Raw genomic sequence first — 57,671 nt, forward strand, 5'->3', positions numbered from 1 at the left:
TTCATGAGATGGGGGATTTTAAGGGAAAATTAAAACGCAGCGGGATGAAGTCGGCACAGGCGGCTTTAATCAGCTTATTTGCCTTTGGTATTTGCCTTTGATATTGGCCTTTATTTAACCTCGGTTAGTTTTGATCGGCTTCAGGCGGCACGTTTCGCGAACACGTCCTTCACAACCGGAAGCGCGGAAAACACGTTAGGCCAGCCCGCGTAAAACGCCAGTTGCGTCATGGCCTCTGCCGCTTGCGTCTCGCTGAGGCCGTTGTCCATTGCGCGGTTGAGATGGTAAGTGAGCTGCGCGACCTGCCCCGTGGCAACCAGTGCGCCGACCGTGACGAGGCTGCGGTCGCGCGGCGCCAGACCGGGTCGTAGCCACAGGTCGTTGAACAACGCATCCCGCGTGAAATCGACAACGCCCGCGCTCACCGCGCCGAAGTTCTGCTGCACCGTGCTTTCGCGCTGCGCTTCCGCCGCTTCGTCGAGCGGCAGAAAATCGACCGTTGCCGGCGGGAGTTGTGACGCGCTAATGCCGCGCTTGTCGAAAACCGCGTGCGTCGCCTCGACGGCCGCAATCGCATTGGCCCAACCTGAGTAAAACGCGAGGTGCGCGATGATTTCGGAAATCTCGCCTGGCGTCACGCCGCTGTCGAGCGCGAGTTCGAGATAGAACGGGAACGCAGACACCTGATTGCGCGCAACCAGCACCGGCAGCGTCACGATGCTGCGGTCGCGCGCCGATAACTGCGGACGTTTCCAGAGATCACCCAGCAGAACATCTTTCGTATAGCGTTGGAGCGCCGGTGAAACCGCGCTCATGCCAGAAAACATGTTAGCGGCGGAGAAATGTTCCAGACTTTGCATTTGACTCTTTCCTTTATTCACGGTGAAGCATCACCTGCAGAATCTAACGCACGCGCGTGGGGCCGACTAGGCGCTAGAATCGGCAAACACCCATGAAACGAGTTCATCAATGCGCCGCGACAGCTATAACGACCTGCTTGCCCTGATTGCTGTTGCACGCGAGCGCAGTTTTACGCGTGCCGCCGCGCAACTCGGCGTCTCGCAATCGGCCTTGAGCCACACCATCCGCTCGCTGGAAACACGGCTCGGCGCGCGACTCCTGACTCGCACCACGCGCAGCGTGGCGCCCACGGAAGCCGGCGAGCGCCTCATCAAAAGCATCGCCCCGCGTTTCGAAGAGATCGATTCTGAACTCGCGGCGGTGACGGAGTTCCGGGACAAACCCGCGGGCACGATCCGCATCACCGCAACCGACTACGCGACCGAAACGGTTTTGTGGCCGCGTCTCGCGCCGGTCCTGCACGACTATCCGGAACTCAAGGTGGAGATCGTCACCGATTATGGCCTGTCGGATATCGTCGCGGAGCGCTACGACATCGGCGTTCGCCATGGCGATCAGGTCGCGAAGGACATGATCGCCGTGCGTCTCGCGCCGGACATGCGCATGGCAATCGTCGCATCGCCCGCGTACCTGAAAACGCGAACGCCGCCGAAGAAACCGCAGGACCTGACCGCGCACAATTGCATCAATCTCCGTTTGCCGACACACGGTGGTTTTTACGCGTGGGAGTTGAAAAAAGGCAGTCGCGAAGTGCAGGTTCGCGTGGATGGACAACTCGCTTTCAACGGGACGTATCAGATGCTGGCGGCCGCGTTGTCGGGATACGGCCTCGCCTATATCCCGGCCGATCTCGCCGAGCCTCATGTGCAAGCGGGACGCCTCGCGAAAGTACTGGAAGACTGGTGCCCGGTCTTTCCCGGACTGCACGCCTGCTACGCGACGCGGCGCGAATTCTCGCGCGCCATGACCGTGGTGATCGACGCGATCCGTTATCGCAAAACACCGTCCGCTCGCGGATAAAAGCATTCATGATTGCAGTTCATGAGAGCTTGCCGATTGACGGGCTTAATCGTCGGGGTCGCCCGACATATCATCGTCTCTCTCGCCGTGGCGCATTCGTCGCCGCAACTATTTCGCAGGGAGAGGATGAGCATGGATTATCGGTATCTGGGTCGAAGCGCCCTTAAAGTTTCGTCGCTGTGTCTCGGCGCGATGATGTTCGGCGGCGAAACGGACGAACCCACCTCGCGCCGGATCATCGACGCGGCTTTCGAGCAAGGCGTCAATTTTCTCGATACGGCCGATGTCTATCACGCCGGCCGCTCCGAAGAAATCGTCGGCCGCGCCATCGCTCAGCGACGCGACGACTGGGTCGTGGCGACCAAGTTCGGCTATCCGGCCTCGGCCACCGCGCGTCCGAACCAACAGGGGCAGTCGCGCAAATGGATATTCCAGACAGTCGACGCCAGCCTCGAACGTCTCGGCACCGATTACATCGATATTCTCTATTTCCACCGCGCGCTCGTCGATGCGCCGCTCGAAGAAGCGGTCCGCGCCATCGGCGATCTCATTCGTCAGGGCAAGGTGCGTTACTTCGGGGTGTCCAATTTCCGCGCCTGGCGGATTGCGGAGATCGTGCGCCTCGCGGAGCAGATGGGCATCGATCGCCCCGTCGCGATCGAGCCGGTCTACAACATGGTGGATCGCACCGCCGAGATGGAACTGATGCCCGCCGCCGCGCACTATGGCATCGGCGTCGTGCCGTACAGCCCGTTGGCGCGTGGCGTGCTGACCGGCAAGTATGCGTCCGGCAATGCGCCGCCCGCCGATTCGCGCGTGGCGCGCGGCGACAAACGCATCCAGCAGACCGAGTGGCGTCCTGAGTCACTTGCGATTGCGCAGAAAGTGGCCGCTTACGCAGCCGAGCGCGGCACGACCGCGATCGCATTCGCGATCGCCTGGGTGCTGAAAAACCGGCTCGTGAGTTCCGCGATCGCCGGGCCGCGCACGCAGGCGCACTGGGACAGCTACATGGAAGCCCTGACCCTGCAACTGGGACCCGACGACGAAAAGTTCGTCGATAGTCTGGTGCCGCCGGGGCATGCATCGACCGCCGGTTATACGGACCCGAACTATCCCGTGGAAGGCCGCCGCACGAGCGTGTAAGCGAGTAACTCGCCCGGCCGTCATGGTGGTGACAGCGCGAGCGCGAGGGGCCGATACCGTGCCATACTGACGGACCCTCTCCTTCAGCTATCCACCACCGAGATGACCGCCGTTTCCGAGTCCATCGGCTTCAACCTCAATCCGCTCAACCGCCACTCCGACAAGCGCGACGATCACGCCTTCATCGACCGTCTGCATGGCAGCCCGGCCGCGCGCTTTCTCGTCTTCGACGGCGACGTGCCCTTGCTCAAACGCGGCAGCGAGTGTGACGCGTGGTTTCGCGCCGACGAAGCGGCAGCGATCGGCGAGCCGCTGCAACGCATCTTTCTCGGCGAAGCCGCCGACGGCAGCGGACGGTTCGCGCTCGGGCTCGCATTGAACGACGTATCGCCGGAAGCGGGCCATGAACGCATCGACCTGCGTTCGATCGCACAGCAAGGCCTCGTTGCCGCGTCGGAACTCGGCATTCTGGCCGAGGCGAAATCGATGCTCGACTGGCACCGGCGTCACTCGTTCTGCGCCAATTGCGGTTCACCGAGCCGTGTGACGAGTGCCGGCTGGCAGCGTATCTGCGATACCTGCAGCACGCGTCATTTTCCGCGCGTCGATCCGGTGGTCATCATGCTGGTCATCGACGGCGAGCGCTGCCTGCTCGGACGTCAGCGCCATTTCGCACCGGGCATGTACTCGGCGCTCGCCGGTTTCGTCGAACCGGGCGAAACCGCGGAAGACGCGGTGCGCCGCGAAGTGATGGAAGAAGCGCACGTGAACTGCGGCCAGGTCGCGTATTTCGCGTCCCAGCCGTGGCCGTTTCCTTCTTCGCTGATGATCGGTTGCTTCGCGCAGGCAGGCTCCACGGAGATCGTCGTCGACGTGAACGAACTCGAAGATGCACGCTGGTTCTCGCGCGACGAAGTGGTGGCGATGCTCGCCGGCACGCATGCCGACGGACTCTCGGCACCCAAGCCGTTTGCGATTGCCCATCATCTACTGCGCGCTTACGCGGAGAAAGGCTCCGCCGTGCTGAACACCTGAGCGCCTGAGCACCTGAGTTTGCCCGCATCGCGGGCAAACTAGCGGCGCATCTTCGCCCCCGCCCCTTTCGACTCGCGCGCGGTCTTCACGAACGCGCTGAGATAGTCGATCTCCTGATCCGCCTTGCGTGTGCCGAGGAAAATCTGTTTCGCGATGCCCTTCCGGCCGAGTTGCAACGGCGTGAGCGGCATCCAGCCCGCGTATTCTTCCGCAAGCCAGCGCGGCAATGCGGCCACGCCCCGCTCGCTGGCGACCATCTGCAACATGATGTCGGTCGTCTCGATGGTTTTGTGCCGCTTCGGCACGACGTTCGCCGGGGTGAGGAATTGCGTGTAGATGTCGAGCCGATCGGTTTCGACGGGATAGGTAATCAGCACCTCGTTCGCGAGCTGTTCGGGCGTCACATAGGCTTCGCCGGCGAGCGCATGGCCATCGGCCACCACCAGCACCTGCTCGTAGTCGAAAACGGGCTGAAAGTGCAATTCGGCCTTTTTTAGCGGATCGGGCGTGACCAGCACGTCGATCTCGTAGCCGATCAGCGCACCGATGCCGCCGAACTGAAAGCGCTGCTTCACGTCGACATCCACGTCCGGCCAACGCGCGAGATACGGCGACACCACCTTCAGCAGCCACTGGTAGCACGGATGACACTCCATGCCGATGCGCAAGGTGCCGCGCTCGCCTTGCGCATACTGCTTCACGCGTTCTTCGGCGAGTTCGAATTGCGGCAGCATGCGGTTGGCAAGCCGCAGCAGATACTGGCCCGCCTGCGTGAGGCGCATCGAGCGGCCTTCGCGTAACCATACGGGCGTGCCGAGTTGCTGCTCCAGTTTTTTCACCGCATGGCTGAGCGCCGACTGCGTGAGATTGAGCGTATCGGCGGCGGCCGTGAGCGAACCTTGCCGCTCGACTTCCCGCACGACCATCAGATGACTGCGCTCCAGCATAAACCGCTCCATGAACAGAATCGATGCATGTATGAAATAAATCCATTTTTATTCATACATCGAAAATTCTATCATCGCTGCCAGATACTTTCCTCTGAACGGCGAACGAAACATGGTCACGACACACAATCTGGGTTTTCCGCGCATCGGCGCACGACGCGAATTGAAGTTCGCACTGGAACGCTACTGGAAAAACGACTCGTCACGCGATGAACTGAAAGCCGTCGGCGCGCAACTTCGCGAGCGTCACTGGAACGACCAGGCCGGCCTCGATCTCGCACCGGTCGGCGATTTTTCGTTCTATGACCAGGTGCTCGACATGAGCTTCACGCTCGGCAATCTGCCCGAGCGCGTACGCGGCTTTCATGGCGACACGCTCGACAACTATTTCCGCGTCGCACGCGGTCGCTCGGCCCACGGCAACGACGATCACGACGCGTGCTGCGGCGGCGTGGCGGCGGGCGAAATGACCAAGTGGTTCGATACGAACTACCACTACATCGTCCCCGAGTTCGATGCCAACACGAAGTTTTCGCTGGACCCGTCGCGTCTGCTCGAACAGTTGAGGGAAGCGCGCACGCACGGCGTGAAAGCCAAGCCGGTCATCATCGGACCCATTACGTATCTGTGGCTCGGCAAGGCAAAGGACGAGTCCGACAAACTCGCGCTGCTGCCGCGCCTGTTGCCGGTCTATGCGGCACTGCTCGACTATTTCACGGCACAGGGCATCGACTGGGTGCAGATCGACGAACCCGTGCTCGTCACCGAACTCGACGCCACCTGGCGTCAGGCGGTTCGCACCGCCTATGAAGCCTTGTCGGAGCGACGCGTGAAGTTGCTGCTCGCCACCTACTTCGGCCAGTTGCAGGACAACCTCGAACTCGCGTGCAAGCTGCCCGTCGATGGCCTGCACATCGACGCGATCAACGCACGCGACGAAGTGACGACCGTGGTCGCGCAATTGCCCGTGACGTCGGTGCTCTCGGTGGGCGCAATCAATGGCCGCAATATCTGGAAGACCGATCTGACGGCGGCGCTCGACTGGCTCGAACCGCTGCATCGTGCACTCGGCGAACGTCTGTGGATCGCGCCGTCGTGCTCGCTGCTGCATACGCCCGTCGACCTTAATAGCGAACAGAAACTCGACGCCGAAATCCGATCGTGGCTTGCCTTCGCGCTGCAAAAGCTCGACGAACTGACGGTGCTGGCGGGCGCGTTGAATCACGGCCGCGAGTCGGTCGCCGATGCGCTCGCGGCGAATGCGAAGGCCGTCGAAAGCCGCCGCACGTCGCCGCGCGTGCATAACCCTGCCGTGAAAGCCGCCATTGCGCGCATCGACGCTTCACTCGGCCGGCGCACGAGCGCTTATGAACGCCGCGCGGCGCGACAGTCCGCGTTGCTCAATCTGCCCGCGTTTCCCACCACGACGATCGGCTCGTTTCCGCAAACGGCGGAAATCCGTCACGCCCGCAGCCAGTTCAAGGCAGGCGCACTCGATCAGGCCGGCTACAAGGCGGCGATGGAGCGGGAAATCACGCGCGCCGTGAAGGAACAGGAAGCACTCGGCCTCGACGTGCTGGTGCATGGCGAAGCCGAGCGCAACGACATGGTGGAGTACTTCGGCGAGCAGCTCGACGGCTACGCGTTCAGCCAGTTCGGCTGGGTGCAGTCGTACGGTTCGCGCTGCGTCAAGCCGCCTATTCTGTTCGGCGACATCAGCCGCCCGAAAGCGATGACGGTGGAGTGGACCCGATACGCGCAGTCGCAAACTGACAAGCCGATGAAAGGCATGCTGACGGGTCCCGTCACGATTCTGAACTGGTCGTTCGTGCGGGACGACCAGCCGCGCTCGGTGTCGTGCTATCAACTCGCGCTGGCGATCCGCGACGAAGTGCTCGACCTCGAAAAAGCCGGCGTGCGCGTGATCCAGATCGACGAGGCCGCGCTGCGCGAAGGTTTGCCGCTGCGTCGCGCGCAATGGAGCGAGTATCTGCAATGGGCGGTCGAGTCGTTCCGTATCACGGCCAATGGCGTGCGGGACGAAACGCAGATTCACACGCACATGTGCTATTCGGAATTCAACGACATCATCGCGTCGATTGCGAACATGGACGCCGACGTCATCACGATCGAAACGTCGCGCTCGGATATGGAACTGCTCGATGCCTTCGACCACTTCAAGTATCCGAACGAGATCGGGCCGGGCGTGTACGACATTCACTCGCCGAACATTCCGAGCCAGGATCACATCGTGAACCTGATGAAGAAAGCCGCCGAGCGCATTCCCGCGCAACGCCTGTGGGTGAATCCGGACTGTGGTCTGAAAACCCGCGCATGGGCCGAAGTGATTCCCGCACTCACGAACATGGTGGCCGCGGCGAAAACCCTGCGTGAATCGGTCTGACGGGTCGGTGACCTGGCGTAACGCGTTGCGGTAACGTGTGATACCCCGCGCTTCGTGACGACACGCCGAAGCCGAAGCGCGGGTACGCACGAAGTTCTGTCGTAATATCGAGCTTCCACTGCGGAGGCCACGATGGCCAGAACCCTACTCTGGGCTTTACTGCTGCTCATGACGGGCTGCGCGACATCCGTCGCACAGAACCCGTCGTCGACCTCTTCTTCGTCCGCCCAACCGGACCCGGGACACGTCGAAGTGCCCCATAGAAACCCGAAAATGGACGGGCCGCCGGGCAGCAACTGATGTTTTCGACGACGCGCCGACGCAGGCGCACGCAGGCGCACGCAGGGCGACGAAACCGGCGCCTTCATTTTCCCTTAAAGATTCCTTTCGAGCGGCCGTTATCTCGACACAACATACGAGTCGGAATACGGAGCACTGCTTGAACAATACAAGACTGGCCGCATCGCTCGCGGGCGCTATCGCCGCGTTTTATCTGGGCGGATGCACGACGACAGGAACCGCGCAGGTCAACGCACGCCCCGCCGTCTATCCTCAGCGGACTACCACGGTAGTGACGAGTGCGCCTCCGCCGCGGCCGGTGGTTGTCGCGAGGCCGGTTGTCGTGGAAGAAGTGATGCCTGAAACGAACGACATCTACATCTCCGGCGCCGCCAACGCCGATATCGTGTTCATCAACGGCAGCACGTATATCTGGGCCATGGGTCCGGACGGACACCGTCACCGACATTTCTATGCTCACGGCGACCGACGCCGCGAAGTGTTTCTGCGCCGCGAGAACTTGCGTTCGGTCGCGGCTCATCGGCCCGCGCACGCGCCGGTTCATCCGCCGGTCCACGCATCGACGCACTTTGCGCATCACGACGTGTCACGTCACGCGAGCGCCGCGTCCGGCCATGGCATGTCACACGATCATGCGCACGATCAGCGGATGGCGGGCAGCGAGCATCCGCATCATGACGATCCACGACACGCTGGCGGGTCTGGTGCAAATCGCTCGCCGAGGCAGGTGTCGGACGAACGGCACGGTCCCAGAGATAAAGAGCGGCATCAGCCTAGCGTGTAGCGGATGCGGTTTAGCCCGGAAAAAAACTGCGAAGGCCCGCTACCGCCACACGAAGACGTGCGATGTCATGCACGCTTCAAGACAGAAGCGCGTCGTGGAAACTGCCGTATGAATTCGCCGCTCAGGCCGTGGCGAAAATTTCGCCTAGCAGTGCTTCAAACGCCTTGCCGCGCTCGGCGCTGATGATCGAATAGGCGTCGGCCCACGCTTTTACGACGGCGGCCTGCTGATCGAGCGGCAGGCGCCGGAACATTTCGGCGCCGAACGTGCGTACGAAATCGTCGCCGTGTAATTCGGCCACTGAATCCGCGGACAAGAGATCGCCGGGCGCATGCGGGTTCACCCGCCTTCCGTCGACAAAATAACCGATCGCCATATATGCGCCCTCCCAAGCACTCACGCAGCCATGATAGGCCGGAGAAAAATAAAGACGATTGGGGAATGTGAGTAACATCCCTCTAAAGGCCGCCATGGCCCAAGGCAATCAATATAAGCAATGCCCGCAGCCTTTCTGTGCGCCAATACTCACGCCGGATCGGGAAAAATTTCTGTTGGCGTGAATACAACATGTGGCCTGATTAAAGCCATATTCTCGCGTCGCGCATGGCGTCTCGCAGCCTGAATGACGACGGCAGCGGTCCGTTTTTTGCTGACACGTATCCATTCAGCACACTCAATACCCTCATTCGCGTCTCGCGAAGCTGCTTTGCAAAGACGCCGGTATTTCCATGGAGACACCATCGTGGAACAGGTATTCGACATAGCGGACCCGCGCGACGACACACCCAGCGGACATCTGAGCTTCACGATCCACGACGGCACTGCGACGATCCCTGCCCGTATATCGGCACATGCGATGCAAATCCTTAGGGACGACACAGGTAATTCGCCATCCGACGTATTCAGGGCAAACAAATCGAAAATACGCCTCGCGGCCTACAAGTCGCGCCGCGCCAATCCACGACTCGCCATGATCGTGCTCGGCACCGGCGACTTCAGCTGACGCTTCAAACGAACGTTTGTGCGAAGTTTGTGTAAATGCAGGAAAGCGTTTGCACACCTTCACCGGCACGTCGTCAGGTTCTGGGTGCCTTGCGTGCCGGATTGCCGGTGTCTTCCGGCTCGATCACGAGCCTGCCATCCGGCGTCCTTGCGACCTCACCGCGCAGCAGCGAGGAAGAAAGAAAACAGCCCATTACGGCCGACAGAATGATGAAGATCGCCGCCGCATCGACCAGTAGTCCGAAGCGCATGAAAATCACGAAGCAGCACAACAGATTCAGCAGATGCAGAGAAAGGCCCAGCGCCGCCACGCCCTTCGGTACGACGCGAATAAACACGGCGAGACGCGAAGTCGGACGCGGTACGTACCAGATGATCAGCAGGCCGAAGGTCATGATGAAGGCCGTTTCGGCCCACTTGAGCCACGGAGGACGGTGCAGAAAGCGTCCTTCGAAAATCGTCTCGATGACCTGCGCCTGAATCTCGATGCCGGGTACCAGTTCGCCTAACGGCGTGGTGCGCATATCGGTGACACCGGCGCCCGTCAGTCCCACCAGCACCAGTTTGTCGCGAATGCGCTCGGGGTCCACCGTCCCATGCAGGATGTCGCGCGCCGACACGTAACGGCTCAGCGTCGAGCGGATCGACGCGTAGTGCAGCCAGACGTCGCCGGCGGGCTGGGTCGGCACGCGCACGTCGGCGACGCCCACCGCCTGCACGCCCGACGTCCCCGCGAAGACGTCGATCGCCGACGAGCCGGTGGCGAGCCGCAGCATTTCCATCGGCAGGCTGGGCACCAGCTTTTCTCGCAGACCCATGATGAGCGGCACATGCCGCACCACGCCCTGTTCGAGCGCCACGCTCAGCATCGCCTCCCCGTGGGCGGCGGTTTGCAATTGCGGCAGGCTCGCGAGCACGTAGTCGAAACGCTGCACGCGATCCAGCGGATCGGGCCCGTGCACCAGAATCGGCGCGCTTTGCAGATCGGTGCTGGCGGCGAACGTGTCGTGATCGAGCGGCGCGGCACCGAGGATGGTCGGCGCGGCGTGCAGCGAACGCGCGAGAATCGCCTCGTGACTCGGCAACGCGCGCAGTTCGGCAGCGAGCGCGGCGGCCGTCGGCGGCAGGTTGGCGGCGACTTTGTCCGGCGAGGTCTGATCCGGTTCGGGCATGTAGATGTCGAGGCCGATCGCCAGCGGCTTGAGCGCGCCGATGGCGTCCACGAGACCCGCGAGCCGGTTGCGTGGCCACGGCCACTGACCGACCGTGGCGAGCGTCTCGTCGTCGATCTCGACGATGGTGACGGGCTGCGTGGTCGGCACGCGCGGAAAGTGGCGCTGATACTGGTCGAACAGCAACTGCCGCGCAGTCTTGAACGAATCGGGCAGCGCCTCGTCGAGCCAGACCACCAAGGCCGGTTCATGCAGGTCGCTCGGCCATTCGCTCGACAGGTTGATGAGGTTCAGACCTAGCAGCACCGCCAACGCCATCGGACGTCCCTGAGCCGCCTGAAACAGCGCCCGGGTCCGATCGAGCCACGGCGTGTAATAGCGTTTCATCGGCGTTTCATGGGCGGTTTTCGTCGCGGCAATGCGCGGGTCGGCGTTCCGTTTGGCGTTGAAGAGCCGCGTGTCACTGGATGGTGATGACCGCGCGGCGGTTCATACGGTTCGGCATGCCGTCCGCGGTGGGCACCAGCGGCTCGCGCTTGCCTCGCCCGGCCACGTCGATTTCCTTCGCCGGAATGCCCTCCTTGACGAGAAACGCCGCCACCGTCTGCGCGCGGCGCATCGACAGCTTGTCGTTGAAATCCTGAGAACCGGCGAGATCCGTATGACCGACCACCACGAGTTGCGGCGCCGGCCACTTCGCCAGAACGGCCTTGAGCTTCTGCACCGTGGCGTCAGACTCCGGCGCGAGTTCGGTGGCCGAGTCGAACAGGAAGAAAATGGTGAAGGTCATGGGCCGGGGCGGCCGGGCGGCGAGCACGTCGGCGTAGCGGGTCTGCACGTCGGACTGGCTGTCGACGGTTTTCTCGATCGTGCCGCTCTGGCTCACTTCCGCCTGACCGTAGGCCTTGTCGATGGTCTGCTCGCCGGTGGCGCTGTGCACCACGACCGCACCGACCTTGCCCTCGGGGTCGGGCAGCAACACGATCCGGTCTTTGGGCGTGCTGCAAGCCGTCAGCACGAACAGCGCGGCGAGCAGGCTTGAACACGCCGCTCGCGAACGTTCACGGGTGATTGGCGCGCTCATCAGTGTCCGCCCTCCTGTTGCCCGTCGACCTCGATGATGAACTCCGTGCCGCGCACGCCCAACGTGGTGGTCGGCGTACTGAAGCGCACGGCATCCGGATTCGCCTTGGCCAGTTTTCCGGAGATGACGGCGAGCGATCCGCGCTTGACGGCGGCGTCGAGCACGCCTTCGTGCGTGGTGGTATCGAAAGCGAACTTGTTGAGTTCGAGGACCGTATTGGCGCCGGCCGAGAGTTGCGTGGTGTCGCGCAGCGTGATGCCGACGGAAGAATCCGGCCCGGTCACGACGCGGTCGCTGCCATAAACCTGACTGCCGATCACCGCGCCCGCATTGGCGCCGCCGTGCTCGATCTGAACCGTGCCCTTGACGGTTTTCACCACGCCGGCGGCGTCGGGGTCCACGGCGAAGGCCGGCAAGCTGACTGTCCAACCGCACGTGAGAAGCAACGCAAACTGAACGGCCTGGAGACGCATGGCTGACTCCTGCTGGCGCCTGCTGCATGAGCACTGCTGGCAAACGCAGCGTGTGTCCCCGGGGTCGACTGGATGGTTGTGGTGGTTTTGCGGGTGATGGCGGCTCACCCGCGCGGACTCAGCCCGATAGAAGCGCAAAGGCACGCCTGTGCCGCAGAACAGAATAGCGACTGGCAGCGCGCCGCTCTGTGCGCTTGGCCGCACTCACCCGTCAAACGCTCATCACGGGCCGCCCCCTTCACCTCACTGCGCCGCCTCCATCTGCACCTTCTCCAGCTCCGCATGCGCCTCGTCCACCTTGCGCTGCCGGTCGGCGATCTTTTTCGCGCCCTTACCGTCGGCCTTCGCCTTCTTCAGGTCTTCCTCGCGTTCGGCAAGCTTCTTTTGCGCGGACGCCACCTTGCGTTGCGCGTCGCTGCGCAAGGTGGCGTCCGTGCAGTTGGCGTTCAGCTGGGCAAGCGCGGTCTCCAGTCCATCGACGCGTTTGCCGTTGCCATGCGCCTGCGCATAGGCGATTTCCTGCTCGATCGCGTGACGTTTGGTGTCGCAGCTGTTCGTCTGCGCAAAACCGGTCATCGGATAAATCGCCATGCCGACCAGAACTACCTTGAGCGCCGCGTTCATCGAAACCTCATGAAAAAAATGGACCATTCGCACCGGACACGGCATACGCCCGAACTTCGCAAAGCGCGACGTCCGCCAATCCGTTTTTTGTTCGCCGACAATACTAATCTAACGCACGAACGCGACGCGCGGGCCGATGATGGCGACGCGCCGGAATCGACCGGTCGTGCCATTCGCGGCCCGCTGGACCGCGCCCGAGAAAAACCGCTCAAGCCCCGGGCGGCGCGTGCCGTTAGCCCGTGATAGACGGACCGACGTGCGGCCAGTTCGCGTGCGTCCCTCCGGCATGCATCCCACCAACAGACAGATCAAGCGGGCCGGAATTTTTCCCTCGCACGGCGAAGAGTGTTTCTCGATGATTGACGCGTTCATTAACCGGACTGCAGCCGACAGCGCTGTGCCGGACGTACCGACCATTGAAGCCCAGCTTCGCGCGGTGCGGGATTGCGGCCAGCCGTGGGCGGCGACGTGGGCGTGGTATCGCGCGGGCGAGCAGTTGCACCTCGCCGGTCAGGGCGACGAGTCACCGGCGTGGCCGCAAAACATCCACGAGGAAAAACTCGCGCAACTCTGCGCGACGCGCGGCTGGCAGCGTTGGCCGACGGGTCGCGGCGAAAGCGTGCTCGGCTGGCTGGTCGCGCCCGACGCGTTTTCCGGCGACGAAAGCCTGCGCGAATTCGCCCGCAATCTCGGCGAGCGCGCCCAGACCGATGCACTGGCCCGCGCGCAGAACACGCAGCGGGTGCTGTACGAGATCGCCTATCTGGCGAGTTCGGTGCCCGAGCGCGCCGAATTCCTGCGACGCGTTCACGAACGCCTCGGCACGCTGATCGACGCCGAAAACTTCTACCTCGCGCTGTACGACCGCAAGAGCGGCCGGATCACGTATCCGTATTACGTGGACGTGATCGACACCGCGGTGATGGAAGCGGAAAACTACGACGTCCTCAATCCGAAGCGTCTTTCGATGACCGCGCACGTGCTGACCACCGGTCAGCCGCTGCTCGCCGACGCCGCCACGATGAGCATCGCCGAAGCCGAGGGCCGCTTTTATCCGATCGGCGATCGTCCGGAATTCTGGATGGGTGCGCCGCTGAAAAATGCGTCCGACGAAGTGTTCGGCATGGTCGCGATGCAGGTGTACGACGTCTCGCGCGTCTACAGCGCCGAAGACCGCGCGCTGTTTCTCGTCGTGGCCCGCCACGTGGCGATGGCGCTCGACCGGATTCTGCACCGCACCGATCTCGAGGAGCAGGTGGCGCTGCGCACGTCGGAGCTGTCGCTCGTCAACGTGGCGCTGCGTGAAGGTATCGCGGAGCGCGAGCGCGCCGAACATCTGCAGGCCGCGCTGTTCCAGATCGCCGAACTGTCGAGCCGGCCGGGCGACATGGTGGAGTTTTTCCGCAGCCTGCATCGCATCGTCGGCGAGCTGCTGTATGCGCGCAATTTCTATATCGCGCTGTTCGACACCGAAACGCAGATCGTCTCCTTTCCGTATTACGTCGACGAAAGCATCGCCCCGCCGCCGCCGCGCCGCGGTCAGCGCGGTCTCACCGAATACGTGATCCGTCAGCGCCGGCCCTGTCTGATCGACGAGGACGAGGCGCTGCGCCTGAATGCCGAAGGCACGATCGATCTCGGCGGGCGCGACGTGCGCCTGCGCTCCTGGCTCGGCGTGCCGCTGTTCGACGGCGACGACGTGCGCGGCGTGCTCGCGGTTCAAAGCTACGCGCAACTGGTGCGCTATTCGCCGCGCGATCAGGAACTGCTCACCTTCGTTTCACGCCACATCGACACGGCGCTGTCGCGCCGGCGTGCCGCCGAAGCGCTGCACGCGGCCAACGCCGAACTCGAAGCACGCGTGCAGATCCGCACCCAGGAACTCGACAACGCCAACGCCCGGCTGGTGCACGAGAACTCGCACGACTCGCTCACCGGCCTGCCCAATCGCGCTCACCTGCTGAACCGGTTGCAGGCCGCATGGCACGCCTATCGCGAGGACGGCTGTCAGTTGACGGTGATGTTCATCGACCTCGACCGCTTCAAGATCGTCAACGACAACCTCGGTCACCATTGCGGCGACCTGCTGCTGGTGCAGGCTGCCGCGCGTCTTCATGCCTGTCTGCAGCCGGGCGATCTGCTTGCGCGGCTGGGCGGCGACGAATTCGCGGTGCTCTCGCCGGATGCGCCGCTCAACGATGCGGTGACCGTCGCCGAACGCATTCTCGCGAAGTTCGATCTGCCGTTTCATATCGACGAACACGTGGTGTTTTCTTCGTGCAGCATCGGCATCGTGACGGCCGACCAGCAATATCATCGCGAGCCCGCGGACCTGCTGCGCGACGCGGATTTCGCCATGTATCGCGTGAAAAATGCGGGGCGCGACAGCTTCGTCGTGTTCAATCACGAGTTGCGGCGCGAGGTGTCGGACCAGGTGGAGCGCGAAGGCGCATTGCGCAATGCACTCAAGCGCGACGACGAATTGCTGCCGTTTTTCCAGCCGATCGTCGATGTCGCAACGGGCGAAGTGGTGGCGCTCGAAGCGCTGATCCGCTGGCGTCAGGCGAACGGAAAAATAGTCGGCCCCGGCGAGTTTCTGCCGCGAGTCGAAGGGCTGAAGCTGATCGGCAAGGTCGATCTTTACATGCTCACCTGCGTGGCGGCCATTCTCGCGCAGCCGCAGCACGCAGACTGGCCGCGCGTGCACGTGAACTGTTCGAGCTACAGCATCACGCGCCCCGAGTTCGCCGACGAAGTGCTCGCGCTTCTGCAGCGCCACGGCGTCGCGCCTTCGCGCGTGTGCCTCGAACTGACCGAAGGCGCGCTGGTCGCCGAGCCGGATCTCGCGCGCAGCACGATGCAGCGTCTCGCGGACAACGGCATGTCCGTCGTGCTCGACGATTTCGGGGCGGGCTTTTCGTCGCTGAGCTACGTGCATCAGTACCGCTTCAGCGGCCTGAAAATCGACAAGTCGTTCATTCTCGAACTCACCGCAAGTTCACGCAGCCGCGCGATCGTTCGCGCCATCGTGCGCATGGCCGAGTCGCTCGGTCTGACGCTCGTCGCGGAAGGCGTGGAGGACGCCAGCACGCTGGCCGTGCTGCAGGAAATGGGCGCGGCCCAGGCGCAAGGCTATTTCTTCGACCGGCCGATGCCGCTCGACAGCCTCGTCAGTTCGCCGCTCTGGCAGTACGCGCGATAACGGCGCCGCAGCGGGACGAGCGCCGACGTGCGCTCGGTCACCGAGGTAAGGAAGCAGAAGATTTCAAAATAACAATGATTCTCATTTAGAGATAACATCGCTTCCCTGCTGTCCGGCTCGAGTTTCCCGCTCCCAACCACGCCGGACGCTGCTGCCCTGTACCGATAGCGGAATACGCCGCGCATGTCGTCCGACTGCGTTTTCAGGCGCTTTTCCGACGTCATTAACGTTGCCCATTCCTGATGATCTCTAGCCGCCGTCTGCGTTTCCCAGAGGAACGCCTCTCCACGCTCGCCCTTGCCGTGCGTCGCGCCATTCCGCTGATCTCCGTGCCGCTCGCGCTCGTCGCGATTAACGCGCGTGCCGACGACGCCGCGCCGGCCAATAGCACGGCGACCGCCACCAGCGCCACCAGCGCCACCAGTGCCACGAATGCCCTGCCCGCGATTTCCGTCGACGCCGCGCGTACCGCACTGCCGGGCGACCTCGCACCCGCCTATCCCGGCGGCCAGCTGGCGAGCGGCGCGCAGATCGGCGTGCTCGGTCAGCAGAAGCTGATCGACGTGCCCTTCTCGGTCACGAGCTACACCTCGAAAGTGATCGAAGACCAGCAGGCGCACACGCTCGCCGACGTGGTCGCCAACGACCCGGCCGTGCGCACGGCCTATGGTTACGGCAATTTTTCGGAAAACTATATTATTCGCGGCTTCGAGGTCTACAGCGACGACGTTGCCTTGAACGGCCTGTACGGCATCACGCCGCGCCAGCTGGTCGCGACGGAAACGCTCGAACGCGTCGACATTTTCAAAGGCGCGAATGCCTTCGTGAACGGCGCGGCGCCGGGCGGCTCGGGCATCGGCGGCAGCATCAATCTGGAAACCAAGCGCGCGGACGACAAGCCGCTCACCCGCGTCACCGTGGAAGGCAGCGCTTCGGGCCAGATCGGCACGCACGTGGACATCGGCCGCCGCTTCGGCGATAACGACCAGTTCGGCATCCGCGTGAACCAAACGGTGGAAGGCGGCGAAACCAGCATTCACGACGAACAGCGCCACACGCAGCAGACGTCGATCGCACTCGACTATCGCGGCGAAAAGCTGCGGCTGGAAGGCGATTTCATCTACCAGAAGCAGCATGTCTCGGACGGCCGGCCCGTCGTCTACATGAGCGGCACGACGGTGCCCGCCACGCCGTCCGCGAGCTACAACTACGGCCAGTCGTGGTCGTACTCAGAGACCGAAGACACTGTGGGCATGCTGCGCGCCGAGTACGACTTCGCGCCGAACTGGACCGCGTACGCGGCGGGCGGCGTGCGTCACTCGGACGAACACGGCGACTATGCGAGCCCGACTTACGACGACGGCACTACCACTGCGTATCGCATGGGCGTGCCGCACAAGGAAGACGCACAGTCCGCGGAAGTCGGCGTGCGCGGACGCTTCGATACCGGCCCGGTGAGCCACGCCGTCAACGTGGGCGCGCTGATCAATCGAGTGGAAGGCCGCAGCGCCTACGACCTCGGCAGTTCGTTCACCACCAGTCTCTACAACACGCCGGCGGTGGCGCGCCCCGCCGCGTATTACACGCTCGGCGACTTCGAGAACCCCGGCGTGACGAGCCGCACGCTGATGCGCAGCGTCGCCGTCTCCGATACGCTCGGCTTCTTCCACGACCGTTTCCTGTTCACCGTCGGCCTGCGTCATCAGGAGATGCTGGTCAACAACTACGCGTACGGCACCGGCGTGCAGTCTTCGTCGTACAACGAATCGGCCACGACGCCGGTGTTTGGTGCGGTCTACAAGATCCAGCCGAATCTCTCCCTGTACGCGAACCGCAGCGAGAGCCTGACCGAAGGCGGCACGGCGCCGAGCGGCGCGGCGAACGTGGGTGAAGTGCTCGCGCCGTACCGCGCGAAGCAGGTCGAGGCCGGCATCAAATACGACGCGAATCACTACGGCGCAGCGCTCGCGGTCTATCAGATCCAGCAGCCCGTGGCGTACACCAACAGCACCACCGGCATCTACGCGACCGACGGCACGCAACGCCATCGCGGCGTCGAATTGTCGGCATACGGCGAGCCCGTCAAAGGTCTGCGCGTGATGGGCGGTGTGTCGTTCATCGACGCGAAGCTCGAAAACACCAGCGGCGGCACCAACGACGGCGATCATCCGATCGGTGTGCCGGCCTGGACCGCCAACGCCAACGTCGAGTACGACATCCCGCAGTTGAACGGCGTCACCCTGATGGCCCGCGCGATCTACACCAGCAAACAGTATCTGGACGAGGCCAACACGCTGCCGGTTGCCGCGTGGACTCGCTTCGATGTCGGCGCACGCTACAAAACCCAGGTGCTCAAACACGACACCACGTTCCGCCTGATGGTGACCAACGTCGCCAATCGCGCGTACTGGTCGTCCGCGCTCGGCGGATACCTGACCGAAGGTGCGCCGCGCACCGCCTGGCTGTCGCTCACGACCGACTTCTGAGGCCGGTCGCGGCAGAAAGGAACGGCAAGACTTCGGACATCACCGGTAACGTCTTCTGTGACACTATCGCCAGCGGTAAAACAAACTGAGTCCGCCGACTCGACCAGGGCAACCCGAGGCAAGTGTATGACCCGCGACGAAGTCCCGTTCGCCCAGGCGACCGCTTCGCGTGAACCGTCCGCGTTCACGCGACGGCCCGCGCAGCAGTCGATCGCGTTCGTGATGTCGCCCGCGCTCGGCGACACGCTCAATCTTCTGGTGATCGCTCATAACCTCGCGCGCGCCGGCCGGCAGGTTCAGGTATTCGGCAACCATGCGAACGCGCTTGCCGCCTGGCTGCCGGGTATGTCCGTCGCACCCGCGCTGCGGGCTAGCGAAGCGCGCGACGTATTGGCGCGCTATGCCACGGTCGTGCAGATGCACCGCGATCGTCCTTGCGCGGATCTGCAGGAGTGGCATCCCGGCTTCATCCATCTGCACGACGTCGAATACGCGAAAAACGGCGAGTGCATGGCGGCACGTTTCGCCGCCTTCGCCGCCCGACATTTCGGGTTGCGCGATGTGGTGGTGTCGAACGGTATGCGGGCGCCCGCCGGGCTCGTGTTTCGTCGCCATTCGACACGCGTTGCTTTGCATCCCGAAGCAAGCAGCGACGACAAACGCTGGACACGCACGCGTTTCGTCGGCCTCGCGCGACACCTCGCGCGAAACGGTTTTGAAGCGCAATTCACGCTGGAAACAAGCGAAAAGCCGCATTGGGACAGCCTCGGCATTTTGCATGCGCTGCCGCCCCTACGTCATTTCGCCGACACCTCGGCACTCGCCGCGTGGCTCTACGAATCGGGCTGGTTTATCGGCAACGATTCCGGCGTGGGTCATCTTGCCTCGTCGCTAGGTGTGCCGACGCTCACGGTGTTTCGCCGTCGCAGGATCGCGCAGCGCTGGCGACCGGGCTTTGCGGCGGGCGCGGTCGTCGTGCCGCCGTGGTGGATTCCGACCGCCGGCCTGAAGGAACGCTGGTGGCGCGAGTCGATTTCGGTGCGCCGCGTCGCCGCTGCGTTCGAATCGCTGCGCTCGCGGGTGGAGGCGACGCCAGAGTCCGCAGCGCAAATCGCCACGCAAGCCGCGATCAGGATCACACCGACATGAGCATGAATTCGAGTACGCAAGTCGGCGAGAAGCCGGGCACACAGGTCAGCACGATTCCGTGCGCAAACACGAAGTTGTCGCTGCAAGGCGCCGCTTCGATCGTCGTGGTGTTGCCTGGCGCGATCGGCGATTCGCTGCTGATGATGGTCCTCGTCAACAATCTTGTGCGTAACGGCTACCGTCCCGTCGTGGTGAGTTGGGTCGTGGCGGAACTGGCGGCGTGGTTCCCGGAGATCGACGTGGTCCGCAGCGCCGACCCAGCCCGGCGCTTCGATCTGGTGATCCAGTTGCGCGCCACAACGGAAGGCGCGGCGCTATCTGCAAGCAATGCGGTGTGTGAAATCGTGTCACTCGAACCGTTCAGGACGCACTCGCACATGATCGACATGCTGGTCGATGTCGCGCGCGATTGCTTCGGACTCTCGAACATCACGCGCGAGACAGGCATCGCCGCGCCGCCGGAAATCCGTTTCCGGGCGCACGAAAAGCGGGTCGCCATTCATCCCACCGGCAGTCACGTGCAGAAAATGTGGCCGCGCGAAAAGTTCGTCGCGCTGGCGAAAAAGCTCACGCGGCGCGGCTTCAGCCCGAGCTTCCTCGTGGCGCCGCAAGAGAAGACCGCGTGGCTCGGCGAGCCCGACGCTGCGGCGTGTCTGCGCTCGTTCGAACGTCTCGCCGACGTGGCCGCGTGGATTGCCGAGTCCGGCTGGTTCATCGGCAACGATTCCGGTCTCGGCCATCTCGCCTCCGCCCTCGGCGTACCGACGCTCTCACTCTTCATGCGACGCGGACTGGCGCGCACCTGGCGGCCCAACTGGGGACGCGGCGCGATCGTGTTGCCGCGCAACGTGTTCGTCGGCGCTGCACTGAAGGAGCGCTACTGGAAGTTCGCGTTGACCGCGCGCCGCGTGTTGCGCTCATTCGAACAACTCAAACTCGAAGAGCCGATGTCATAGCAGCATGATTTCACGCGACCGGTTTGCGTGGCGCGAGGGGATGCCTGAGTAAAGATAGAATCCATGAGCGAGAAGATCGCCCATGCAATACTTCAGGATCGCAGCCGTCAACCGGAGACACCGTGACCATCGAACTCACGCTTCTTGCCTGGACGCTGGTCCTCGCGCTCATTCAGGTGCTGCTGCCCGCGCTGTTCCGCAATCGCGAGACCGGCCTCGGCTACAACGCGGGCCCGCGCGACGAATCCGGGCCGCCGGTCGGCAAGGTCACGGGCCGGCTGCAACGCGCGCAACGCAACCTCTTCGAAACGCTGCCGGTGTTCGCCGCGGCCATCCTCATTTCGCACGTCGCAGACCGCGATAACGTGCTGACGCTCTGGGGCGCGTGGCTCTATGTTCTCGCACGCGTCGTCTACGTGCCGATCTACGCTGCCGGCATCCCGTATCTGCGCTCGCTGGTGTGGGTCGTCTCGCTGTGCGGTATCGTGCTCATACTGGTCCCGATCATCTGAACCGAGTCACGAAGGAATCGCCCCATGAGCCTCACGAGCCCCATGTCCACCACGCCGCCGCCCGTCGAAATCGACACCGCCCCGAACCCGAAAGTCGCCGTGATCCTGCTGCACGGCCTCGGCGCCGACGCCAACGACTTCGTGCCGCTCGTGCCCGAACTGCCTCTCGCAAGCGGCACCGCCGTGCGCTTCGTGTTTCCCAACGCACCCGACATGGCCGTGACCGCGAACAACGGGTACGTGATGCGCGCCTGGTACGATATCCGCTCGTTCGAGTCGATCGATCATCAGGTGGACGAAGCCGGCATCGACGCCTCCTGCGCTACCGTGCGGCAACTGATCGCCGCGCAGAACGCGCGCGGCATTCCCACCTCGAACATTTTTCTCGCCGGTTTTTCGCAGGGCGGCGCGATGACCTACTCGGCGGGACTCACCCACCCCGAGGCGCTCGCCGGCCTGATCGTGATGTCGGGCTACCTGCCTTCGCGGGCGTTCATCGAAAGCCGTCTCGCGCCGGCCAACCGCGCGACGCCGGTGTTCGCCGCGCACGGCAGCTATGACGACATCCTGCCGATCCAGCTCGGCGAGACTGCGCGCGACTTCGCTCGCGCCCAGGGCAATACAGTGGAATGGCACGCGTATCCGATGCCGCATTCGGTGTGCGGCGAGGAAGTGGCTGCGTTGCGCACGTGGCTCGACGCGCGCGTGAAAACGCTCGTATGAACTGCGTCCGTGGCGCGTGTCCGCCTTTAAGCTGCTGCCATGGACCGCGTCACGGCACCCTTACGCCCTCAGCCGGAATCACGATCAGAACCGAAACGGAGACTGTCATGACCGAGCCGTCCGATGCCGCCGCGAATAGCGAAACAACCGCAGCGACCGACGCAAGCGCCCCGCCCGCTTCGGGCATGCAACGCGGCCTGACCTCGTACGGCGATCAGGGTTTTTCGCTGTTCCTGCGCAAGGCGTTCATCAAGGGCGCGGGCTACACCGACCACGCCCTCGAGCGTCCCGTGATCGGTATCGTGAACACCGGCAGCGCGTATAACCCGTGTCACGGCAACATGCCGCAACTGATCGAGGCCGTGAAGCGCGGCGTGATGCTGGCGGGCGGCCTGCCGATGGATTTCCCCACCATCTCGATTCACGAGAGTTTCGCCGCGCCGACCTCGATGTATCTGCGCAATCTCATGTCGATGGACACCGAGGAAATGATTCGCGCGCAGCCGATGGACGCCGTCGTGCTGATCGGCGGCTGCGACAAGACGGTGCCCGCGCAACTGATGGGCGCGGCGTCGGCGGGTCTGCCGGCCGTGCAACTCATCACGGGTTCGATGCTGACCGGTTCGCATCGCGGCGAACAGGTCGGCGCGTGCACGGACTGCCGCCGTTACTGGGCCAAATTCCGCGCGAATGAAATTGACGAAGCCGAAGTGGCCGCCGTGAACAATCAGCTGGTGGCGAGCGTCGGCACCTGTTCGGTGATGGGCACGGCGAGCACCATGGCCTGTCTCGCCGAGGCGCTCGGCATGACCGTGCCGGGCGGCGCCGCGCCGCCGGCCGTGACCGCGGCGCGCATCCGCGTGGCGGAGGAAACCGGCATGCTGGCGGTCAAGATGGCGCACGAAGGCCTGACGATCGACAAAATCCTCACGCCCCAGGCCTTCGACAACGCCCTGCGCGTGCTGCTGGCAATCGGCGGCTCGACCAATGCGGTCGTGCATCTGAGCGCGATCGCCGGACGCGTCGGCCATACCATCGACCTCGACCTGCTCGACCGTATGGGCAGAGAAACGCCGGTGCTGCTCGACCTGAAACCGTCGGGCGATCACTACATGGAAGATTTTCACGCGGCGGGCGGCGTCGCCACCTTGCTGCGCGAACTCAAACCGCTGCTTCATCTGGACGCGCTGACGGTGAGCGGCCGCACGCTCGGCGAGGAAATCGACGCGAGCGGCCCCGCGTTCGCGCAGGACGTCGTGCGCGCGTTCGACCAGCCGATCTATCCTCAGGGCGGCCTCGCGGTCCTGCGCGGCAATCTCGCGCCCGGCGGCGCGATCATCAAGCAGTCCGCCGCCGATCCACGTTTGATGGAGCACGAAGGCCGCGCCGTGGTGTTCGAAGGCCTCGAAGACCTGGCCGCCCGCATCGACGACCCGGCACTCGACGTCAACGCCGACGACATCCTCGTGCTGAAGAACATCGGCCCGCTCGGTGCGCCCGGCATGCCCGAGGCGGGTTACATCCCGATTCCGCGCAAGCTCGCGCGCCAGGGCGTGAAGGACATGGTGCGCATTTCCGACGGTCGCATGAGCGGCACCGCGTTCGGCACGATCGTGCTGCACGTGACGCCCGAATCGGCGATCGGCGGCCCGCTGGCTTACGTTCGCAACGGCGACCGCATCCGCCTGAGCGTGGCGCGCCGCGAAATCGCCCTGCTGGTGTCCGAGGAGACCTTGCGGGAGCGCGCCGACGCACAGCCCATCACGCGCCCGAGCGCCGCGCGCGGTTATCGCAAGCTGTTCCTGCAATCGGTGACGCAGGCCGATCAGGGCGTCGACTTCGATTTTCTGCGCAGCGCCAGTTTGCAGCAGTCTCCACCGCAAGAGCCGCGGCGAAACCCGCGGCAGGACCCCGATTCCAGCGAGGATTGACGCCAGCCAGATGATTTTTTGCGAATTTTTTTCCTGACGCAGATATTTGCGCGAACCCCGGCGCAGCTAATACACTGGGGGCAACGGACCGGCCACGCGCCGCGCTCCGACCTGCCATCGGTGTTGAATGAAGGGAGATGCACGTGTCAAACGACAGGAAGCTGGCTCAGGTTTGCGACAAACAGGGTTTTTTTGCGGCACTGGATCAAAGCGGCGGTTCCACGCCGGGCGCACTCAAGCTGTACGGCATTCCCGAAAGCGCCTATAGCGGCGACGCGGAAATGTTCAGGCTAATGCACGAAATGCGCGTGCGCATCATCACGGCGCCGGCCTTCACCGGCGAAAAGATCATCGGCGCGATTCTGTTCGAAGCCACCATGGACGGTCAGGTGGACGGCAAGCCGGTGCCGTCGTTCCTGTGGGAAGACCGTAGTGTCGTGCCCTTCCTCAAGGTCGACAAGGGCCTGCAAACCGAGGCCAACGGCGTTCAGCTGATGAAACCGATTCCGGGTCTCGACGACCTGCTCGCCCGCGCCGCCAAACTGGGTATCTTCGGCACCAAGATGCGCTCGGTGATTCACGGCGATTCGAAAGAAGGCATTGCCGCCATCGCCGCGCAGCAGTTCGAATTCGGCAAGCAGATCTCGGCGCATGGGCTGGTGCCGATCCTCGAACCCGAAGTCTCGATCAAGGCACCGGATAAAGCCGCCGCCGAAGCCACGCTGCGCGCCGAACTGATCAAGGGTCTCGACGCGCTGCCCGAAGGCAGCCTCGTCATGCTCAAGCTCACCATTCCCGACGAGCCCGACTTCTACAAGCCGCTCGTCGACCATCCGCGCGTCGCACGCGTGGTCGCGCTGTCCGGCGGCTACACCCGCACCGACGCGTGCGAACGGCTCTCGCACAATCACGGCATCATCGCGAGCTTCTCGCGGGCGCTCATCAACGAGTTGCGCGTCTCGATGAGCGACAGCGAGTTCGACAGCGCGCTCGCCGAAGCCGTCGACGAAATCTACCAGGCGTCGGTCGTCAAGGATTGAGCCTCGTCTGACCGCCCGCGCGGTCAGTGCCCATGACGTTCCTCGATGGGCACGGCCGCCGCGGGTTCTTCCGGCTGGCGGGACTGGCGAGCCAGCATGAGCGTGACGACGGCGGACACCGCCAGCGTCGCGCCTACCACGTAGAGTCCCGCCGTATAGCTGCCCGTCACGTTCTTCAGCCAGCCGATCGCAAACGGCCCCACGAAGCCGCCGAGATTGCCGACGGAATTGATCATCGCAATGCCGGCCGCCGCCCCCGCCCCTGACAGAAACATGCTCGGCATGGCCCAGAGCGGCGCCTTGGCCGCGCTGATCCCCACGTTCACCACGACCAGCGCCAGCACGATGGTCAACGCAGTGGCCGCATTGCCCGCGAACACGAAGCCCACGCAGGCGAGCACGCAGGGAATCACCACGTGCCACGTGCGTTCCTCGGTGCGGTCCGAATGCCGTGCCCACCAGACCATCGCCACTACCGCCAGAACGCTCGGCACGCCGGCCAGCAGTCCCGTTTCGAAGGAACCGAAGCCGTATTGCCGGATGATGAGCGGCGCCCACAGTCCGAGCGTGTAGAGCCCCGCCGACGTGCCGAAGTAAATCAGCGCGAGCGCCAGCACGCGCGGATCGCGCAAGGCACTGAGCGCGCCCGCCGTATGGCCCGCGTTCGCATGCCGCGCCTCGGCTTCCAGCTTCAGCTTGCCGATCAGCCAGTCGCGCTCCTGCGGTTGCAGCCAGTGTGCTTTCGACGGCGTGTCGGTCATGAACTTCAGCACGACGAAGCCGAGCAGCACGGCCGGCACCGCTTCGAGGATGTACAACATCTGCCAGTCGGCGAGACCGGCGATCGGCGGCAATTTCATGATCGCGCCGGAAATCGGCGAGCCGATGGCCGTGGAGATCGGCGCGGCCGCCATGAACCAGGCGGCAGCCACGGCCCGTTGCCGGGCCGGAAACCAGAGGCTCAGATACAGGATGATGCCGGGAAAGAAACCGGCTTCGGCGACGCCCAGAACGAACCGGAGCACGTAGAAACTGGTCGGCCCGACCACGAATGCCGACGCCGCCGACACGAGTCCCCACGTCACCATCACGCGCGCGATCCAGATGCGCGCACCGACGCGATGCAGAATCAGGTTCGACGGCACTTCGAACAGAAAATAGCCGATGAAGAACAGGCCGCCGCCCAGACCGAAGGCCGTGGGCGACAGACCGATGGCCTTGTTCATGGTCAGCGCGGCGAAACCGACGTTCACGCGATCGAGAAAGCTCACGAAATACAGCAGCATGACGAACGGAATGATCCGCAGCATGAGCTTGCGGGACACCCTCGCTTCGAGTTCCGAAATCATTGTCTCCTCCTTGGAGGCTTGAGCGCTTTCGTCTTCGTGGCGGGCAAACGGACGCCCGGCGCCGGCCGTCGTGCGCCGCCGGCATCGGCGGTCGAACGGCGCGGCGTGGTCGAGCGTGTGCGGGCCGGTGAAGCGAGGCGTCTTCTTACATGTCGCGCCGGTACTCAGGCCGCGGCGGGAACCGCAGTCCGTTCGAGCAGCGCGCACACGGCGGCGGTCACCTGCGCCGTGGTCGCGTTGCCGCCGAGATCGCGGGTATGCAGCGAGGTATCCGCGGTCACGGCTTCGACTGCGCGCATGACGCGTTGCGCGGCGTCGAATTCGCCCAGATGTTCGAGCAGCATCACGACCGACCAGAACGTGCCGACCGGATTGGCCAGACCTTTGCCCATGATGTCGAAGGCCGAGCCGTGGATCGGTTCGAACATCGACGGAAAGCGGCGCTCCGGATCGATGTTGCCGGTCGGCGCGATACCGAGGCTGCCGGCGAGCGCCGCCGCGAGATCGCTGAGGATGTCGGCGTGCAGGTTGGTCGCGACGATCGTGTCGAGCGTGGCCGGCCGGTTTATCATCCGCGCCGTGGACGCGTCCACCAGTTCCTTGTCCCACGTCACGTCGGGGAATTCCTTCGAGATCTGCAGCGCGATCTCGTCCCACATCACCATGGCGTGACGCTGCGCGTTGCTCTTGGTGATGACGGTGAGCAGCTTGCGCGGCCGCGATTGCGCGAGGCGGAACGCGAAGCGCATGATCCGCTCGACACCGGCACGCGTCATGATCGACACGTCGGTGGCGGCTTCGATCGGATGGCCCTGGTGGACGCGGCCACCCACGCCGGAATATTCGCCTTCCGAGTTTTCGCGCACGATCACCCAGTTCAGGTCTTCGGGCTTGCAGCGTTTCAGGGGCGCGTCGATGCCGGGCAGGATGCGGGTGGGACGCACGTTCGCGTACTGGTCGAAGCCCTGACAGATTTTCAGGCGCAATCCCCACAGCGTGATGTGGTCGGGGATATCCGGATCGCCCGCCGAGCCGAACAGAATGGCGTCCTTGTCGCGGATCGCGTCGAGGCCGTCGGCCGGCATCATGACGCCGTGCCGGCGGTGGTAGTCGCCGCCCCAGTCGAAGTTCTCGAACTCGAAGGCGAAGGCTTTCGTGGTGGTGGCGAGCGCTTCGAGCACTTGCTGGCCGGCCGGCACGACTTCCTTGCCGATGCCGTCGCCGGGAATGGTTGCGATGCGATAGGTCTTCATGTCTCCGTCCTTCGAATAGGTCTGGTGTGTGAAACGACTTTACTCGACTTCAGGTAGAGAAACCGGTGCTAGACTCAAAGCATCTTTAACTTGAATTCACAAGTCATGGCCATCCACGGCGCTGTGCAGCCAGCCGACCTGAGCTTCTTTTCGACCTTGGCCGCGTCGGGCAGCCTGAGCGCGGCCGCGCGCGAGCTGGGCCTGACCGCCGCCGCCGTCAGCAAACGTCTCACGCAGATGGAAAGCCGCGCGGGCGTGCCGCTCGTGAACCGCACCACGCGCCGCATGATGCTGACACCCGAGGGCGAGTTGTATCTCGAACATGCGCGGCGAATTCTCGACGAAATCGACGAACTGGCCGAGTTGCTCGGCAGCGCGAAGCAGAGTCCAAAGGGATTGTTGCGGGTGAATGCCACGCTGGGCTTCGGCCGCAGCCACGTGGCGCCCGCCGTGTCGCGCTTCGTGGCACGCTATCCGCAGGTGGCCGTGCAGCTGCAGCTGTCGGTCACTCCACCGCCGTTGACGGACGACGCTTTCGACGTCTGCATCCGCTTCGGCGAGCCGCCCGACACGCGCGTGGTCGCGCGGCGCCTCGCACCCAACCGGCGACTGCTGTGCGCCGCGCCGGCTTATCTCGCGCGGCACGGCATGCCGCTCACCGCGCACGATCTGAGCCGCCACAACTGCATCGGCATCCGCCAGGGCGACGAAGCCTACGGCGTCTGGCGACTCACGTCGGGCCGCGGCGCCGCGCGCAAGACCGAAGCCGTGCGCATCAACGGCAGCCTGACGACCAACGACGGCGAAATTGCGGTGAAGTGGGCGCTGGAAGGACATGGCATTCTGCTGCGCGCCGAGTGGGACATCCGTCAGTATCTGGACGAAGGCGCGCTCGTGCCGGTTCTACCCGAGCACGAAACGCCCAATGCCGACATCTTCGCGGTCTATTCCCAGCGGCATCAGATGTCGACCCGGATTCGCGCTTTCGTGGATTTCATCGCGCTCGATCTGCAAAGCGGCATGACGCGCGAGGAACAGGCCGGGTCGGCATGACTCAGAATTTCGGGTGACACTCAAAGTTCACCGACGACGCGTGCGCGGTCAGCACCTCGACGCCCGTCACCGTTTCATTGCTGACGCTGCTTTGCATGCCGCGCCGCTCGCAGTAATCGCGCGCTTCGTTCATGGCATGCTCGTGCGCGCGTGCCCACGCCATCCGGCCACCCGTGGCGCTCGCGGCGACCGAATAGGTGCCGGGCTTGTCGGTGGCCACGACATCCGACGACGAAGCGCAGCCCGCAAGGCTCGCGAACACGGCCAGCGCGGCGAATACCGCATGCGCGCGCTTCGTCCACCCGCTGTTGCGCTGGGGTCGGGCGGGATGGGAAGGCGTGGCGGTGTCGGGCGTGGTCATGGTTGATCCGGGGCAGTCTTTCAATGACGAAATTATCCGTAATCGGCCCGCGAAGATCAGCCTCGCCACCTGAAAACACTGTTGCCCTGACTATAACAATCGTCGACGGCACGGCGGTTGCTAAACATACCGGTTGAGGTTCGTCTAAAGGAGCAACCCGCCATGCCCGATCAACGCCCCGTTCCGCCACGACCGGCGCTTCCCGCCGACGCCCGCGGCATGATCGGCAACATGAAGACGACGGCGCTGGTGTCGCTGCGCGGCTCGATCGATTTCATGTGTTTTCCGCGCATCGACTCGCCGACCATCTTCGCCGGGCTGCTCGACCCGTCGCGCGGCGGCGCCTTTTCGATCGAACCGGCGCAGCAGACGGCCAACGTCAAGCAGATGTATCTGCCGGACACCAATGTCCTGCTGACCCGTTTCATGACCCCGGACGGCGTCTGCGAATTGCTGGACTTCATGCCGGTGCCCGAGGACGGCGGCGGCGCCGGGCTCGAAACCGAATTGCCGAATTGCGTGATCCGCGTGCTGCGCATGGTGCATGGCCGCATGACGCTCGCGGTGCGCTGCGCGCCGCGCTTCGACTACGCGCGCGGCGAACACACGGCGCGGGCCGTCGGCGACAACGCGGTGGAATTTCGCGGCGCGGATCAGTCGCTGGTGCTTCGTCTGAACTGCACGCGCGCGCTCGCCACCACGGGCGGTGACGCGCACGCCGAATTCGAGTTGCGCGACGGCGACTCGGTTGGCTTCGCCTTCGGCGAGGCCGGCGCATTGCGGGAAAAATCGTTCGACTGCGAAGCCGTGCTGACCGGCACGATCCGCTACTGGCGCGACTGGTCCGCGCAATCCACGTATCGCGGCCGTTATCGCGAGGTCGTGATGCGCTCGGCGCTGACCTTGAAACTGCTGAGTTCGAGCGAACACGGCGCGATCGTCGCCGCGCCCACTTTTGGACTGGCCGAAGCGCAGAACGGCTCGCGCCGCTGGGACTACCGCTTCACGTGGATTCGCGATGCGGCCTTTTCCGTGTATGCGCTGCTGCGCCTCGGCTATACCGGCGAGGCGCGGCAATTCATGCGCTGGATCGCCGAGCGCAGCCGCGATTGCGACTCGGACGGCTCGCTGAACGTGATGTACACCGTGGACGGCCGCGAGCCGCCCGCTGAAACCGAAGTCGCCGAACTCGGCGGCGCGGAAGCTGGAGCCGGAGCCGGAGCCGGAGCCGAAGGCGGCGCCGGCTTGCCGCTGATCGGCAATGCCGCGCGTGACCAGACCCAGCTCGACGTCTACGGCGCGCTGCTCGACGCGATCTATCTGTACAACAAGTACGGTGCGGCGATTTCCTACGACGGTTGGCGCGACGTCACGCGCACGGTGGATTACGTGGTCGAACACTGGCGCGAACCGGATCACGGCATCTGGGAATTCCGCAATGGTCTGCGCCCGCTGCTGCATTCCCGCCTGATGTGCTGGGTGACGGTGGATCGCGCCCTGCGGCTGGCCGAAAAGCGTTCGCTGCCCGCGCCGCTCAAGCGCTGGTTCGAGACGCGCGACGCCATTCACCAGGACATTCACGAGAATTTCTGGAACGACGAATTGCAGGCCTTCGTGCAGACGCCCGATTCGAAAACGCTCGACGCCTCGGCGCTGATGATGCCGCTGGTGCGCTTCATCGGCCCTACCGATCCGCGCTGGATCGGCACGCTCGACGCCATCGGCGGCGAATTACGCGTCGATCCGCTGATCTTCCGCTACACGCGCGGCGAAACACTCGACGGACTGCCCGGCATCGAAGGCGGCTTCAGCGCCTGCTCGTTCTGGTACGCCGAAGCGCTGGCGCGCGCCGGTCGGGTGGAAGACGGACGGCTCGTGTTCGAGAAGATGCTCGCCTATGCCAATCACGTCGGACTCTTTTCCGAAGAAGTGGCCACCAGCGGCGAAGCGCTCGGCAATTTCCCGCAGGCGCTGACTCATCTCGCGCTCATCAGCGCGGCGTATCAACTCGACCGCAATCTGGACAAGGTGCACGTACCGTGGACGTGAAGCGTGCGCGCGAGGCGGGCGTTTCTCGTGGTTTCCACCGTCGTTTCGCCAAAAATCTTCCCGAATCGCCGTCGAGCGTCTAGTCTTTAGCGAACCCTGTCGAACTAAACGGACGCTGAACCGGAGGAGACATCGATGGATCTCGAAACACGCACCATGGCTCGCGTGATGGCTCGGCTCGTGCCGTTCCTGATGCTCTGCTACTTCATCGCGTATCTCGATCGCGTGAATGTCGGTTTTGCTGCACTGCAAATGAACAAGGCGCTCGCGCTGTCGGCGAGTCAGTTCGGCTTCGGCGCGGGGATTTTCTTCATCGCGTACTTCTTCTTCGAAGTGCCGTCCAATCTGCTGCTGGAAAAATTCGGCGCGCGACGCTGGATCGCGCGGATCATGTTCACGTGGGGCATTCTGGCGGGTGCGATGGCCTTCATTCCGGACATCGCGCGCTTCACCGGCATGTCCGCCGCGCACGTTTTCTACACGCTGCGCATTCTGCTCGGCGTGGCCGAAGCGGGCTTCTTCCCCGGCATCATTTTCCTGCTGACACTCTGGTTTCCCGCCGCGTATCGCGGTCGCGTGGTCGGCTATTTCATGGCCGCGATTCCGCTGTCCACCGTGATCGGCGGCCCGATCTCGGGCGCGCTGCTCTCGCTCGACGGACGCGGCGGTCTGGCCGGCTGGCAATGGCTGTATCTGATCGAAGCCGCGCCGGCGCTGCTGCTCGCGTTCGCCGTGCTGGCCTATCTGACCGACCGGCCCAGCGACGCCACCTGGCTCGCCGCCGACGAGCGCAACTGGCTGGTGGCACGTCAGGCGCACGAGCGCGAACATCGCGAGGCGGTGCACAGCTTCAGCGTCAAGGAAGCCTTGTTCAATCCGCGCGTGCTGGCCGTCGCGCTGATCTACTTCGGCGCCAACGCAACCAATTACGGCCTGAGCTTTTTCCTGCCGCAGATCGTCAAGTCGTTCGGACTCAGCAATCTGCAGACGGGTTTCGTCACGTCGCTGCCGTACATCGTCGGCGTCATCAGCATGGTGCTATGGGGCCGTCATTCCGACCGCAAGCTCGAACGCAAGCGGCACATCGCCATCGCGCTGTTCGTGGCGGCCGGCGGCATCGCGGCGGCAGCCGGGCTCGACAATCCGGTGCTCAAGATGGTCGCGCTGTCGATTGCCGGCTTCGGCATCTTCGGCTGCCTGCCGGTGATCTGGACCCTGCCCGCGTCGTTTCTCTCGGGCGCGGCTGCCGCGGGCGGCATCGCCGCCGTGAATTCGCTCGGCAATCTGGCGGGCTTCTTCGGCCCGTACGCGATGGGCTGGATCAAGGACAGCACCGGCGGCTTCGGCGCCGGCCTGCTGTGTCTCGCGGGCGCGGGCCTCGTCGGCGTGGCGGCGGTGCTGCTGCTGCATCACGACGCGTCGATCGAATCGTCGGCGTCCGGGCTCGGCGAACCGCATCCCGGCAGCGGACGGGTTGCGGGGCCCTGAATCAGCGGATCAGCGGGTTAGCGGATCAGGGTGAGCCGTTGCCGCCCGTCGAGAGTTCGTTCGACGGCGCGCCGGCGTCCGGCGTCATCACGTCGTCCGGGGTAGGCGTCGGCGCGGAAGCCGGCGACGCGTTACCGTGCGCCTGACCGTCCACCGAGCCTGCGGCCGCACCGCTCGACGTTCCGCTCGATGCCCCGGCTGACGGCGGCGTTGCGGGCAGGATTGGCGGCAGTGCCTGCGGCTGGTTCGCCGGCGGCTGCGGCTGCGTTTGTGTCTGCGTCTGTGCGCCTGCTTGCGGCGCATGACGCGGCGTTTTGCGCACCGCAACCGGCGCCTCGGCCTTCTTCGACGCGAGCAGTTGCTGGAACCACGCATGCACCTTGTCCGACGCCTGCGCGAAGAAGCCCGGCGTCTGATCCGTGTCGAAACGCACGCGGCTGTCCACCAGCTTCGAGCGCTGCGCGCGCTGGAAGAAGTCGCCGACGATCGGCAATGCGCTGTGCGCGCCCTGCCCCCAGTAGTCGCTGCGCAAGGTCACGCGGCTGTCGTTGAAGCCCACCCACGCGCCCGCCACCAGTTGCGGATGAATCAGGATGAACCAGCCGTCCGCGTTGCCTTGGGTCGTGCCCGTCTTGCCCGCGACATCGCCGCGCACGCCGAAGCGGCTGCGAATCGTCGAACCCGTGCCACGGCTCACCACGTCGCGCATCACGTCGATGAGCGTGCGCGCGGCGTCCGTGGGCAATTCCTGCTGCGGCGAGGCCGGGGCGAAATCGGCCAGCACCTCGCCGCTGCGGTTTTCGATGCGCGTGACCATCACCGGTTCGACATAGCCGCCGAGGTTGGCGATCGTGCCGTAGGCGGAGACCATTTCCTTCAGCGTGACCGGACTCGTGCCGAGCGCGAGCGACGGCACCGCGTCGAGTTCGCTGTCGCGCACGCCCATGGCGCGGGCGAGCCGCGCGACCTTGTTGGGACCGACCGTTTCCATCAGTTGCGCGGTGATCCGGTTGCGCGAAAAAGCCAGCGCATCGCGCAGACTGATGGCGCGCTCGCTCGGTTCGTCCTCGTCGCTCGGACGCCAGATTTCGCCGCCCGCCAGCGGAATTTCGACCGCTTTATCGACGAAGGTATCGCTCGGCTTCGCACCGTTTTCGAAGGCGGCCGCGTAGACGAACGGCTTGAACGTCGAGCCGGGCTGACGGCGCGCCTGCTGCACGTGATCGAACGGATCCTGACTGAAATCGCGGCTGCCGACCCACGCCTTGATCTGGCCGTTGCGCGGGTCCATGGCGAGGAAATCGGCCTGCACGCGCGTCTTGCTTTCGCACACCGACTGCACGAGATTGCGGTCGGACGAGACGCGCTTGAGCGCGTCTTCGTCGGTCAGGCCCGCGTCTTTGGCCGCACGATAATCCGGCGTTTCGCGCAGGAAAGTCTGCAACAGGTCCTTGCCGCCCGCGCAGCCGGCGCGCGCGCCCCACGCCGAATTGGCGATGCCCTGCAACTGGTTGCCTTGCAGGATCACCGCCTGCGTCGCCATGTTTTGCAGACGCGAATCGATCGTGGTGCGCACCACCAGACCGTCGGAATAGATGTTGTAGTCGTTGCGATCGGCCCACGACACCAGCCATTTACGCAATTGCTGCGCGAAATGCGGCGCCGGTCCCGGCGGCTCGGTCTGCCGTTCGAAATCGATGCGCAGCGGCCGCCGTTTGAGCGAATCGTAGGCGGCCGGCGTGAGCTTGCCGTACTTGAGCATCTGCCCGAGCACCGTATTGCGCCGTTGCAAGGCACGTTCCGGATTGATGACCGGGTTGTAGTAGCTATTGCCCTTCAGCATGCCCGTGAGCGTCGCGCTTTCCAGCACGTTCAACTCGCCCGCCGATTTATCGAAATAGGTGCGGGCCGCCATTTCGATACCGTAGGCGTTGTACAGAAACGGCACGGTATTCAGATAGGTCTCGAGGATTTCGTCCTTCGTGTAGAGCGCCTCGATCTTGAAGGCCGTGATGGCTTCTTTCAACTTGCGGTTGAGCGTGGGCGCACGGCCGATTTCGTCCGGATAGAGATTGCGCGCGAGTTGCTGCGTGATGGTCGAGCCACCTTGCCGGTCGCCGGAAAACGTGTGCAGTGCCGCGGAAGCCGTACGACGCCAGTCGAGGCCGAAATGCTGATAGAAGCGATGGTCTTCGGTGGCGATGAGCGCGTTGACGACGTTCGGCGAAATATCCTTGAGTTTGACCCATTCCCGATTGGACGGTTTGAATTCGGCCAGCAATTTGCCGTCGGCGGACAGAATCTGCGCCGGCTGCTCGATTTTCGCTTTACGGATATCGCCGATGCTGGGCGTGAACGGAATCAGAAGCAGCACATAAAGAAGCATCAGCACGGGCAGCGCCGCGCACGCTTTGACGAGCCCCCGGCGAGTGGGATGACGCAGATGCCACCAGCCTTGGGCGATGAGCGGATTGACGGCGGTGAGCGCTTTGGTGAGCGCTTTATCGGCGGTTTTCTTTAGCGATACTTCGGTCAGGCGCTTCACTCGGGGTTTCTGGATACGGGGAAAGGGTGAATGCTACCAAGTAATTTTCTTTTTTCTGGTTTTTGGTGGTGGTGGTGTTTTGCGCGTAGCGCTCGTTCTTTGTGTTAGTGGTTTATTGGTGTTGCCCCTGTGCGGGGCGGCACTTACTTTCTTTGCCGCGGCAAAGAAAGGTAAGCAAAGAAAGCCGCTTACACCGCTAATGCTATTCGTTATCAGCGGCGCTTCTTTACCGCAGTGGCCCCGGAGCATCCGGGCCGTCGCGCACTCCGCGTGAGTGACAAGGCCGTCATCAGTTCCGGCGGCGCTCCGCGCGCCGAGCGGCATGCACGGGAAACCGAAGGTTTCCATTGAGCGTTTCGCCGAGGCGAAGCCGACGGCATCGCTAGCGAAAAACGAAGTGAGGGGTTTGGTGAAGTACCGCTCCGGCGCGCGCAGCGTCGCCGGAACGGATGACTGCTGTACCACTACCAATTACGATCCACGGTCGGCCCTATCGGTCTCCACTCCGTGTTGTTATGAGAGATGCCCGCTTAGAGTTAGCGGTGTGAGCGGCTTTCTTTGCTTAGCTTTCTTTGCCGCGGCAAAGAAAGTAAGTGCCGCCCCGCACAGGGGCAACGCTAATAAACCACAAACAAAAGAAACACATCCGCAGCAAAAAGAAACACAGCCACCGCAGGCAAAAAGCAAAACAGCCACCGGCAAGCCCCTCCCCCTTGGCCACCGCCTTTATAATATCCACCAAAATTCCGACAAGAGGTGCTTCATGATCATCAAACCGCGCGTGCGTGGCTTCATCTGCGTGACGACTCATCCGGCCGGCTGCGAAGCCAACGTGAAGGAGCAGATCGACTACGTCAAGGCACGCGGCCCTATTGACAATGGCCCGAAGAAGGTGCTCGTGATCGGCGCGTCCACGGGCTACGGCCTCGCTGCCCGCATCAGCGCCGCGTTCGGCTCGGACGCGGCCACGCTCGGCGTTTTCTTCGAACGCGCCGGCAGCGAAACCAAAGCCGGTACGGCCGGCTGGTACAACACCGCCGCCTTCGAGAAATTCGCCACGGAAAAGGGCCTGTACGCCACCAGCATCAACGGCGACGCCTTCTCCGACGAAGTCAAACAACGCACGATCGAAGTCATCAAGCGCGATCTGGGTCAGGTGGACCTCGTGGTCTACAGCCTCGCGGCGCCCAAGCGCACGCATCCAAAAACCGGCGAAGTCTTCACGTCCACGCTGAAACCGATCGGCAAGGCGGTCACGCTGCGCGGCATCGACACGGACAAGGAAGTCATCAAGGAAACCGTTCTCGAACCCGCTACGCAAGCCGAAATCGATCACACGGTCGCGGTCATGGGCGGCGAAGACTGGCAGATGTGGATCGACGCGCTGCAGGAAGCCGGCGTGCTCGCCGACGGCGCGAAAACCACCGCGTTCACCTACCTCGGTGAAAAGATCACTCACGACATCTACTGGAACGGTTCGATCGGCGCGGCCAAGAAAGACCTCGACCAGAAAGTGCTCGGCATCCGCGAAAAACTGGCGGCCAAAGGCGGCGATGCGCGCGTTGCGGTGCTCAAGGCCGTCGTCACGCAAGCCAGTTCCGCCATTCCGATGATGCCGCTGTACCTGTCGCTGCTCTTCAAGGTCATGAAGGAAAAAGGCACGCACGAAGGCTGTATCGAACAGGTCTACGGCCTCTACAAAGACAGCCTGTACGGCACGGCGCCGCACATCGACGAAGACGGCCGCCTGCGCGCCGACTACAAGGAACTCGATCCGGAAGTGCAGCAGCAAGTCCTGCAACTGTGGGATCAGGTGACGAACGACAACCTCTACGAACTGACCGATTTCGCGGGCTACAAGACCGACTTCCTGCGTCTGTTCGGTTTCGAGATCGCGGGCGTCGACTACGAAGCCGACACCAACCCGGACGTGCAGATTCCGAATCTCGTTCAGATGTAAATTCGGTTGCAGACGATACAGCAGTAAATGATCGATCCGGACGCAGCTCCGGATCGGCACACCAGCGGGGCCGTTCGCGCCCCGCCGTTTTTCAGCCGCGCCTCGCGCGCCCGCCTTTTTTCACAGCACCATCCCGCCTCGACTGCGCCACGTAGCCATCCACGGCACGCATCACGCGCGTTTCCAGCGCTGCCGCATCACGCTCTCCCCGCTCACCCGCGTCGTCGATCATGCCGCGCACGATCGCCAGCAAATCGTACGCAACGAGACTCGCTTCCGATAAATCCGGTGCGCCGTCCCTGACGGTCAACGCTTCCACAATCGCCGCGTGAATCGTCGCGGCCACACGCTGATTGCGCTCGCCGAGCGGCAAGCGGCGCTCTTCGACATCGATGATCCGCGCCAGCGCGGGCCTGCGCATCTGATGCGCCACCGCCGCGCCCACCATCGCGCGGACGCATTCGCGCGAATGCGCCAGCCAACGCGCGGCTTCGATATCGGCCAGCAGTTGCGCGCTTTCGCGTTCGATCAGCGCAACGGTCAACGCGTCGCGATTGGGAAAGTACTGATAAAGCGAGCCTATGCTCACACCGGCACGCTGGGCGACGGCGTTCGTGGTGTACGCGTCGACTCCATGCGTCTCCAGAATGCGAGCAGCGGCTTCGAGCACGCTCTCGACGGTATTCGCCGAACGCCGCTGAAGCGGCTGTTTACGGGGCTTCAGACGATGTGATGCAGGGGATTTCGACATGGCCGGAATGCGAGTTTCGAATGTGAGCGAATACTCGTATTCTAAACCCGTGCCGTCGAATGACGCGCCGGCCACTCAACCCCAACTAACCGGACTGACAATCATGACTTCATCTGCGAAAAAAACCGTGCTGACCGTCTTCATGCTCGTGAAAACGCTGCCCGAATGGCTCGCCTTGCCCGTCGACGAACGCTTCCGCCTGCTGGCCGAACACGTCGAACCGATTCTCAAGGCGCACGCCGACGAGGTCACCATGCGTTTCTACGACATCGAATTCTATTCGGCGCGTGTCACGGATATCTGGGTATGGGACGCGAAAAGCCATCACGCTTACGAGCTGGTGGTGGAAGCGTTGCGCGAGACGCCGTTCTGGGATCGCTATTTTCAGATCGTCGAAATTTTGCCAGGCGTGGAGAACGCCTACGCGGACAACTACGAGCGCGAGGCGCTCAGCGCGGCCTGAGCCGGATCATGCGCTCGCTAACCAGCCAGCGCATGATTCGTCGATCAGCAGGGAAACGCGGCCTGGAGGGTGCGGAGAATCGCAAGGCCGATCGGGAAATCGTCCGAAATACCCGGATGGTTGGTGAAGAACTGATCCAGCAGCGGATAGACGTTCTGATTGCCGATGGCAAGATCTTTCGGCGGACAGAAAAGTGCCGGCCGCTTCTTCGACACCAGGTCGCCGTTCGCCCATCCCAACTCGTTGATCGCGCCCGTAATGTAGGCCGCGTAGACCGAGTTGTTATCGGCGTGCGCCCATTCCTTGTATTGCGCCGCCGTCATTTCCGCGTGAGCGCTGACGGCGAAGCACGCCGTCAGCGCGACCACCGCGCGGATTATCTGCGTCCTCATTTGCCTGCTCATTTGCCCACGCATTTGCCCAATTAACCGCATCGTCGAACCTTCAATCTGTTTCGCAAAAGCGGCATTGTAGGCGAGTCGGCGGTCATTGCGCAGAAGCGCCGCAGACTCGAGAATTCGTAAGCATGACGCACGGTATTCTGTAAGCCTACGCGTTCTACCATGGCCATCTTTGTCACTCGTGCCATTACGGCACGGCGCGCCCTCAGGGCGTGCCCGCGTGCATACGCTCAAGGCGTGCCATTGCGGCAGTAACGCCGATACGCTTCACGCTCACCGAGCCGTTGCATATATGCCGCAACCGCCGGGAATTCCGCATGCCGCAACGGCGTCTCGAGCCAGCGATTGATCGACAGCGCAATGGGAATATCGGCGAGCGAAAACGCCTGGCCCGTTACGAATGCGCCGGTTTTTTCCAGTTGCCGTTCGATCATGGCGACGTGACGCGTCCAGTTCGCGGCGGACTGCGCGATCAGTTCGCGATCCTGATGCGCGGGGGAATGCCGCACCAGCGCGAGAAACGCGTAGCTCCACGAGCGGTTCAACTCGCTCGCCTGCCAGTCGATCCACTGATCGCAGCGTGCGCGCGCCACGGGATCGCGCGGATAAAGTGCTTCGGCTGCGTTGGGCGCTTCGTCGCCGTAGCGGCCGGCCAGATAGCGGATGATCGAATTGGACTCCCACAACACGAATTCCCCGTCACGAATGACGGGCACCATGCCGTTGGGATTGAGCGCGAGAAACTCGGGCACAGTCGTGGATCGAAAGCCCGAACCCCAGTCCTGCTGCTCGAACGGCAGCGCGAGTTCGGCGCACGTCCACAGCACCTTGCGTACGTTGATGGAAGTCGTCTTGCCGAGTATTTGCAGCATGGCGTAGTCGCGTGAAATGGTGCACGGTGCTGATGCACAGTCGGGTTCGAACCATAGCCTATCGCCCGCCTCTTATCGCGGACATGGACACTTTGAGTCTCGCACGCAAGGCCAGTTCGCGGCACGCAACGCTAGTCCAAACGTCCGCGCAACAATTCAGTGCGAAGCCACGAACGTCGAATCCGGCGCGGGCGGCGGCACGGCGAAATTGCGGCGCATGCGCTCCGCTTCCTCGACCGGCGTGCGACCGAAGAGCCGCTTGAATTCGCGGCTGAACTGCGACGCGCTTTCATAGCCCACCTGCACGCAGGCCGCGGCCGCCGTCACCTCGTTTCTCACCATCAAGAGACGCGCCTGATGCAGCCGCGTGGACTTCAGATACTGCATCGGCGACGTTTGCGTCACCGACTTGAAGTGCGAATGAAACGACGGCACGCTCATATTCGCTTCCTGCGCGAGTTGTTCGACGTCGAGCGGCTCGCGGTAAGACGCGTGGATTTTGCGGATCACCTTTGAAATGCGCGCGAATTGCCCTTGCGCGGTGAGCGCCGCGCGCATCGAGCCGCCCTGCTCGCCGGTCAGCACATGAAAATAGATTTCGCGCACGAGTCCTGGCCCGAGCAGGTCGGCCTCCAGCGGATCGCTCATCGCTTCGAGAAAACGCAGCACCGAAGCGCCAAGCCGCGCGTCGAGCCGTGTCGACATCATGCCGCGCGGCTCCGCCGCCGCACCGCTGCGACGGTCGTCGATCTGCAGCATGAGATCGGCCGCGACCTTGAAGTCGAGCCGGAAATAGATGGCCAGCAGAGGCTCGGCCTCGCTCGCTTCGGTTTCCATGGAAAACGGCACCGGCACGGCAACCGCCAGATAGTGCTGCGCGTCGTACACATACACCGTCTCGCCGAGAAAGCCGCGCTTGCGGCCCTGACACACGATCACGATGCCTGGGTCGTACAGCACGGGCGTGCGGCCGAGCGGCCGGTTCGAACGCAGAAAGCGCACGTCGGGCAGCGCGGTGAGGTTGTAGCCTTCCACCGGCGCGAGTTCCTCGAGCAGAGTCACCATGCGCCGCTGGGCGGCCGTCTGCGGATGTTTGCGCTTCACGTCATGTCCTGTCGCCCCGTTCGCCAGGCTTCACTGTGCCATCGTCGCGCGGGAAAAGCCACGCGCTCATAGGATCAGGCAATCACCTCAGACGAACCGGCATTCGCGTGCAGGCGCCTCGCGCCTACCATGCAGGTCAGGCATGCAGCCCGTGCAACCACGCGCGGACCGCTCAACCGATGAGGAGCCAGCACCATGAGCAAAACGTTTCTGATTACCGGCGTCAGTTCCGGCTTTGGCCGCGCCTTCGCGCAGGCCGCACTCGACGCGGGCCATACCGTGATCGGCACCGTACGCAACGACGCGGCGCGCGAAGCCTTCGAGGCGCTCGCCGCCGGACGCGCCCACGCGCTGATTCTCGACGTCACGGATTTCGACGCCATCGCACCGGCAATCACCGCCGTCACCGCGACGACCGGCCCGGTCGACGTGCTCGTCAACAACGCCGGCTACGGTCACGAAGGCACGCTGGAAGAGTCGCCGCTCGACGACATGCGCCGTCAGTTCGACGTCAACGTGTTCGGCGCGGTGGCGATGATCAAGGCCGTGCTTCCCGCGATGCGCGAGCGCCGCTCGGGTCACATCGTCAACATCACGTCGATGGGCGGCTTCATCACGATGCCGGGCATCGCCTACTATTGCGGCAGCAAATTCGCGCTCGAAGGCATCTCGGAGACCCTGTCCAAAGAACTCGCCGGCTTCGGCATCAAGGTCACGGCCGTCGCGCCGGGTTCGTTCCGCACGGATTGGGCCGGCCGCTCGATGGTCCGCGCGGGCCGCAGCATCGCCGATTACGACGCGCTCTTCGATCCGATCCGCGCGGCGCGCGAGGCCAAAAGCGGCAAACAGGCGGGCGATCCGGAAAAAGCCGCACAGGCGCTGCTGCAAATCGTCGAAGCGGACAATCCGCCGGTTCATCTGCTGCTCGGCAGCGACGCGCTCGACCTGGTGCGAGCGAAGCTCGCCTCGCTCACCGCCGAAATCGAGGCGTGGGAAACGCTGTCGCGGTCGACGGATTTCGCATGAACCAGGCGCGATGGAAGTCACGTAGATGAGAGAGAACGGCACGTCGCGCCGTCAGTCGTATTAGGATTGAGAAAAAGGAGCGCGACATGACTGCAACGACAGACTGGCAGGCGAGACAGTATGTGCTGTTCGAAAACGAGCGCACCCGGCCGGTGCGGGATCTGCTGGCCGCCGTGCCCGCCACCGACGTCCGGCTCGCGGCGGATATCGGCTGCGGCCCCGGCAACTCCACCGAAACGCTCGCCGCGCACGCGCCGGGCGCGACGATCGTCGGCCTGGACAGTTCCGCCGACATGATCGAAGCGGCCCGTCGACGTCTGCCGCAACTGCGCTTCGAGGTAGCCGACATCTCGGCCTGGAACGACGCCGGTCCGTACGACCTCATTCTCGCGAACGCCGTGCTGCAATGGGTGCCGAATCACGAGCCGCTGTTCGCGTCGCTAGCGACAAAGCTCGCGCCGGGCGGCAGCCTCGCCGTGCAGATGCCCGACAACCTGGACGAGCCCGCCCACCACGCAATGCGCGAAGTCGCCGCCGGCGGCCCGTGGGCGCGCAAGCTCGAAGGCGTGGAGCGGACGGCGCGTTACGGGGCGCCGTGGTACTACGCGCTGCTCAAGCCGCTGTGCGAGCGCGTCGACGTGTGGCGCACGGTCTACCATCACCCGCTCGCCGGCGGCCCCGACGCCGTGGTGGAATGGTTCAAGGGCAGCGCGCTGCGGCCCTTTCTCGCCCGGCTCGACAGCGGTGAACAGGCCGATTTTCTGGCGCGCTACCGCGATGCGGTGGCGCGGGCCTATCCCACGCTGCCGGACGGCTCGGTGCTGCTGCCGTTTCCGCGTCTGTTCATCGTTGCCACGCGTTAGGCGCGACCGTCGAGTGGGCGCGCCGGACTCACTCCAGGCGCGCCGTTTCGCGGCACGGTTGCCGGGCGTCGCTGCCGGGTTTGCGTCGCTGCAACATTGGGCGCATGAGGGTCATTGCCGCTTCTGAATTCTGCGTGATATTGTTGAAGCGAAGCGGAGAGCGGCCGCCGGCCGTTCCTACCCGAATGCAATCTACCGCAGCGAGCGTCGCCATGAGTGATGTACGCCACCATCTGAGTCCCCGTGACCGCCTGGAGCTGTTGTGCTGGCTCACCTGCGGCAGTCTGGGTTCCTATTATCTGAACGAAGACTGGCCCGACGCGGCTTTCCATGTGCAGGCCGCGCATAAGTGGCTCGATCGCCGCATGCGCGAGGCCGACTGGCTGAGCGTCGCGAAGCTCACTGCCGTGGCGGTCGAAATCGCCCAGCGGCACGCGAGTTTCGTCGATCACGACTGGGCACGGGACGCCGTCGAAGAAATTCTCGACACGGACGAACTCGATCCCCAGGCGCGTCTGGTGAAGCAGGTGCTCGCCGACTGCCAGAATGCGCTGGCGGACAAACGTCTGGCCGACTGAGTTTTTTTACGGACGACGTTGCGGTTTGCCATGTTTGGCCTCTGACCGGCCGTGAGAAAGCGGGCGCGAATCAGTAAAATGACGGGGTTCGCGCGCGCTGCGCGCTATTTCTCCGGTCGATCAACTTGAAACGCAAAATGCCGGCGCTCAATGCGCTCAAAGCCTTTGAGGTGGCTGGCCGCACGGGCAGCTTCACGCGTGCCGCGGAACTGCTGAACGTCACGCAAAGCGCGGTGAGCCGGCAGGTGCGCCAGCTCGAAGCGCAACTCGGCGAAACGCTGCTGCAGCGTCACCATCACCACCTCGAACTGTCGGCGGCGGGCCGTATCCTGCTGCAGGCATTGCAGCAGTCGTTCGACCGCATCGAGCTGACCGTGCGCAGCCTGCAGGAAAAAACGCACCGCAACCGGCTGCGCATCAACGCCCCGCCCACCTTCACGAGCCGCTGGCTGATGCCGCGCCTCGGCCGTTTGCGCGACGCCCATCCTCACCTCGAACTGAGCCTCTCCACGCGCGTGGACGACAATCTCGCCGAATCGAGCGTGCTCGATTGCGCGATCCGTTTTGGCAATGGCGAATGGGAAGGGTTCGACAATCGTCTGCTGATGAACGAGCGGCATATCGCCGTCTGCGCTCCCGCGCTGCTCGCGCGTCAGGCGGGTCGCGCGGAGATCGATCTGAACCAGTTCACGCTGCTGCACGTGCTGGCAAGCGCCGATCAGCGCTTTCTCACCTGGCAGCACTGGCTGAAGGCGGCGGGCATCGAAAACGTGGATACGCGCGGCGGTTACGAGTTCGATCTGCTCGACCACGCGATTCGCGCCGCCATCGACGGCCTCGGCGTGACCATCGCCGACCGCCATATGATCGGCCGCGAACTGGCCGAGGGACAACTGGTGCAGGTGCTCAACGTACACGTCGACGGACACCAGTCCTACTGGCTCGTCACGCGGGCGGAACAGGAAGAGCCGCCGCACGTTGCGCTGTTTCGCGACTGGCTGCAGCAGGAAATCTGGCTCACGGAGCGCGCGGTGGATTCGTCGGCATCGGCGCAACTGGAACAGGCGGACTGATCCGCAGCGGTCGCGGCAAAAAGAAAAAGCGTGCCGGTGGCATCGCCACCGGCACGCTTCACGGCTAACGCGCGATGCAGGCGCTCACGCGCCGGCTTTTTTAGGCCGCCGCCGCCATTTCCACCGGCATCGGCTTCGAAGCCGCTTCCAGCGCGGCGTCTTCGAGAATCATCTCGGCGCCCTTCTCCGCCACCATCATGGTCGGCGCGTTGATATTGCCCGACGTGATGTTCGGGAAGATCGACGCATCCACCACGCGCAGCGCCGCGATGCCATGCACGCGCAACCGCGCATCCACCACCGAGGTACGCGGATCGTCGCCCATCGCGCACGAACCGCACAGGTGATAGATCGACCCCGACTGCTCGCGGAAATACTGCAGGAAGCCTTCACGGGTAGTCACCTGCGGTCCCGGCGAGATTTCCTCGACCGTGATATCCCTCAGCGCGGGCGACGCCATTACCTTGCGCACCAGCTCGCACCCCTGGATCACTTCGTCGATGTCTTTCTGCGTGGTCAGCGCGTTGATGCGGATTTTCGCGGCGTCTTCGGCACGATTGGAAGCAATCTCGATCGAGCCGCGGCTCGTGGGCCGGCAAGGATTGAACGCCAGCAGGAAGCCCGAATACGGTTCCGGTTCCAGATTCGCCTTGTTGCTCTTCGGAATGCGGTACGACAGCGGATTGAAGTACAACTGCAAGTTCGGATTCGCCTCGCCCTCGTTGCCTTTGAAGAACCCACCCGACTGATTCACGCTCATTGCGAGCGGCCCTTTTCGGGTCAGCAGATATTGCAGACCCAGCTTGAGCTTGCCGAGCAACGGACGCATCTCGTCGTTCAGCGTCTTGATGTTGGCGCGGTAGTAGAAGCTCACGCACAGATGGTCCTGCAGGTTCTGGCCGACCGCCGGCAAGTCCTTGACCAGCGCAATGCGATGCTTCGCGAGCAAGGCGCTGTCGCCCACGCCGGAAAGTTGCAGCAGCTTGGGCGTATCTACCGCGCCTGCCGAGAGGATCACCTCGCGATTTGCCATGAACTGACGCGTCGTGCCGTTTTGCGTCACGCTCACGCCGATGGCGCGCTGGTTGCCGTCGAATAGCACGCGGCTCGCCAGCACCTCGCGCTCGACCGTCAGGTTGGCACGATGCAGCGCGGGATGCAGATACTCGAAACTGCTCGACGAGCGCTGGCCGTTACGCGTATTCACGTCGTAGATGCCCGCGCCTTCGAACTGCGCGCCGTTGAAATCCTGGGTGCGCTGATAGCCGGCCTGATCGCAGCCCTTGAGGAACACGTGGCAGATCGGGTGCACCGCGTCTTTCATCGGCGAAATGCGGATCGGGCCGTCCGCGCCATGATGCTCGGTATTGCCGAGCGGATGCGATTCGAGCTTGCGGAAATACGGCAGCACGTCGCGAAAGCCCCAGCCCTTGTTGCCGGCCGCGGCCCAGTCGTCGAAGTCGTGCGGCTGGCCGCGCACGAAGATCATCGCGTTGATCGAGCCGGAACCGCCCTGCACCTTGCCGCGCGGACAATAGATCGGACGGTTGTCGAGTTCCTTTTCCGGCTCGCTGTAGTACATCCAGTTATAGGTTTCGTTGTAGTACGTCTTGGTGAAACCCACCGGGATCTTGAACCAGAACGAACTGTCCTTGCCGCCCGCTTCGAGCAGCAACACGGAATGCTGACCCGATGCCGACAGCCGGTTCGCCAGAATGCAGCCCGCCGACCCCGCGCCGACGATGATGTAATCGTAATTCATGCTCTATGTCGCCCGCGGGCGCTCAATCCAGTGAATGCGAAAAAACCGTTCAACCCTTGGCCGGCGCGAGATCCTTCACGTCGGCGGGTTGCGAAGCCATTTGCAGATGCAGACGCTCGCCGGTGTACGGCGTGTGCTGCCTGACCACGTCCATATTCAGTTCCACGCCGAGACCCGGTTCCGAAGACGGCACGATGTAGCCGTCTTCCCATTGAATCGGCTTCGTCAGCACGGCCGCGTGAAAACCGTCCCACGTGCCGATGCTTTCCTGAATCAGGAAGTTCGGCGTGCAGGCGGCCAGCTGGATGCTCGCGGCCGCGCCGACCGGACCGTTGTACAGATGCGGCGCGATCTGCGCGTAATACACCTCGGCGATTGCCGCGACCTTCTTCGCTTCCAGCAGACCGCCCACGCGCGCCACGTTCAGTTGCAGGATCGACGCGGCGCCGGCTTCGAGCAGCTTGAAGAATTCGTACTTGGTGGTGAGACGCTCGCCGGCCGCGATCGGAATGCTGGTGTGCTGCGCGACCTGCGCCATGGCGCCTTCCTGTCCCGGCGGCACCGGCTCTTCGAACCACAGCGGATCATATTTTTCGAGCCGCTTCGCGAGCCGGATTGCCGAAGACGGCACCATCTGACCATGCGTGCCGAACAGCAGATCGGCCTTGCTGCCCACCGCTTCGCGCACGCGTCGGCAAAACGTCTCGCAGCGATCCAGCACTTCCATCGACAGCTGATGGCCCGAATACGCCGTGTACGGACCCGCCGGATCGAACTTCACCGCGGTGAAGCCGCGCCGGACGTTTTCCAGCGCGCATTCGGCCGCGAGATCGGGGTCGTCGTAGTCGTATTCGCCACGGCTGTTCTTCGGATACAGATAGGTGTACGAGCGCAGACGCTGGTTCACCATGCCGCCCAGCAGCTCGTAGACCGGCTTGTTGGCCGCCTTGCCGATGATGTCCCAGCATGCCATTTCCAGGCCGCTCACCACGCCCATCATCGTCAGGTCGGGGCGTTGCGTGAAGCCGCTCGAATACGCTTCGCGCCAGAGCCGTTCGATGTGATGCGGATCGCGGTCGAGCAGATAGCGGCCGAACACGTCGTCGATGATGTGGGTCATCGCGTTGGGATGGAAGGTGGCCGAATAGATTTCGCCGACACCTTCGATACCGCAGTCGGTCTTCAGCTTGACGAAGATCCAGTACATGCCGCCCACGTGCGGCGGCGGTACGGCAACGATATGCGTTTCGAGCGAGACAACTTTCATTTACGCAACCTCTTTCCTGTTGAGCATGTTTCGTAGCGCGAGGCCGGCGAAGCCGCCGAGCGCGGCCATCGCGGCCACATAACCGAAGTAAAGCTGATAACCGGCGACGCCCGGGAAGTTCTGCGTCAGATAGCCGTTGATGAGCGGCAGGAACACGTCCGGCGAATAGCCGAGTACCGAAATCAGGCCAATGGCGAGACCCATCGTTTCGAGCGGAATATTGCAGCGGTCCAGCAGCGACCAGTAGAGCCCGCGAATCGCGTAGGTCAGAATGCCGATGAAGAGCACGAGGAACACCAGCAGCACGTGGCTCGCGATGCGCGGCGCCGCCATCAGACCGAGCAGCGAGAGCGCGGCGAGGAACAGCGCGATCACCAGCACCGACACCTTCGAATAGCGGTCGCCGAGAAAGCCGCCGCCGATACCGCCGATCGGGCGCATCCACAGCTTGAGCGTGGTGATCGTGCCGGCCATCACCACCGTCAGACCGATTTCGCCTTCGTGCAGGTAAGCGGAAAAACTGTACGTGGCCCAGAACACCTGATAGCCGCAGAACACGATGGCTGCGACCAGCCACAACTCCGGAATCGCCGCGAGCGTCTTCAGATCGACCAGCACGTTGCTGCGTTTGCGTGCGGCGCGGTTTGCTTCGGCATCCTGCGTACCTTGCGGGTCCTTGACGAGCGCGAGCAGTACGCCCAGGCCAATGCAAAGAAACGCGTACATGTAGACGACCAGCTTGAAGCCCGCGGTGACCGGCTCGCCTTTGGTTTGCGTGAACCAGGCGAACAGCGTGATCGCGATGGTCGCGAGCATGGCCTCGATCAGACCGCGGCCGCCGTCGAGCAGGCCGAAGAAGCGGCCCTGTTCATGCGTGCCGGCGATCATCGTCACGCGTTTGATGACGGCCGCCCAGAACGTCAGCCCCGTGGACAAACCCCAGCCGCCGAAGATCAGCATCAGCATCGGGAACGACGGCGCGGTGGAATACCACAGGCCGAGCACGCCGGTTGCAATGAGGGAAAAGCAGATCAGCAGACGCGGCGCGATGCGGTCGGCGAGCCAGCCGCTCGGCAGATAGCTCAGCAAAAAAATCGTGCCGAGCGAGGAATACAGATAACCGAGCTGACTGTCCGTGATGTGAAACACTTCGAGCATGGTCGGTTGATAGACCTGCCGCAGATACAGAATCGGATAGATGGCACCGGCGGCGATCACCAGCAACATGAGCTGGATGTAGCGTTGCGCTTTGCCGGTTTGCTGGGCGGCTTCGTCGCGCATGGCGAGCGAAGCGCTGTTCTGGACGGGTTGGGATGACACGTGAGCGCTCCTCAGAGACTCGGCGCCGGTCCAAAGACAGGCGGGTCTCCAATATGTTTTGTTATGGGTGTGCAGCGTGTGGGCTGCGGTCGGGTGTGACGGTTTCAGATTTGCCGCACGCCGCGCCTCTTTTCGACACGGCGCGCGGCGCGACTTCAGTACTTCATGACCACGAGGCGGGTCTGCGTGAATTCGAGCATGCCGTGCTTGCCGTCGTCGCCGCCGAGGCCGGAACGCTTCCAGCCTGCGTGGAAGCCCTGATACGGGTCTGCCGGCGTGCGGTTCACATACAGTTCGCCCGCTTCGATGCCGTTGGCGATCTTCATCGCGCTGCGGTAGTTCTCGGTATAGAGCACCGACGACAAACCGAACTGGTGGTCGTTGGCCATCTCCAGTGCTTCGTCGAGCGTGCTGTATCGCACGACCGGCATGATCGGGCCGAAGGTTTCTTCCTGGATGATTTCCATGTCCTGACGGCAGTTCGTCAGCAGCGTGGCCGGATAGAAAAAGCCCTTGCCCGCCGGCACTTCGCCGCCGGTTTCGAGCGTGGCGCCAGCCGCCACCGCGCGTTCGACCATGGCGTGAATCGAGCGGCGCGATGCTTCGTTGACGAGCGGTCCCATCAGCGAGGCCTGTTCCGAACGGTCACCGGATTCCACCGCGCTCATGTGCTTTTTCAGCAGCGCGACGAAGCGGTCGTGCACGCTGTCCTGCACATAGACGCGTTCGATCGCCGTGCACAACTGGCCGCAGTGCGTGGTCTTGGAGGCGACCAGATCGCGCGCGGCTTTTTCCAGATCGGCGTCCGCCTCGATGATGGCGGGCGTCTTGCCGCCCAGTTCGAGCGAAGGCTTGGCGATATTCGCCTTGCAGTAGTCGAGCACCTTGCGACCCGCGCCGACGCTGCCCGTGAGCGTGATCATGCCGACCTTCGGATGCGTGCAGAGCACTTCGGCGGTGGCGTGGCTCATGGCCAGAATATTGACGACACCGGCGGGCAGACCCGCTTTTTCCACGGCCTTGGCTATTTCGAACGCCGACGTCGGCGTGTTGTTGCTCGGCCGCACCACGACGGTATTGCCGGCGATCAGCGCGGGCGCCACCTTGCGCATGAAGGTGTAGACCGGATAGTTGAACGGAATCAGGCAGGCCACCACGCCGATCGGCTCGCGATGCAGCACGAGATTTTCGTCGGGTGTGTCGCTCGGAATGACTTCGCCTTCGATACGGCGCGCCCATTCGGCGTGATAACGCGTGATCTGGCCGGCGTAGATGGCTTCGTTGGTGGCGTCGGCCACGCTCTTGCCCGACTCCAGCGCGAGCGCCTCGCCAATGGCGGGCGCGCAGTCGGTGAGCGCGTCGGCGAGTTTGTGCAGGTAGACCGCGCGTTCGGCGGACGGCAGCTTGCGCCAGGCTTTCTGTGCGATGGCGGCGGCATCGACGGCGGCCAGCACTTCGGCTTCGCTGGCGCTCGACACATGGGCGACCACGCTGCCGGTTGCCGGGTTGATGACGGCGATGCGCTCGTCGCTTGCCGCGTCGATAAAGCGGCCGTTGGCAAAATTACGATCGAGTCGCATGGCTGTCTCCTGATGTCCTGGTGCATGAATGCATGGCGTTCGATGACGCAAATCGCATCGAAGCTGCGTTGACGGAATTTTTCTCCGCAGCACGACCGCCCACAAGCGAATATTTCGCGCGACAAACATTCGAAAAAGTCACGTTTATCCAGGGATGTGCCTCATACGCCTTTTGCGTGCCGAATAGCAGAATCCGGGCTTTGCCAAAAAGCAGCGGCCTCGTCGAACCCGTCGGGAACGGGCTGGCCGCTCATTACCAACGTCCGGAGTCTTCAATGAAAAAGCATCTCTTCGCCGTCGCCGCAGTCACCGCCATGGCGTCTTTCGGCATCTCGCCGGCCTTCGCCCAGAGCAGCGTGACCTTGTATGGCGTGCTCGACGAAGGCATCGACTACACCAACAACGCGGGGCGCGGTGCGGTCTGGGAAATGGCGAGCGGCTATGCGCAAGGCAGCCGCTGGGGCATGAAGGGAGCGGAAGACCTGGGCGGCGGCATGAGAGCCGTGTTCCAGCTGGAAAACGGTTTCGACGTAAGTTCGGGGCGGCTCGGCCAGGGTGGCCGGATGTTCGGGCGTCAGGCCTACGTGGGACTGAGCAGCGACCGCTTCGGCACGGTGACGCTCGGCCGTCAGTACGATTCGGTGGTGGACTACCTCGCGCAGACCACGGCCAACGGCAACTGGGCCGGCTACCTGTTCGCCCATCCGTACGACAACGACAACACCGACAACTCGTTTCGACTCGGCAATAGCGTGAAATACGCGAGCCCGGAGTTCGCGGGCTTCCAGTTCGGCGGCGTGTACAGCTTCAGCAACGACACCAACTTCGCTAACAACCGGGCGTACAGCTTCGGCGGCCAGTATGCGAACGGCGGGCTGCTGGTCGCGGCCGCCTACATGCAGGCGGACAATCCGGGCGTGGGCTCGACCGGCGCGATCACCGCGAACGACGCGAGCTTCATTGCCGGACGCATGCGCGTATTCGGCGGCGGCATCAACTACACGTTCGGCTCGGCGACCGCGGGCTTCGCGTACACCAACTCGAACTACAAGAACCCGACCGGCAACGGTTATATCGGCATTCCGCTTGCCGCGGCCGGCGTCACCCTGAACACGCTGAAGTACCAGAATTTCGAAGTGAACGGCAAATATCAGTTCACGCCGGCCTTCTTCGTCGGTGCGCAGTACGTGTACACGATGGAAAACTACGACGCGTCGACCGGCAGCGTGAAGCCGAAAATCCATTCCGTGGGTCTGATGGCCGACTACAACATTTCCAAACGCACGGACGTCTACGTGCAGGGCGAATACCAGAAGGTAGCCGGCGACAAGACCAATTCGATTCTCGACGACGCGTTCATTCCGGGCGTGCAGGCGCCGTCGTCGACGGGCAATCAGGTTGCCGTGCGCGTGGCGCTGCGCCACAAGTTCTGATGGGCTGAAGTTCACCGGCTAAAGCGCACCATCTGAAGCGGCCGCTGGCGGATTCGCCACGGCCGTTCAATTTTTCCCGATGTTCACGTTCCGTATACCACGCATTTTTTTGAACGAACTTTTGGCAACACCGAAACCGTTCAACTTTTGCATGCTGTTCACGTTACGTATACACTCGAGAAAATTGAACAAGGGTGGACCATGCCAAGCCAGACCCCGCCGCCGTTCGTGCCGGACCCGACCATTCAGGCCGCCGCCGACGCATTTTCCGCCGCCACCGGCGTGGCGACCCGCGTGCTGCGGCCGCCGCAGCGCGCCCACTATGCCGCGAAAATCCAGTTTCAGGCCGCACCCGGCGTGAAATGGGCGCGGCCCGTTCTGCTGGTCGACAACGTAGATCGCTTCGCCACGCTCGCCGCCATCAAATCCACGGCTCATCTGCGTGACGACGATCCGTTCGTGGTCGTCACGCCTTATCTCTCGCCCAATCTGCTGCGGCATTGCCGCGAGCTGGGGCTCGACGCGCTCGACATGTCGGGCAACGCCGTCATCCAGAGCAACGGCAACCTCATCATGATCTCGGGCGAAAAGCGCCATAGCGCGGCGAGCCGCATCAGGGAGCGCGCGTGGACCGCCAAGGGCATGAAAGTGGTGCTGGCCCTGCTGTGCGACCCCGCGCTCCTCGACGCGGGTCAACGGCTGATTGCGCAGCGTGCGAACGTCAGCCTCGGCACCGCGCAATCGACCTTTCGCGATCTGATCGAACGCGGCGATATCGTCGCGCGTAAAAGCGGTTTCGTATTCGCCGACGCGGCCCGCTCGCTCGACGAATGGGCCGCGCTGTACCCTTCCCGCCTGCGCAGCCAGTTGCTGGTGAACCGCTATCGTGCGGCGGATCCGTCGTGGTGGCGCACTATCGATCCGGCAGCCGAACACTGCCAGTTCGGCGGCGAAGTGGCCGCCGCGCTGCTCACCGGTTATCTGAAGCCGGCCACGGTCACGCTTTATTGCCAGCAGGCGCTGCCGCGTCAGTGGATGATCGACGCCCGCCTGCGGCTCGACCCGCAAGGCGACGTGGAAGTCCTGACGGCGCCCGTACCGCCCGTCGAGACAGCCGGCGTGCCGCCTTCGGTTGCGCATCCCGTGCTGGTCTACGCCGACCTCGTCGCGACCGGCGACTCCCGCAACATCGAAACCGCGCGGATGCTTCGTGAACAGTTCCTTGCCGCCTGATCCGCTTGGTCCGCTCGATCCGCTCCCCCGGCGGCCGCTGCCCGCGCTGGTGATCGATCTGCTGCGCCAGGTCGAGGCCACCGCGCGCGCCGCGCAAATCGAATGGTTCGTCGGCGGCGCGAGCGCGCGCGACATCCTGCTGACCCACGTGTACGGCATCGAAGCCACCCGCGCCACCGCCGACGTGGATATCGGCGTGAACGTGGAAAGCTGGACCGGGCATGCGGCGCTCAAGCAGGCGCTCGTGGCGAGCGGCACGTTCGAACAGCGCGGCGAAACGCATCGTCTGTACTATCGCGACCCCACGAACGGCGAATTGATGTGGCTGGATATCGTGCCGTTCGGCGGTCTGGAAGGCGATACCGGAAATGCACCGAGCGCGCGTCCGTCGGGCGCAAGTGAAATCTCGTGGCCGCCGGACCACGCCGTGCGGATGAACGTGGCCGGTTTTGCGGAAGCGCTCGCCCACGCCGTGAGCGTGCGAGTCGCGGCCGACCTGACCGTGCCGGTCGCCTCGCTGCCGGGACAGGCCATGCTGAAGATCGTGGCGTGGCACGACCGCCACGCGTCGGACCGGAAAGACGCGACCGACCTGCTGTTTCTGCTCGCCAGTTATTCGGCCGCGGGCAATCAGGACCGTCTCTACGGCGACGCCTACGATCTGGTCGAGCGCTACGATCACCAGCTGGAACTCGCGGGCGCCGCCTTGCTCGGCCGCGACACCGCCGCGATCGTTTCAGCGCCCACGCGCGAACTGATCACGCGCGTGCTCGAACCGGGCCAGGACTATCCACGCATCCTCGAACACATGATGGGCCACCGCGCCCGCATCTTCGAACAGACACCGGCCTTCACCGAAGCGGCTTTTCATGCATTCCGCGAGGCGTTCGTCGCGCCTCGCTGATACCGTCTTACGCTTTCTTCATTCCGTTGCGTGTGCGTGCATGATGCCGCTCTGCATCGACCACGCCATCCACGGACGGCGCAGCGCGACGATCGCGACGAACGCGCAGGCAGCGAGCGCGCCGAAGGTGGCGAAGCCCATCTGATAGCTGCCCGTGCTTTCCTTGGCAATGCCCATCACCACCGGCAGATAGAAGCCGCCGATACCGCCGGCAGCGCCCACGATGCCCGACATCAGACCCGTGCGGCCGGCCCAGCGATGCGGCACCAGCTGGAAGGTCGCACCGTTGCCGAGACCGAATGCCACGTACAGCACGAGCAGCAATGCGATACCGCCGGCGAGCGTCGGCATGACTGCGGCGAAAATGAAATCGGCGAGCGAGATGACGGCCAGCAGCACGGTCAGCGCGCGCACGCCGGAGACCTTGTCGGCGATCAGGCCGCCGAACGGCCGCACCATTGCGCCGGTCGCGGCGAGCAGCGCCATGAACAGACCCGCGTCGATCTTCGAGAGTTGATAGAGATTGGTGAGCAGCAGCGTCACGTAGGACGACATGCCGACGAAACCGCCGAACGTGATGCTGTACACCAGCATGATGACCCACGTATCGCGCTCACCGAGTACCGCGCGATAACGCGGCGGCAGCACGGCAATCGCGAGCAGCGCGCCGATCACCGGCAACAGCAGCACACCCGTCTTGCCCGAACCGAACATGCCCGCTTCGACCAGCAGCACCAGCACGATCAGGCCGACCAGGGTCACCGCGAAACTGCCGAATGCGCGCATCACGCTGCCGGACTTGATGCCTGAATCGTTGGCCCAGAAATACAGCGTGATCGCCGCGATGGCGAGCAGCGGCAATGCACCGCCCGCCGCCATTTGCCAGCCATAGTGCGTGGCCAGTTGCGGAAACAGGAAGCCGTCGAGCACCGCGCCGATGTTGCCGGCCGCCGCAAGACCGAGCACGAGGCCCTGCACTTTCGGCGGATAGTTGCTGCCGGCCATCGGCAACGCGACCGCAAAGCTCGCACCGCCCACGCCGAGAAACACGCCGAGTACCAGCAGCACCGTATAGGACGGCACCGAAGGCATCAGCGGCAAGACGATGGTCGGCACGGCCGAGAGCAGCACGCCCATCAGCGCGATACGTTTGCCATGCGCCGACTGATAGAGATTGCCGAGCGTCACGCGCAGAATCGCCGCCGAGAGAACCGGCACCGCGACCAGCAGACCTTGTTGCGCGGGTGTCATCGCAATGCTCTTGCTGATGAACGGCGCCAGCGGCCCGTACAGCACCCAGACCGTGAAGCCGGTGTCGAAATAGAGGAAGCAGGCAACCAGCGCGCGCCAGTCTCCGGACTTCAGGGAGCTCATCACGTTTTTCATCAGACATCCTCACAAATACAGTTGGTTCGTTCACCCTGCGCAGCGCGTTGATTCAGACTTCACGCACCGGAATGGTCACGATGTTCAATACCGGTCTGTTCATGCAACCTCCATGCCATCCGGGTCTATCTACATAAACTTCAATGCGTGCCTGCGCGCTTTAAAACAGGACCTCACAACAGGACCGCGAAACAAGATTGCAAAACAGGACTTCAAACAGGGATCAATACACATCGCGTACGTAGCGCTTTTCCTGCGCGAGACGGCTCACGTAGTCGGCGGCCTTGTCGTCGCTCATGCCGCCGTGCCGCGCGACCACTTCCTTCAGGCATGCGTCCACGTCCTTCGCCATCCGGCTTGCGTCGCCGCAGACGTAGAAATGCGCACCGTCTTCGAGCCACGACCACAACTGCTCGCCCTGCTCGCGCATCCGGTCCTGTACGTAGATCTTTTCCGGCTGATCGCGCGAGAACGCGACGTCGAGCCGGGTCAGCAAACCGCTCTCGCGCATGGCTTCGAGTTCGTCGCGATAGTAGAAATCGGTGGCGGCGTGCTGCTCGCCGAAGAAGAGCCAGTTGCGTCCTTTGTCACCGCGTGCACGGCGCTCGTGCAGGAAGCCGCGAAACGGTGCAACGCCGGTGCCAGGACCGACCATGATGATCGGCGTGTCGTGAACATGAGGCGGACGGAAATGCGCGGATTTCTGCACGAAAACAGGGACATTCACGTCGCCCGCACGGTCGGCGAGAAAGGTGGACGACACGCCTTTGCGATGACGCCGGCCATTGTTGTAGCGCACCGCCGACACCGTCAGATGCACCTCACCCGGATGCGCCCTCGGGCTCGACGCGATCGAATAGAGGCGCGGTTGCAGACGCTTGAGCATGCCGGTCAATTCCGTGGCGCTGAGTTCGACCGGGAATTCGTGCAGCACGTCGGCGAGTTGTTGTCCCCAAAGCCACTGCTTGAGATCGGCCTTGCGCTGCGGCGCGAGCAGATCGCGCAGCGCGCCGTTGCGCGTACGTGCCGCGATGAAGGCGAGCGCGTCCGGATTCGGGCGCGCTATTTCGTAGTGTTTGCCGAGCGCATCCGCGAGACGCATTTCTCCCGCACCCGGAACCATGACGGGCGCATCGGCCCGCGCGCCGCTCAATGCAACCAGTTCGTCGACCAGTTCAGGACAGTTGCTCGGCCACACACCGAGTGCGTCGCCTGCTTCGTATTCGAGACCGGAATCCGCGGTGCTGAGCGAAAAATAACGCGTGTCTTTTGCCGCGCCACGGCGGTTCAATTGCAGATTCGTGACGAGGCGTGAAGCCGCCGGCTGGGTCTTGGTCGGCACGGCACCTGGGATCACCGCGTTGATCATGCCGCCGGGCGGCACCGCATGCAGCGCGGCATCTTCTTCCTTGATGCGCGCGATGACCCGTTCGAGCCAGGCGTCTGCGGTTTCCTGATACTCGCTGTCGCAATCCGTGCGTTCGAGAAGACGCAGCGCGCCGAGCGTCGCGAGCCGTTCGTCGAGACGGCGGCCGTGGCCGCAGAACTGATCGTAGTTACGGTCGCCGAGCGCGAGCACCGCGTAACGTACGTCGTTCAGACGCGGCGCCGTGTCGGCAGCGATTTGAGTCCACAAACCCTGAGCGTTATCCGGCGCGTCGCCGTCGCCGAACGTGCTGGTCATCAGCAGTACATATTGCGCTTTGGCGAGCGCGCCGGCTTCGTAGTCGCTCATGCAGGTCGTGCGGATTTCGAAGCCCGATTCCATCAGACGCGTGGCATACGCCTCGGTCAACGATTCGGTGTTGCCCGTTTGCGAGGCCCATAGCAACGTCACCTTGGGACGCGCGCGCACGATACGTACGCCACTTTCCTGCGCGGCCACTGTCGCGGTCTGCATGCTGGTGGCGGTTGCGACGACCGCTGCGGCGCCGCCCGTCGTAGTGCTGCGGCTGTAGAGCCCCGCAAGCAGACCGTCCACGTAAAAACGGCTGCCGTCCGCGAACGGCGCGGCGAGCGGCAACACCGGCACGCCGTCGATACCTTGCGCTTCGGCGGAACGCAGTCCGCTCACGAAGCCGGACAGATACACGCGCTCCTGTTCCGTCAAAGTCGGCGCCGGTGCGGCGGAAAGCTGCAACAGGTTCGTGATTGCGTCGATTCGGGGCATAGCGGATTCCTCGGCGCGAGCCGGTGCAACGGTGAGCGCATCGTCGGGTGCAGCAGTGGCCACTGCATTGGCCAACTCGTCGGCCACCTCATTCGCCACTCCACGCTCGACCTGCACGCGGCTCAACGAGACCGCGCAAAATTTGAGTTCGGGCTGTTGCGAAACCGGATCGATGGCATCGCTCGTGACCGCGTTGATGCACAGGTCGTCGCCGAACACATCGTTCCAGTGCATCGGCGCAAAACAGTTGCCGGCTTGCACGCGTTCGGTCACGACAGCAGGCAGGACCGCGCGGCCGCGACGCGAGCGGATCTCCACTGCGTCTTTGGCCTCGATGCCGAGCGTGGCCGCATCTTCCGGATGAATCTCGACGAACGGCCCGGGATTCAGCTTGTTGAGCATCGCGACCTTGCCGGTCTTGGTCATGGTGTGCCACTGATGCTGCAGGCGCCCCGTGTTCAACACGATCGGAAATTCGTTGTCCGGCAATTCGGCCGGCGCGGCAAACGCGCGCGCAAAAAACATCGCGCGGCCGCTGGCAGTGGGAAACACGAGGCGCGCGCGGGTGCCGTCGGC

47 protein-coding genes (1 of these 47 running past the window's edge) are annotated in these 57,671 nt (G+C 63.7%); 26 read left to right on the plus strand and 21 right to left on the minus strand.

The features are described 5' to 3' along the window. Positions 1–140: 140 nt before the first annotated feature. A complete protein-coding gene (locus tag P3T18_RS24045; RefSeq protein WP_429302461.1) occupies positions 141–860 on the minus strand; it encodes a carboxymuconolactone decarboxylase family protein in 720 nt (239 codons plus the stop codon). A 109-nt stretch (positions 861–969) separates the two neighbouring features. On the opposite strand from P3T18_RS24045, the gene P3T18_RS24050 reads away from it, so the two are divergent. From P3T18_RS24050 to nudC, 3 genes are all read left to right on the plus strand, one after another. After that, positions 970–1,881, plus strand: a complete 912-nt coding sequence (locus P3T18_RS24050; protein ID WP_429302462.1) for a LysR family transcriptional regulator — start codon at positions 970–972, stop codon at positions 1,879–1,881. Positions 1,882–2,013: 132 nt separating this feature from the next. Then, positions 2,014–3,027 carry an aldo/keto reductase gene (locus tag P3T18_RS24055; RefSeq protein WP_429302463.1) on the plus strand — a complete coding sequence of 338 codons (1,014 nt, stop codon included), beginning with the start codon at positions 2,014–2,016 and terminating at the stop codon, positions 3,025–3,027. A 102-nt stretch (positions 3,028–3,129) separates the two neighbouring features. Then, positions 3,130–4,062, plus strand: coding sequence for an NAD(+) diphosphatase (gene nudC, locus P3T18_RS24060; protein ID WP_429302464.1), 933 nt, complete (start codon positions 3,130–3,132; stop codon positions 4,060–4,062). A gap of 38 nt (positions 4,063–4,100) precedes the next feature. Here nudC and P3T18_RS24065 read toward each other — a convergent pair whose 3' ends face one another. Beyond that, entirely contained in the window at positions 4,101–5,009 is a 909-nt protein-coding gene (locus tag P3T18_RS24065) for a LysR family transcriptional regulator (protein WP_429302465.1), read from the minus strand. A gap of 112 nt (positions 5,010–5,121) precedes the next feature. Between P3T18_RS24065 and metE the strand changes: the two genes are divergently transcribed. Beyond that, on the plus strand, positions 5,122–7,413 hold the full coding sequence (gene metE, locus P3T18_RS24070; RefSeq protein ID WP_429302466.1) for a 5-methyltetrahydropteroyltriglutamate--homocysteine S-methyltransferase: 2,292 nt from the start codon (positions 5,122–5,124) through the stop codon (positions 7,411–7,413). A gap of 439 nt (positions 7,414–7,852) precedes the next feature. Further along, a complete protein-coding gene (locus P3T18_RS24075) occupies positions 7,853–8,497 on the plus strand; it encodes a hypothetical protein (protein ID WP_429302467.1) in 645 nt (214 codons plus the stop codon). 121 nt (positions 8,498–8,618) lie between these two features. Here the strand turns inward: P3T18_RS24075 and P3T18_RS24080 are convergent, their stop codons facing one another. Next, complete coding sequence (locus P3T18_RS24080; protein WP_429302468.1) at positions 8,619–8,969, minus strand: hypothetical protein; 351 nt, start codon at positions 8,967–8,969, stop codon at positions 8,619–8,621. Positions 8,970–9,239: 270 nt separating this feature from the next. On the opposite strand from P3T18_RS24080, the gene P3T18_RS24085 reads away from it, so the two are divergent. Next, positions 9,240–9,500 carry a hypothetical protein gene (locus tag P3T18_RS24085; protein WP_429302469.1) on the plus strand — a complete coding sequence of 87 codons (261 nt, stop codon included), beginning with the start codon at positions 9,240–9,242 and terminating at the stop codon, positions 9,498–9,500. A gap of 73 nt (positions 9,501–9,573) precedes the next feature. Here the strand turns inward: P3T18_RS24085 and P3T18_RS24090 are convergent, their stop codons facing one another. The 4 genes from P3T18_RS24090 to P3T18_RS24105 all read right to left on the minus strand — a co-directional run bounded on the left by P3T18_RS24090 (position 9,574) and on the right by P3T18_RS24105 (position 12,852). Beyond that, a complete protein-coding gene (locus P3T18_RS24090) occupies positions 9,574–11,058 on the minus strand; it encodes a CHASE2 domain-containing protein (protein WP_429302470.1) in 1,485 nt (494 codons plus the stop codon). A 73-nt stretch (positions 11,059–11,131) separates the two neighbouring features. Then, positions 11,132–11,755, minus strand: a complete 624-nt coding sequence (locus P3T18_RS24095) for an OmpA family protein (RefSeq protein WP_429302471.1) — start codon at positions 11,753–11,755, stop codon at positions 11,132–11,134. Continuing rightward, positions 11,755–12,228 carry a FecR family protein gene (locus tag P3T18_RS24100; RefSeq protein WP_429302472.1) on the minus strand — a complete coding sequence of 158 codons (474 nt, stop codon included), beginning with the start codon at positions 12,226–12,228 and terminating at the stop codon, positions 11,755–11,757. The genes P3T18_RS24095 and P3T18_RS24100 overlap by 1 nt, the downstream gene beginning before the upstream one ends. A 243-nt stretch (positions 12,229–12,471) precedes the next feature. Next, complete coding sequence (locus P3T18_RS24105) at positions 12,472–12,852, minus strand: DUF1090 domain-containing protein (RefSeq protein WP_429302473.1); 381 nt, start codon at positions 12,850–12,852, stop codon at positions 12,472–12,474. Positions 12,853–13,207: 355 nt separating this feature from the next. Here P3T18_RS24105 and P3T18_RS24110 point away from each other — a divergent pair, with 355 nt between their 5' ends. From P3T18_RS24110 to P3T18_RS24145, 8 genes are all read left to right on the plus strand, one after another. After that, on the plus strand, positions 13,208–16,054 hold the full coding sequence (locus P3T18_RS24110; RefSeq protein ID WP_429302474.1) for a bifunctional diguanylate cyclase/phosphodiesterase: 2,847 nt from the start codon (positions 13,208–13,210) through the stop codon (positions 16,052–16,054). Positions 16,055–16,296: 242 nt separating this feature from the next. After that, a complete protein-coding gene (locus P3T18_RS24115) occupies positions 16,297–18,540 on the plus strand; it encodes a TonB-dependent receptor (protein WP_429302475.1) in 2,244 nt (747 codons plus the stop codon). 126 nt (positions 18,541–18,666) lie between these two features. Continuing rightward, the gene (locus P3T18_RS24120; RefSeq protein ID WP_429302476.1) at positions 18,667–19,689 is read left to right on the plus strand and encodes a glycosyltransferase family 9 protein; all 1,023 of its coding nucleotides are present in this window, start codon (positions 18,667–18,669) and stop codon (positions 19,687–19,689) included. Continuing rightward, a complete protein-coding gene (locus P3T18_RS24125; protein WP_429302477.1) occupies positions 19,686–20,645 on the plus strand; it encodes a glycosyltransferase family 9 protein in 960 nt (319 codons plus the stop codon). The genes P3T18_RS24120 and P3T18_RS24125 overlap by 4 nt, the downstream gene beginning before the upstream one ends. A gap of 122 nt (positions 20,646–20,767) precedes the next feature. Further along, positions 20,768–21,157: an MAPEG family protein gene (locus tag P3T18_RS24130; RefSeq protein ID WP_429302478.1), complete on the plus strand. Its 390-nt coding sequence runs from the start codon at positions 20,768–20,770 to the stop codon at positions 21,155–21,157. A 24-nt stretch (positions 21,158–21,181) separates the two neighbouring features. Next, the gene (locus P3T18_RS24135; RefSeq protein ID WP_429302479.1) at positions 21,182–21,880 is read left to right on the plus strand and encodes an alpha/beta hydrolase; all 699 of its coding nucleotides are present in this window, start codon (positions 21,182–21,184) and stop codon (positions 21,878–21,880) included. 185 nt (positions 21,881–22,065) lie between these two features. Then, on the plus strand, positions 22,066–23,811 hold the full coding sequence (locus P3T18_RS24140) for an IlvD/Edd family dehydratase (protein ID WP_429302552.1): 1,746 nt from the start codon (positions 22,066–22,068) through the stop codon (positions 23,809–23,811). A 137-nt stretch (positions 23,812–23,948) separates the two neighbouring features. After that, the gene (locus tag P3T18_RS24145; RefSeq protein WP_429302480.1) at positions 23,949–24,851 is read left to right on the plus strand and encodes a fructose bisphosphate aldolase; all 903 of its coding nucleotides are present in this window, start codon (positions 23,949–23,951) and stop codon (positions 24,849–24,851) included. A gap of 23 nt (positions 24,852–24,874) precedes the next feature. Here the strand turns inward: P3T18_RS24145 and P3T18_RS24150 are convergent, their stop codons facing one another. Together P3T18_RS24150 and P3T18_RS24155 are read right to left on the minus strand one after the other, a co-directional pair. Beyond that, positions 24,875–26,200 carry an MFS transporter gene (locus P3T18_RS24150; RefSeq protein WP_429302481.1) on the minus strand — a complete coding sequence of 442 codons (1,326 nt, stop codon included), beginning with the start codon at positions 26,198–26,200 and terminating at the stop codon, positions 24,875–24,877. Positions 26,201–26,364: 164 nt separating this feature from the next. After that, on the minus strand, positions 26,365–27,453 hold the full coding sequence (locus P3T18_RS24155; protein WP_429302482.1) for a tartrate dehydrogenase: 1,089 nt from the start codon (positions 27,451–27,453) through the stop codon (positions 26,365–26,367). Positions 27,454–27,564: 111 nt separating this feature from the next. Here P3T18_RS24155 and P3T18_RS24160 point away from each other — a divergent pair, with 111 nt between their 5' ends. Further along, on the plus strand, positions 27,565–28,506 hold the full coding sequence (locus P3T18_RS24160) for a LysR substrate-binding domain-containing protein (protein ID WP_429302553.1): 942 nt from the start codon (positions 27,565–27,567) through the stop codon (positions 28,504–28,506). A 1-nt stretch (position 28,507) separates the two neighbouring features. Here P3T18_RS24160 and P3T18_RS24165 read toward each other — a convergent pair whose 3' ends face one another. Next, entirely contained in the window at positions 28,508–28,867 is a 360-nt protein-coding gene (locus P3T18_RS24165) for a hypothetical protein (protein WP_429302483.1), read from the minus strand. 162 nt (positions 28,868–29,029) lie between these two features. Here P3T18_RS24165 and P3T18_RS24170 point away from each other — a divergent pair, with 162 nt between their 5' ends. Then, positions 29,030–30,916, plus strand: coding sequence for a glycoside hydrolase family 15 protein (locus P3T18_RS24170; RefSeq protein ID WP_429302484.1), 1,887 nt, complete (start codon positions 29,030–29,032; stop codon positions 30,914–30,916). A 135-nt stretch (positions 30,917–31,051) separates the two neighbouring features. Continuing rightward, entirely contained in the window at positions 31,052–32,404 is a 1,353-nt protein-coding gene (locus tag P3T18_RS24175) for an MFS transporter (RefSeq protein WP_429302485.1), read from the plus strand. 25 nt (positions 32,405–32,429) lie between these two features. Here the strand turns inward: P3T18_RS24175 and P3T18_RS24180 are convergent, their stop codons facing one another. Then, a complete protein-coding gene (locus P3T18_RS24180; protein WP_429302486.1) occupies positions 32,430–34,949 on the minus strand; it encodes a penicillin-binding protein 1A in 2,520 nt (839 codons plus the stop codon). A gap of 763 nt (positions 34,950–35,712) precedes the next feature. On the opposite strand from P3T18_RS24180, the gene fabV reads away from it, so the two are divergent. Beyond that, positions 35,713–36,909 carry an enoyl-ACP reductase FabV gene (gene fabV, locus P3T18_RS24185; RefSeq protein WP_429302487.1) on the plus strand — a complete coding sequence of 399 codons (1,197 nt, stop codon included), beginning with the start codon at positions 35,713–35,715 and terminating at the stop codon, positions 36,907–36,909. Between the two features lie 91 nt (positions 36,910–37,000). Here the strand turns inward: fabV and P3T18_RS24190 are convergent, their stop codons facing one another. After that, the gene (locus P3T18_RS24190) at positions 37,001–37,660 is read right to left on the minus strand and encodes a TetR/AcrR family transcriptional regulator (protein ID WP_429302488.1); all 660 of its coding nucleotides are present in this window, start codon (positions 37,658–37,660) and stop codon (positions 37,001–37,003) included. A gap of 103 nt (positions 37,661–37,763) precedes the next feature. Between P3T18_RS24190 and P3T18_RS24195 the strand changes: the two genes are divergently transcribed. Further along, complete coding sequence (locus tag P3T18_RS24195) at positions 37,764–38,123, plus strand: darcynin family protein (RefSeq protein WP_429302489.1); 360 nt, start codon at positions 37,764–37,766, stop codon at positions 38,121–38,123. Positions 38,124–38,167: 44 nt separating this feature from the next. Here P3T18_RS24195 and P3T18_RS24200 read toward each other — a convergent pair whose 3' ends face one another. From P3T18_RS24200 to P3T18_RS24210, 3 genes are all read right to left on the minus strand, one after another. Next, positions 38,168–38,515 carry a hypothetical protein gene (locus P3T18_RS24200; RefSeq protein ID WP_429302490.1) on the minus strand — a complete coding sequence of 116 codons (348 nt, stop codon included), beginning with the start codon at positions 38,513–38,515 and terminating at the stop codon, positions 38,168–38,170. A 239-nt stretch (positions 38,516–38,754) separates the two neighbouring features. After that, positions 38,755–39,396 carry a glutathione S-transferase family protein gene (locus P3T18_RS24205; protein ID WP_429302491.1) on the minus strand — a complete coding sequence of 214 codons (642 nt, stop codon included), beginning with the start codon at positions 39,394–39,396 and terminating at the stop codon, positions 38,755–38,757. Positions 39,397–39,552: 156 nt separating this feature from the next. Next, complete coding sequence (locus tag P3T18_RS24210) at positions 39,553–40,461, minus strand: AraC family transcriptional regulator (protein WP_429302554.1); 909 nt, start codon at positions 40,459–40,461, stop codon at positions 39,553–39,555. 234 nt (positions 40,462–40,695) lie between these two features. Here P3T18_RS24210 and P3T18_RS24215 point away from each other — a divergent pair, with 234 nt between their 5' ends. The 4 genes from P3T18_RS24215 to P3T18_RS24230 all read left to right on the plus strand — a co-directional run bounded on the left by P3T18_RS24215 (position 40,696) and on the right by P3T18_RS24230 (position 44,040). Further along, positions 40,696–41,526: an oxidoreductase gene (locus P3T18_RS24215; RefSeq protein ID WP_429302492.1), complete on the plus strand. Its 831-nt coding sequence runs from the start codon at positions 40,696–40,698 to the stop codon at positions 41,524–41,526. A gap of 86 nt (positions 41,527–41,612) precedes the next feature. Then, entirely contained in the window at positions 41,613–42,389 is a 777-nt protein-coding gene (tam, locus tag P3T18_RS24220; protein ID WP_429302493.1) for a trans-aconitate 2-methyltransferase, read from the plus strand. Positions 42,390–42,601: 212 nt separating this feature from the next. Continuing rightward, positions 42,602–42,967, plus strand: coding sequence for a hypothetical protein (locus P3T18_RS24225; RefSeq protein ID WP_429302494.1), 366 nt, complete (start codon positions 42,602–42,604; stop codon positions 42,965–42,967). A gap of 137 nt (positions 42,968–43,104) precedes the next feature. Next, positions 43,105–44,040, plus strand: coding sequence for a LysR substrate-binding domain-containing protein (locus P3T18_RS24230; protein ID WP_429302495.1), 936 nt, complete (start codon positions 43,105–43,107; stop codon positions 44,038–44,040). Positions 44,041–44,140: 100 nt separating this feature from the next. Here P3T18_RS24230 and P3T18_RS24235 read toward each other — a convergent pair whose 3' ends face one another. The 4 genes from P3T18_RS24235 to aldA all read right to left on the minus strand — a co-directional run bounded on the left by P3T18_RS24235 (position 44,141) and on the right by aldA (position 49,969). Beyond that, the gene (locus P3T18_RS24235; protein ID WP_429302496.1) at positions 44,141–45,802 is read right to left on the minus strand and encodes a GMC family oxidoreductase; all 1,662 of its coding nucleotides are present in this window, start codon (positions 45,800–45,802) and stop codon (positions 44,141–44,143) included. A gap of 49 nt (positions 45,803–45,851) precedes the next feature. Continuing rightward, positions 45,852–47,069 (minus strand): mandelate racemase/muconate lactonizing enzyme family protein, encoded by a 1,218-nt coding sequence (locus P3T18_RS24240; protein WP_429302497.1) that lies wholly within the window; start codon positions 47,067–47,069, stop codon positions 45,852–45,854. Continuing rightward, on the minus strand, positions 47,070–48,389 hold the full coding sequence (locus P3T18_RS24245; RefSeq protein ID WP_429302498.1) for an MFS transporter: 1,320 nt from the start codon (positions 48,387–48,389) through the stop codon (positions 47,070–47,072). Between the two features lie 155 nt (positions 48,390–48,544). Next, positions 48,545–49,969 (minus strand): aldehyde dehydrogenase, encoded by a 1,425-nt coding sequence (gene aldA, locus P3T18_RS24250; protein WP_429302499.1) that lies wholly within the window; start codon positions 49,967–49,969, stop codon positions 48,545–48,547. 275 nt (positions 49,970–50,244) lie between these two features. Between aldA and P3T18_RS24255 the strand changes: the two genes are divergently transcribed. From P3T18_RS24255 to P3T18_RS24265, 3 genes are all read left to right on the plus strand, one after another. Then, on the plus strand, positions 50,245–51,402 hold the full coding sequence (locus P3T18_RS24255; RefSeq protein ID WP_429302500.1) for a porin: 1,158 nt from the start codon (positions 50,245–50,247) through the stop codon (positions 51,400–51,402). 201 nt (positions 51,403–51,603) lie between these two features. Further along, entirely contained in the window at positions 51,604–52,635 is a 1,032-nt protein-coding gene (locus P3T18_RS24260; RefSeq protein WP_429302501.1) for a type IV toxin-antitoxin system AbiEi family antitoxin, read from the plus strand. After that, positions 52,613–53,539: a nucleotidyl transferase AbiEii/AbiGii toxin family protein gene (locus P3T18_RS24265; protein ID WP_429302502.1), complete on the plus strand. Its 927-nt coding sequence runs from the start codon at positions 52,613–52,615 to the stop codon at positions 53,537–53,539. The genes P3T18_RS24260 and P3T18_RS24265 overlap by 23 nt, the downstream gene beginning before the upstream one ends. An 18-nt stretch (positions 53,540–53,557) precedes the next feature. Here P3T18_RS24265 and P3T18_RS24270 read toward each other — a convergent pair whose 3' ends face one another. Beyond that, positions 53,558–54,925, minus strand: coding sequence for an MFS transporter (locus tag P3T18_RS24270; RefSeq protein WP_429302503.1), 1,368 nt, complete (start codon positions 54,923–54,925; stop codon positions 53,558–53,560). Between the two features lie 223 nt (positions 54,926–55,148). Then, positions 55,149–57,671: the 3' portion of a molybdopterin-dependent oxidoreductase gene (locus P3T18_RS24275; RefSeq protein ID WP_429302504.1), read on the minus strand. 1,686 nt of this gene lie beyond the right edge of the window; the window shows 2,523 of its 4,209 coding nt (coding positions 1,687–4,209); its start codon lies beyond the right edge, outside the window; it ends in the stop codon at positions 55,149–55,151.

The sequence above is a fragment of the Paraburkholderia sp. GAS199 genome (assembly GCF_050436585.1).
In the GTDB taxonomy this organism is placed as follows: Bacteria; Pseudomonadota; Gammaproteobacteria; order Burkholderiales; family Burkholderiaceae; genus Paraburkholderia.

What these genes read in the sequence shown, in the direction of transcription:
- P3T18_RS24230 (WP_429302495.1), top strand. Translation starts at nt 43,105, where the DNA reads ATGCCGGCGCTCAATGCGCTCAAAGCCTTTGAGGTGGCTGGCCGCACG.
- fabV (WP_429302487.1), top strand. Translation starts at nt 35,713, where the DNA reads ATGATCATCAAACCGCGCGTGCGTGGCTTCATCTGCGTGACGACTCAT.
- P3T18_RS24155 (WP_429302482.1), bottom strand. Translation starts at nt 27,453, where the DNA reads ATGAAGACCTATCGCATCGCAACCATTCCCGGCGACGGCATCGGCAAG.
- P3T18_RS24255 (WP_429302500.1), top strand. Translation starts at nt 50,245, where the DNA reads ATGAAAAAGCATCTCTTCGCCGTCGCCGCAGTCACCGCCATGGCGTCT.
- metE (WP_429302466.1), top strand. Translation starts at nt 5,122, where the DNA reads ATGGTCACGACACACAATCTGGGTTTTCCGCGCATCGGCGCACGACGC.
- aldA (WP_429302499.1), bottom strand. Translation starts at nt 49,969, where the DNA reads ATGCGACTCGATCGTAATTTTGCCAACGGCCGCTTTATCGACGCGGCA.
- P3T18_RS24225 (WP_429302494.1), top strand. Translation starts at nt 42,602, where the DNA reads ATGAGTGATGTACGCCACCATCTGAGTCCCCGTGACCGCCTGGAGCTG.
- P3T18_RS24045 (WP_429302461.1), bottom strand. Translation starts at nt 860, where the DNA reads ATGCAAAGTCTGGAACATTTCTCCGCCGCTAACATGTTTTCTGGCATG.
- P3T18_RS24210 (WP_429302554.1), bottom strand. Translation starts at nt 40,461, where the DNA reads ATGGTGACTCTGCTCGAGGAACTCGCGCCGGTGGAAGGCTACAACCTC.
- P3T18_RS24190 (WP_429302488.1), bottom strand. Translation starts at nt 37,660, where the DNA reads ATGTCGAAATCCCCTGCATCACATCGTCTGAAGCCCCGTAAACAGCCG.
- P3T18_RS24195 (WP_429302489.1), top strand. Translation starts at nt 37,764, where the DNA reads ATGACTTCATCTGCGAAAAAAACCGTGCTGACCGTCTTCATGCTCGTG.
- P3T18_RS24065 (WP_429302465.1), bottom strand. Translation starts at nt 5,009, where the DNA reads ATGCTGGAGCGCAGTCATCTGATGGTCGTGCGGGAAGTCGAGCGGCAA.
- P3T18_RS24105 (WP_429302473.1), bottom strand. Translation starts at nt 12,852, where the DNA reads ATGAACGCGGCGCTCAAGGTAGTTCTGGTCGGCATGGCGATTTATCCG.
- P3T18_RS24175 (WP_429302485.1), top strand. Translation starts at nt 31,052, where the DNA reads ATGGATCTCGAAACACGCACCATGGCTCGCGTGATGGCTCGGCTCGTG.
- P3T18_RS24235 (WP_429302496.1), bottom strand. Translation starts at nt 45,802, where the DNA reads ATGAATTACGATTACATCATCGTCGGCGCGGGGTCGGCGGGCTGCATT.
- nudC (WP_429302464.1), top strand. Translation starts at nt 3,130, where the DNA reads ATGACCGCCGTTTCCGAGTCCATCGGCTTCAACCTCAATCCGCTCAAC.
- P3T18_RS24080 (WP_429302468.1), bottom strand. Translation starts at nt 8,969, where the DNA reads ATGGCGGCCTTTAGAGGGATGTTACTCACATTCCCCAATCGTCTTTAT.
- P3T18_RS24205 (WP_429302491.1), bottom strand. Translation starts at nt 39,396, where the DNA reads ATGCTGCAAATACTCGGCAAGACGACTTCCATCAACGTACGCAAGGTG.
- P3T18_RS24165 (WP_429302483.1), bottom strand. Translation starts at nt 28,867, where the DNA reads ATGACCACGCCCGACACCGCCACGCCTTCCCATCCCGCCCGACCCCAG.
- P3T18_RS24145 (WP_429302480.1), top strand. Translation starts at nt 23,949, where the DNA reads ATGCACGTGTCAAACGACAGGAAGCTGGCTCAGGTTTGCGACAAACAG.
- P3T18_RS24170 (WP_429302484.1), top strand. Translation starts at nt 29,030, where the DNA reads ATGCCCGATCAACGCCCCGTTCCGCCACGACCGGCGCTTCCCGCCGAC.
- P3T18_RS24120 (WP_429302476.1), top strand. Translation starts at nt 18,667, where the DNA reads ATGACCCGCGACGAAGTCCCGTTCGCCCAGGCGACCGCTTCGCGTGAA.
- P3T18_RS24150 (WP_429302481.1), bottom strand. Translation starts at nt 26,200, where the DNA reads ATGATTTCGGAACTCGAAGCGAGGGTGTCCCGCAAGCTCATGCTGCGG.
- P3T18_RS24270 (WP_429302503.1), bottom strand. Translation starts at nt 54,925, where the DNA reads ATGAAAAACGTGATGAGCTCCCTGAAGTCCGGAGACTGGCGCGCGCTG.
- tam (WP_429302493.1), top strand. Translation starts at nt 41,613, where the DNA reads ATGACTGCAACGACAGACTGGCAGGCGAGACAGTATGTGCTGTTCGAA.
- P3T18_RS24100 (WP_429302472.1), bottom strand. Translation starts at nt 12,228, where the DNA reads ATGCGTCTCCAGGCCGTTCAGTTTGCGTTGCTTCTCACGTGCGGTTGG.
- P3T18_RS24200 (WP_429302490.1), bottom strand. Translation starts at nt 38,515, where the DNA reads ATGAGGACGCAGATAATCCGCGCGGTGGTCGCGCTGACGGCGTGCTTC.
- P3T18_RS24115 (WP_429302475.1), top strand. Translation starts at nt 16,297, where the DNA reads ATGATCTCTAGCCGCCGTCTGCGTTTCCCAGAGGAACGCCTCTCCACG.
- P3T18_RS24050 (WP_429302462.1), top strand. Translation starts at nt 970, where the DNA reads ATGCGCCGCGACAGCTATAACGACCTGCTTGCCCTGATTGCTGTTGCA.
- P3T18_RS24240 (WP_429302497.1), bottom strand. Translation starts at nt 47,069, where the DNA reads ATGAAAGTTGTCTCGCTCGAAACGCATATCGTTGCCGTACCGCCGCCG.
- P3T18_RS24135 (WP_429302479.1), top strand. Translation starts at nt 21,182, where the DNA reads ATGAGCCTCACGAGCCCCATGTCCACCACGCCGCCGCCCGTCGAAATC.
- P3T18_RS24140 (WP_429302552.1), top strand. Translation starts at nt 22,066, where the DNA reads ATGCAACGCGGCCTGACCTCGTACGGCGATCAGGGTTTTTCGCTGTTC.
- P3T18_RS24260 (WP_429302501.1), top strand. Translation starts at nt 51,604, where the DNA reads ATGCCAAGCCAGACCCCGCCGCCGTTCGTGCCGGACCCGACCATTCAG.
- P3T18_RS24095 (WP_429302471.1), bottom strand. Translation starts at nt 11,755, where the DNA reads ATGAGCGCGCCAATCACCCGTGAACGTTCGCGAGCGGCGTGTTCAAGC.
- P3T18_RS24090 (WP_429302470.1), bottom strand. Translation starts at nt 11,058, where the DNA reads ATGAAACGCTATTACACGCCGTGGCTCGATCGGACCCGGGCGCTGTTT.
- P3T18_RS24215 (WP_429302492.1), top strand. Translation starts at nt 40,696, where the DNA reads ATGAGCAAAACGTTTCTGATTACCGGCGTCAGTTCCGGCTTTGGCCGC.
- P3T18_RS24125 (WP_429302477.1), top strand. Translation starts at nt 19,686, where the DNA reads ATGAGCATGAATTCGAGTACGCAAGTCGGCGAGAAGCCGGGCACACAG.
- P3T18_RS24110 (WP_429302474.1), top strand. Translation starts at nt 13,208, where the DNA reads ATGATTGACGCGTTCATTAACCGGACTGCAGCCGACAGCGCTGTGCCG.
- P3T18_RS24055 (WP_429302463.1), top strand. Translation starts at nt 2,014, where the DNA reads ATGGATTATCGGTATCTGGGTCGAAGCGCCCTTAAAGTTTCGTCGCTG.